Consider the following 57,671-nt stretch of genomic DNA (forward strand, 5'->3'; position numbering starts at 1 on the left):
CGACGTTCCAGGGACACAATAAATGCTCCAAGCATAGGACGTGGCTGCACACGACGCTCGTAATGCAGTTCTGTCAGGTCGCCTCGCAGGATTTTCCGTACCGTGTTTTTGGAAAGACGCAGTTCCCTGGCAATCTGCTTGATCGGCTTTTCTTGCCGCATCGTGGCCAGCCGGACCTTCCTGATCGTTTCCACTATCAGCATCTCCTCTCGCTGCCCCTCCCGTCTCCGATGATCGAAGACATCTAAGGGGGCTGCCGAGGGGGTCAATTTTGGACGCTGATTTCATCCAAAGAGGGGTCAATATTCCATGCTGATCAACACTGGGGCGCATGCTTGGTGATGTCGGCCCGTACTGGACGATCCTTGTGGGCGCGATCCTCCTTTGGGTCGCCATGGACATGATGGGAGTGGCCAAATGTTCGGTTTCGGGCGGCATGATGGGAAAGCTCAAAGTCAAAGGAATCGGCGGCGCCTTTCTCCTCGGCTTGGCCTATGGCGTGCTCTCCGGTTCATGCACGTTCGGCTTTATCGCACCCATTTTGGCCATCATCACCATTCAAGAAAAAATCCTCACCGGGGTTGTCCTTATCGTGCTCTTCGCAATCGGCCACTGCCTGCCCATTGTTGCGGCCGGAAGTTCCACAGCGTTCGTACAGCGTTGGCTTGAAAATGGAGCCATGCGCCACGGTGGTGTTTGGTTTCGAAAGAGCGCAGGGGCATTAATCGGACTGCTCGGGGCATACTTCATTGCCAGGCCGTTTTTGGCCGTCTAATCTGGTAAACCTCATGATCATGGATTGAGGCAAGGGACATGCGCAAGGGTAACAGACTCGTGAGCATCCTGATCTCCTTGGTGTTCATCACCGGGATGGTTGCTCCTGTGCCTGAGTGTTATGTCACCAGGGCCGTTGGCCCGCTCCGAGCAAGTATAGCTCCGGGCCTGTAACGAGAACTGTGTAAACCTCTACTAACGGGCAAAAGTCCCAGGAGATTTTCGTGCTGATTAACCGTTACGTAGGTTCTAGGAAGGTACTCGAGGGAGAGACCGCCTGTCTGAAGAGCCTCAACGGTATAAAAAGAAGCTGGGCTATGCGTAACTTTGTCGCAAATCTGTCCAACCAGCCAGAACTCATGGGGACTCTAACCGCCATGTTGTGACAATTTTACCCTTGTCGGAAGAGGGGCAAACTGATAGGTCGAAATCAGAGAGAATTCTAATCAACTATTTTTGAAGTCTAAATATATCAGACTGTTGCATCTTGCTGTGTGGTCCGAGGGTGCTGAGTCCCCCTTCGGCACCAATTCATAGTCCAGGAAGGTCCAACAAGGACAAAAAATCATTGGAAACATTAACTAAGCCGGGCTAGAGATAGTCCGGCTTAGTCATTTGCGTCCGTTGACATCCGTGTAACCGCTGGGTAGCTATCCGGGTCACTGCTTTTCTGGACATGGTAAACACGGGTAACTGGGGTAAATCCCGCGTTCAGCCTCTATCGGCGGACTACCCGTTCCAGACAGGAGGTTACTCGGATGCCTCTGACAGACGTTGCCGTCCGAAACATTAAGCCCAGTCCCAGGATTGTCCGTTACCGCGATGAGCGCGGCCTGTACCTTGAGGTCAGTCACAAGGGTGGCAAGCGTTGGCGGTTCCGCTACACGTTCCGGGGAAAGGAGAACATGCTTTCCCTGGGTGTCTATCCTGACGTGTCGCTCAGGGATGCCCGGGAGCGCCGCGACGAAGCCCGCAAGCTCATCGCCAACGGCATGGATCCAGGCAAAGCACGGCAGGACGAAAAGGCTGTTGCCGAGGCCCAGGCTGCCGCAGACGCGAATCCCTTCGAGGTTGTTGCCCGGGATTGGCACGCCGAGCAGGTAAAGGCCTGGAGCGAGGGCCATGCTGCCAAGGTCCTGGCCCGGATGGGGCCTTGTGCCTGTTCGCCGCCTCCCCCCTGGCAGGCAGGCGCATCGGAGACCACCACAATCGCTTTCGTCTCCCGTTGGTTGAAGCCCTGCTCCACGCGTGGCGAACAGGCTTCAGGCCACACCCCTTGGCTTCGGAGACGGACGCTGCGCTCTTGCGCTTCAAGCGCGCCGTTGCCTACGCCTGTTACAGCGGACTGATGCATCCGCCGCACTTTCCGGGTGAGGGCGACGTCGCTGTGCACCCAAGGCCATGGCCCATGGACAACAGGGCTGCTGCAAAAGGGATTCCGAGAAAACTGCATCATAACGTCGCGGCTTGGATCAAAGCGCAGGCGAATAAATTCCTGGCTGCAACGTCAGGAGGGGATGCCGCGCCCGATGAAAACCCCTCCGCAACGGAAAATGCCGCGCATTTTGACGTCCTTTCTGTTTCCACTGCGGAAATCGTGCGTTTCTGGTCCCCCTTGCACCACGTCATGCGCCAGGGCGACACGCGGCCTCTTGAAGCGATTTGCGACTCCTTGGACGAGTACAGCCAGGCACTCACCAGATTGTACCTGGAGGACATCGACCCGGTTGCTTTCGTGTCCCGGGGGCAGGCCGTGTTCGATGGGCTGATGCGGCGCATCGACGGCTATCTTGAACGCACGCGGTGTTTTTTCGAGGCGCTGGCTGCGCCGGAAGCGACGACGCAGGCGCTTGCCGCAAGGCTCGAGGAGATTTCGCCGTCCGGCGAGGCCGTGGCGTTGCCCTTGGGGGAGGACGACCCTCCATGTCCGCGCCTCGATCCCCGCATGGCGGCCGCGCGCCATGTCCAGGCGCTGCTGACGCTGCATCGTTTTGCCCGCAGGCGGGGTCCCCTTGCCCTGGAAGCCTTCGCTGACGATGCCCGCCTGGGCTGCCCCGTGACCGAAAGCGGCCTGCGTTTTTTCACGACCCTCAACGATCCGTCCGTCCTGACGGAGATCGTCGAGCGCAAGAGCCGCACCATGCGTTTCGAGTGGGAACGCAAGGCCGCAATGTTGTTGGCCGGGTTTCGGACCATGGCGCAAGGGGATATTCCTTTTGTCGCCCGCGTCCGTATGGAGGCGTATGCCGGGGAGTGCTGCGACGCGGAGGATGCGCTTGGGGATGGCGACGATTCGGAATTGCTGGCGCGGATTTTGACGCAGGCATGGGCCGACCCAAGACCCGTTGCGGACGAACACGACTTCCTGTTGTCCGGAATGACCGCCCTGACCGGGCTGTCCGACGAGGAGTTCGGCGCATTGCTCAAGCAATGCACCCTTGAGGATTTATGCCTGTGCCTCGCGTTCTCCCGCGACGACCTGCGGGAGAAATGCCGCAGGGCGTTTACGGAACGCTCCTTTGTCATGCTCCAGGAAGAGGTGAACGGCATGGAACCGCAACGCCGCTGTGACGTCGAGGAAGCCCGCGAGCGTCTGTTGGCGGCAGCCCTTGCCGTGGTGAATCCGGACAATATGGCGTCGCCGTCTTGAACGCCTCAAGCCCATTGCCGGCGAAGTCGCGGGCTGGCGTTGTAGACGCAGGCCAAGCCGTGCATCGGATGGATATGATACGGAATTGCAGGAAGAGACATATGCAAATCCCGCGTTCTCTTTTCACAAGCGTTGCCGTGACGCATGCCGACGCGGCAGGCACGGGGAAGGCGCGGACATGACCGCTCGGGAAAGGGCGCTTCCAGCCTCCGAAGCGGCATACAGCTACGCGAACATGCCTCCTTCCCTGGGGCCCATTCCCCTCGTGATCGGCGTCACGGGGCATCGGGATCTGCCGGATGCGGACAGAAACGCCCTGACTACCGCTTTCACCCGGATTCTGGAATCGTTGCGACGCGACTATCCCGCTTCCCCGATGCTCGTCCTGTCCGCCCTGGCCGAAGGCGCGGACCGCCTCGCCGCCTGGGCCGCCCTGGATTTTCCGGGGACGCGCCTGGCGGCGGTGCTGCCGCTGCCCGTTCCGGAGTATCGGCGCGATTTCGCCACGGAAGCGTCCCGGACGGAATTTTCGGCCCTGCTCGATGCAGCGGCGACGGTACGCGTCGTGCCGCAGTTTCGGGAAGGCCCCGGCTCCACCGCTATGGCGGCCACGGATCGGGAGCGGCAATACGCCCGGGTCGGCGCGGAGATCGTCACGCACTGCCATATCCTGGTGGCGTTCTGGGACGGCCTTGCGGGCGGCGTCGGCGGCACCGCCGAGGTGGTCGGGCATCGCCTGCACGGGATTCCCCGTGGCTTGTGCCGGCGCGACCTGCTGGACCCTGCCGAAACCGGCCCCGTGGCGCACATTCAGACCTCGAGGCGGGATGCCCCTGGCGACGCGGCTTCGGCGGTCGGGGCCATACGCTGGCTGTTCCCCGATGCTCCGGGACAGCCGGGCGGCCCTGCCTTTGTTTGGCGTGACGACCTGCATTTCATGCTGCGGCACATCGACCGCTGCAATCGCGATATCCTCGTCCGGCGCCGTGAAGACCCCGGGGCCATCGCGCGCAGCCGCCTTTCCCTGGCCGAGGTCCCGTCGGCCGGCGAACTGCCCGAAGACCTCGAAACCCTTGCGCAACGTTTCGCCGAAGCCGACGCCATGGCCAACAGGTATCAAGCCAAGAATCTGTTCGCCTTCAGGGCGTTGCTCGTTCTGGGATTGTTGCTCGTCGCGCAGATACAATTGGGCAAATGGGGAGCGCTCGCCGGTTTTCTCGACGGCTTTTGCCTGGCGATCTTCCTTTTCGCCTTCGCAATCTACTGGTGGGCGGGCCGTGGTCGTTGGCAGGAACGCTTTCTGGATTACCGCGGCCTCGGCGAGGGGCTTCGCGTGCAGTTTTTCTGGCGCGCCGGCGGGCTGGGCCAGTGTGCCGCCGACTTCTACATGCGGCGGCAAAGCGGCGATCTGGACTGGATACGGCAGGCGATCCGCGGCTTGACGGCCACGCTTGCGCCGCACCGTCCGCCGGGGCAGGGCGACTGGCTCGCCTGGGTGAGGACCGCCTGGATCGACGGGCAATATCGCTATTTCGCCGGCCCGGTCGGGAGCGGGCGCGGCGGCGCGGCCCTGCGCGACGCCAGGCGCGGCGGGCGCATCAACAACGCTGCCGGCGTGTGTACCGTCACCGGGGTCATCCTGACCCTCCTGTGGAAGTCGGGCCGGCTTTTGCACATTCCCCTGCCGGACTGGGCGGGGCAGGGCTGCATGGTGCTCGGCCCGCTGCTGCTCGCCTTGGCCATTGCTCTCAAGGCGTATGGCGAAACCATGGCGTATCGGGAAAATTCCAGGCGATACGAGAAGATGGCTTTTTTGTTCGCCCAGGGGGGGCGGGCCATGGCCGAGGCGGCGCGGCAAGGCGAGACGGGACTGCGCCGGCACGTGCTGCTGGAGATCGGCAAGGAGGCCCTGGCCGAGAACGGGGACTGGCTTTTACAGCACAGGGCTCGGCCCCTCAAAATGCCGAGCAAGGTGGCCTAAGCGGCATCGCCCAGGAGGCTTGCGGACATTTTTTTCCGGACTTATCTCCTAGAGGACACGGTCAGCGACAACAACGCGATGACGAACCACATAAGAAAAAAAACGAAACCTACCACCGTGACCGATTCGTATTCGGACAGGAAGAGACCGCTCCCGACCGCGCTCGCGGCCAGAAACGCCAGCCAGGTGAGGGTAAAAAGAAAAAGGGACAGCAGAGGCCGCGTCTTGCTTTTCTCGCTGAAGAGGACGGGGGGAATGAAAGCGAAGACGAACAGGTAAATCATATAGGCCGTTTTGACGCCCTCGCTGCGATTTGCCTCAAGCCCGACGTCCATGGCAAGGTAGCCGAGCGCCATGGCGACGAGGGTGGAGAAAACAACGCACGCCTCGATGATCGCGACACGCAAGACCAGCGCCTTGAGCCCGACCTGGCGGCTCCAGACGCCCAGACGCCACAGGGCGCGCCGCAAGGGACGGGCATGCGTCGCGGCGTCGGTCGTTTCGATGGAGCCGTCCTTGGCGATGACGACCACGTCCGGGCCGGTCCCGCGAGCGGAGCGCTTGGGCCAAAAAAATGCACGCACGCCCTCCAGCCGCTTCGCGACGCCGCGCACGGCGCCACGCGCGGACGCAAGCCAGCCGCCGCCTACCATTGCCCGCCCCGGAGCAGATACCGGAAACCGAACGCGGCCGCATAGACGAAGAAAAATACCAATCCCGGATTGAGCGGGTCCCGCAGCTCCGGCAGGACCCAATAGAAGGCCAGCCGCGCCGCGAGCAGGTACGCGCCCCAGCAAAGCAGACTCATTTTGGCGAACTGCCGGCGGTCCGTGCGCAGCTGCTCGGCGAACAGTGTCCTGGGAATGGCCCCGAAACCGCAGCTGAGCAAGATGAACGCCGCTTCCGCAAGGTCCATTCTCGCAGACAGGTTGGCGTAGCCCGAAATGACGTGGGCAAGGACGAGCAGCGTAAACGTGCCGCAAAAGATGCCTGCCATGGCGAGGCTATTGCGTCTGCGACGCCACGACAAACGTCGTCGCAACAGGCCGGGCAGATCGGAACCGTCCGTGGTGCCGACGGAACCGTCCTTGGCGATGACGACGATGTCCGGTTCGGGCCCGTTCCCGTCGGCGTGTCGGCGTCCAAGGAGGTTCATTGCCGCCTCCGCGCCAGCCGGCTGCGCAGCTTCGCCGCAAAGATCGCGGCGTTCGTATACGCGATGATCCACAGACCGACGGAGAAAATCGGGATGCCGAGCCAGTGGCGCGGTAGGATTGCCTTCCAGGATGCCAGGGCGATGGAGACCAGGGTGGCCAGGGCGAAAATGCTGAAGGCCTGGTCGCGCCGCATGTCCACGCCGGACAGAAACAGGCAGACGATCATGGCCGCCGGGCTGACGCCGTAGCCGAGCCAGACGATGGCCGGACTTCTCAGGTAGCGCTGGAGCAGTTCGGGCAGCTCCGGACCGAACGTCGGCAACGGCAGGGCATACCACTGCGTCAAGCCGACGCCGCCGGCCGTAAGGAGCAGCAGATGGCCCAGGCAAAGCGCGAGCAGGCCGGGCAGGGACAGGGCGTAGCGCCTGCCCCGGATGGCGCGTCCGCGCAGGCGTTCCACGGCGACCTCGCCGTCGACGCCGATACGCACGACCTCCACGCCGTCCGCAGCTTCGGATGCTCCTTCAGGAACGCGCCGGTCCATGCCCTTCATCCGCTCCGGTTCGGGAAGAACAGATACAGGGCCACGGGAAGCAGGGCAAAAAAAACCGGCCCCACGAGGTCCAATTCGCCCTGGCCCAGACGGGCGGCGAAGCCCGTGGCGCAAAGGACGGTGAAGAAATAAAAAGTTGGGGACAGGCCGCGATGCCGCGGGATGCGCTGCTTGATGGCGTCGTTGAGGCAGATCGGGATGAACGTGACCGAGGCCGTGAGCAGATGGTCGGCCCATTGCCGCCACAGGGTCGCGACCCCGGCGTAAAGGCCGTCGGCCACGGCGTTGATGCACATGCCGAGGACGACAATGATGGCGTAGCCCTTGACGATGGCGGCAAGGGCGATACGCAGCGCCTGCGCCGGTGGAAACGGCGGGGCAAGCCGGCGCGCCGCCCGGCGTCCCAGGCCGCGCCAGAAAGAGGGCGGCCGGTAGGCCTCGCTGACGATGCGGCCGCTGCCGGTGATGCGGACGACGTCTTCCGGTCCGGAATCAGACGCCGCAGACAACGCAGTCCTCCTGGGGGTGCAGGAAGAAATGCTCGGCCTGGAAGAACTTTTTCATGCCCTGCGCCGGGTCCGGGCGGTTGGCGAAGGCGATCAGGTTGGAGCGAAGCGGCGGGAAATCCCGCCGGCCGTCCTCCGGCAACAGCGCCTCCAGGGCCACGCGGGCCATGATCAGGCTGATGAACCCGATGTCGATGCTGAGCCCGGGATTTTTCTCGAAGGCGTCCAGGCCAAGCCCGTACACCTGTTCGTCGGACGCGCCCGTCGGCTCCGATTCCGCCTCCTCGATGGTCATGCCGTGCTGCCGGGCGAATTCCGTCAGGCAGTTGAAGCAGCCGCCCCGGCCCGGTTCGTAGCGGAACACCATGCCGCCCATGCCCCGCCGGAAGACCATGGCCGCGATAAACGGCGTACCGCTTTCCACGCACATGCGGTTGATGCGGTAGCGGGCGTTCATGTCGTCCACGCCGCAAAGGACGAGCCGCGCGGCGTCCTTGTCCGCAAGGCCGGCGGCAAAGGGCGGCGAGTCCTCGATCCTGTCGGGATAGGCCGCGACCCGAGCCTCCTCGTTGCGGTCGTAAATCCAGTCGGCCATGGCTTCGGCCTTGTTGCGGCCGAGGTGCGCGCGTCCCAGGACATGACGCACGAGATTGACCGGCTCGAGGACGTCGTGGTCCCAGAGTTCGAAGCGGGTCACGCCGTTTTTGGCCAGTTCCGCCAGCGCCAGGGCGTTTCCCGAGCCGCAGCCGGCGGCCATGACGACGCGGTCGCCAAGGGACTGCGGATTGAGGATCTTCAGGATGCGGCTATAATCCATGCGTGAGCGTCCTCGGGTCGAAGTGTTCGATGTCCAGGAGCGCCTCCTTGCCCTCGGCCCGCAGGGCGACCTTGCCGGGGAAGGCGGTGCGCAGCGCCACGGCATAGGGTCCGGCGGTAAAAGTGATGTCCTGGTCGCTGTTGAGGGTGATGCGCGGGGGCTCGCCGACACGCAGGAGGTGTTCCCGCAGGGCGGCCAGGAACGGGGCGCGCTCGCGGCGCAGCTGCCAGGGCATGTCCCGCCCCGTGCGGGCGGCGATGGCGTCGCGCAGGAGCTTGCCTTGCGCGGCGTCGCCCGGCGTGACCGTGATCCGTTCCGGGGCGAGGGGGACAAGGGCATCCGGCGTGATCAGGGCCACGCGGCAATGACGCGTGAGGAATTCGTGGAACCGGCCGGGTTCGCCCGCAAACGGCCGGTGCATGAGCACGCCGAGGAAGGCGTTGAAGCGTTGCGGATAGTCGGCGAGGAACGCGCGGTAGCCCGCGACGTCGCCTTCGCTGAAGCGGTCGTAGCCGTTGGAGAGGTGGTGGTGGAAGGAGCCGAGGTAGCGCACGTCCGGGGCGAGGGGCTCCAGGGCGTCGAAGACCCAGTCCTGCCATTCGCCGTCCTGGAAGAGCATGGTGGCCGAGCGCCTGGCGCGCGGCCCGGGCGGCAGCAGGGCGACGATGCGCAGCCGCACGGGGCCGGCGGCGTCCGGCGCTTGTTCCAAGAAACCGAGCAGGCGTCCGCCGTCCTCCACTTCCGGCCGCGCCGCGGCGCAACGGAGCATGGCCGCGACGACGGCGGCGTCGAAGGCCGCCTCCACGCGGCCGAGGGCGGCGGCTGTTGCGCCGCTTGCGTCACTCCTCGACGCCGGGCCACTGTCCATTGCGGATATAGACCTCGTATTTATTGAGATAGATGGCAATTTTCCCGACGACGAACGCCAATGTGCAGCGTTCCGGGTGCCAGGCCTGGGGGTTCATGTAGCAGATGTTGCCGGCGCGATACATGTGCGGCGTGGGCTTGATGTCGGCGACGAAGGCGAGGGGCTGGGAGTAGGGGAAGTCCTCGAGCTGGCTCAGTTCGACGGCATAGGTGTTGTCCCAGTTGGTGGCGAGGGAGCCCCGGCATTTGCTCACGCTGCCCCCGCCACCGAGGAGTTGGAAGGTCGGGAAGAAATGCTTGAGTTTCTCCTGTTCGACGAACCAGCGGCCGCATTGCTTGAGGGCGGCCTTGTCGGCCGCGGAGATGAGCACATCCATGGTTCAGCTCCGGGAGAATTCGCCTTTTTCGTCGATCACCCTGATCTTGTTGCCCTTGTCCGGCAGGACGTCCTGCCCGAGGCGCTGGATACGGCCGTCGGGCAGGATTTCGATGGGCGTTTCCTCGTGCACCTGCGCGGTGAGCGCTTCCTGGGCGGCATGCCGTGCGGCCCGCCCCTGGTCGTTGGTCATGAGTGCCTCCTTGGGAGTTGCGACGCCAGTCGGCGTCCTGCGTTAATTCGCCGGGGTCGCCGCTGCGGCCCGGGCCTGCTGCAGTTCGTTTTCGTAAAGCGGCACAAGGGACCAGCCTCCGTCCTCGCGCCACCAGATGCGCCCGGCCTTTGCTGCTTCAAGGCGTTTTCGAGTCAATGCCTCCCTGTCCTTGGGTACAGGAAGTCCATTATCATCGAGTTGGTAGGAAAGCCCCAGTTCGGTATATTCAGTAAGGCTTTTGAGGATGACACTCCTTTCTAATTGATGGATGTCTAGAACAAAGCTGTTGTCGAACATATCAATGGCAAGGCTTCCGTCATGCAGAAAAAATACGGGATCATCTCTTTTGTCTATGCCTCCCGGCGGGAGGAAATAGGTTATTAATTCTGCATTCTCGATGTCATAAAGATAAATACCATCATCTGAGGCGATGACGGCAAGGGTGTCGTCTGGGCTTATGTCAATATTATTGATGTGTATACTGATGTTCATTTTTCTTATTAAATTTGTATCGTCCATATTGTAACTTAGAATTGAATCGTCAGATATGACAAGAAGTCTTTTCTCGTCGTTCGAAAAAGAGAGTGCTTTAATCTTAGCGTTGCGTGTATTGCGTATGTCGATTTGTTTTCCAGTTATTGCGTCAACTATTGTAATATTTGTAGAATGGTCGTCGATCCATGCGATATATTTTCCATGATTGCTTATAGTTGGAACAATGTAAAATCCAAGTAGCTTGAATGTTGCAACTTTATTTCCGTTGTTGGTGTTTACAATAGTTAAAAAACTATCAGTATTGATAAAAGCTAGTCTGTTCCCGTTGTCAAGAAAATATGCTGCAAGGCCGTCTTCTCGATAGTGGGCAATGTCGCCAATGTTGAGTATTTCTTCATCTGTTGTATAGTCCACAAGAGAGTTGTTGTTGTTGTAATCGCCTGCAAGTATGTATGGTTTTTCTGTGCAGACGATGTCACAATTTAGTGAATCGTCAGCGCTTATTCGGACGAGTCTCGATCTCTCTGAGAAGTATTTGGCTTTGTAGCTGTTGTTGCGCACGCAAATACTTGTAGGTATGTAATTGTCTGTTTTGCTATGAATATCTTTGATGATTTCTCTGTATTTATAAATTACTGGCTCTTGTTGTATGGCGTCAGATATGTCGACATATTCTTTGAAAAAAGCTGTGGAATTGCTGTTTGTCCATTCCTTTATTTCACCATTGCTGCCGCTTGATAGTATTTCTGTTCCGAGGTTGTTGTTTGTGAGAACGAGAGATTCTGTACCGCTTTCAGAATGAATAGTAGCATCTGGGATATTTCCCTGCGGATGTAGGAGTCTCATGGATGTGCTGTTGTCTGAATAAATGATGAAACTATCATCATTAGTTACTGCAATGTGTGATATTGGACTTTTGTGAGACCCTAAGTGGGTGGCGGAGTCGAGATTTGGTATTGAGAGTTCCTTTAGCTCTCCAGCGGTTGTTCCTATGACAATGCCTGTATCGTCATTCTTAAACGCTATTGCAGAGATGTTGCCAAGGTAGTTTGCTTGTGATATTATACTATTTGTTGTTGTGTTGATGCTTATTAAGCCATCTTCTAGGCCTGCTATTATGTATTTATTATTGTGAGAGAATGATATGCAATTTACTTTTGAATTTGTATTGATTTTTGTTTTGTCATAATTTTTTGTACTCCATAGTACAATTGAGTCGTTGCCACCTGTTGCAAAGAATTTATTGTCTTGACTAAATGAAGCTGTAAGTACACCTTGTGCGTCTCCTGGCCAGCGCCTTACAGGGTATTCGTGTTCATTTAGGATGATGTGTGGATTTGTTGTGTCTATAGTATCCCATATTACTATTTTATTGCTAGATAGACACGCGGCAAGCCATTTTTCTCCGCCAAAGACTAACGTATTTATAAGATTATTTGCTGTAGAATCTTGTGAAAACTCTTCGGGTAGTACGATTTTGTTGCATTTTTTTTCAAGTCTATCGCATAGGTATATAGTATTTTGCCCAGAAATTGTCGCCTTGAGTTTCCCAGAGTTACTTAAAAATGTTCTTCCAGCATTTGGTATCGAACTGTTTTGTGTTGTTATTTCAGTTATAGTGTGCCTTAATGCAAAGGCTCCGCCTATTCTTGCGCGCATGCTGTCTACAAGCTCTAATGATTTCTTGTAGTATATTATGGCATCACTCCATCGGCACTCTTCTATCGCTGCCTGTGCAAGTCCGAGTTGCTGCGATGCAAGACGCCTCTTGGCGTCGTCTTCACTCTTTTTCGCCGCCTGCTCCGACGCCACCGCTTTGCGCTCGGAAACCCAGGCCCGCCAGGCCAGGCCGGCGAAGAGCGTCATGAGCATGGCCATGACCGCGCCGGCCGCCATCAGACGGCGCACGCGGCGTTCCTGCTCTCGCTGCTTGAGATCGTCGAAACTCACGCCAAGGAGGCCGGCCGCCAGCTTGAGCAGGGCGTTTTTTTTGCCGTCCTTGCCCGGCCGGGCGTCGGCGGCGATGGGCTCGCTGCGCTCCTGGCCAGGATTGCCCGCGGCGTCCAGGCGAAAGCGCAGGGCCGGGGGGAAACACTCGGCCGCATCGCCTTCCGGCTTGTCCGCGGCATTGGGCTCGCCGTCCACGATGAGCGACAGAATCCGGTTCTCCCGGCCCATGGCCTTGAAGGTCTTGATCTCCTCGTTGACCCAGACGGATTGGGCGGCATGGGGAGAACAGATGACGATGAGGTAGCGGGAGCGGGCGAGGGCGTCGGTGATCTGTGCGCCAAGACTGGCCGACGTGGGCAGTTCTTCGCGGTCCCTGAAGACCGGAAACAAGCGCTTGGGCAGCGCCTGTCCGTCGGGCGCGTGTCCGTGAAGCCGTTTGGGAACCTTGTACGTCTCAAGGGCCTTGTGCAGCCAGTCTCCCCACTTCTTGTCGCGGTGGCTGTAGCTGATGAAGGCGAAATACTTGAAATCCGGTTGGTCCGGCATGGCTTCCCCCAAAGTGCCCTCGCGTGCATGCAAAAGCTATCCCGGCTTCACGCCGTCATGATGCAGCGACGGCTCCTTTGAAAAATCACGAGGTTAACGGTACAATATGCCCAGTACAAAAGCAAATGCAAACACCGTCGCACCACACCGCAAGCCGGTTGTGGACACGGCCGCTAGGTTTTGCCGGACGCCGGCATTCCCGACTGGCGGGATGCGGCGATCCGCCATACCCTCGCCCACGTGGACAACAGGGAGTGCAGGGTGCGGATTCCGCCACCGGACTCGCGTTGCGGCCCTGAAAAATACAGTGGTATTTTTTAAGAAAAATAATTATACTAGCAAATTATACTCGAAGCGAGATATGCTGTTCGGGAGTGCGAGAGGAGAGGCGACCCGCAACGGTGCTGAGGAGGGACCGCGTGCCGGAAACGAAACCATACCGACCCGTCGTCATGGACTCGGCCACCACGCTGCCGCCGGAGTTCGAAAACCTCATTGAATCCCTGGCCAGCAACATCCACGACGTCTGGGCCAGCCAGCGCATGCGCGAAGGCTGGACCTACGGTCCGCAACGCGACGACGCGCGGAAGACGCATCCCGACCTCGTGCCCTACGCCGACCTGCCGGAATCCGAAAAATACTACGACCGCAATACCGCGACGGAAACGATCAGGCGCATTCTGTCCTTGGGCTACGGCTTCACGAAGATCGAGGACGGGCGGACACAATGCCTTTTTCAGGATGGCCCGGATGCCGTGATCCGGGAATGCACGGCCTTGCGCAAGGCCGGCGAAAGCCTGCCGGCCTATGACAAGATCCATGCGGCCCTGGCCGCGTGGCCCACGGACCCCGGCCTGCGCCGGCTTGCCGCCCTCGTCCTGGCCGACCTCGGCGCCACGGGACGGGCCAACGTCATCCTGCGCACGCTCCTCAACGAGGGATACCGCGACGCGGAAACCCTGGGCATCCTGGCCAGGACGCACAAGGATCTCGCCCAGGCGGCGGGAGACGCAAGGGAGCGCAAGAGCCAGCTCGCCGAGGCGCTGCGCCTCTACGCGCAAAGTTTTCGGGAGCACAAGGGCTATTACGCCGGCATCAACGCGGCCACGCTCGCCGTGCTCCTCGGTCAGGACGACGAGGCCGCACGCCTGGCCGGCGCGGTCGATGCGCTGTGCCGTCGCGCCATGGCCGCCGCACCTGCGTCCCACGAGGCCTATTACCTCACGGCCACACTGGGCGAAGCCGCGCTCGTCCTCGGGCATGCCGACGCGGCGGCGCAGTGGTATCGCCAGGCGGCCACGCTTGGCCGGGGCAACTGGAAGGATATTCATTCCACAAGGCGCAACGCGCGCCTGCTGCTGGCCTGCCGCGGCGGCGACGCGTCCGTCGTCGAGGACGCGTTGCGGCTTCCGGCGACGGTCCTTTTCTGCGGGCAGCGCCTCGATGCCCCGGGGCGGCCGGACGCACGCTTTCCCGACGACCCGGCCCTGGCCGCGGCCGTGGCCGAGGCCCTGGCCAGCAGCACCGCAGCCCTGGAACTCGGGTTCGGTTTCGCCTCCGGGGCCGCCGGCGGGGACCTCCTTTTCCTGGAGACCGTCCTGCGCCAGGGAGCCGAGGCGCGCCTCGTCCTGCCCTTCGACCGGGAGCACTTCGTCGCGCAATGCGTGGACAGGGGCGGCGCGGGCGATTGGCCCGCGCGGTTCGCGGCCGTCCATGACGCCCTGGAACCCCTCGGCCGCGTGGCCTGCGCCTCGGACTGGCCCGTCGGCGGCGGCGAGGACTTCGATTTCGCGCAGCGCTACCTGCTTGGCGCGGCCCGCCTCAACGCTGCACGGCTCGATTCGCGGCTCGTGGCGCTGGCCTTATGGGACGGCCGGCCCGACGATTCCCCCGGCGGACCGGCTGCGGCGGTGCGGCGCTGGGAGCAGGCCGGCGTGGAGTACGCCGTGATCGACCTGGCGGCGATCCGGCAGCGCGTCGCCGGCATCTGCCTGGATTCGCCCGCGCCCGTGGCCCCGGCGCGGGACACGGGCGCGGGCGCGCCGCTGCCGGGCGGCCTGAAGCCGGAGATCATGACGATGCTTTTTGCGGATGTCGCCGGCTACAGCCGGCTGCGCGAAGAGCAGATACCGCCGTTCATGACCCGGTTCATGGGCGGTGTGGCCGAACTGGCGGACCGGTTCGGGCCGGTGATGCGCAACACCTGGGGCGACGGACTTTTTTGCGTCTTTGCCGACCCGCGCGCGGCAGGGAGCTTCGCCCTGGAACTGGCGGCGTTCGCCAGTCGCACGTCATGGCCGGAGTTCGGACTGCCCGAAGGGCTCGGCATCCGGACCGCGCTGCACTCCGGTCCGGTCTACCGTTGCCAGGACCCGGTGCTCGGCCGGGCGAACTACACCGGCACCCACATCAGCCGGGCGGCGCGCTTCGAGCCGATCACGCCGAAAGGGCAGGTGTACGCCAGCGAGGCGTTCGCGGTCCTGGCCACGGCCTCGGGGGTGGAGGATTTCGTCTGCGAATACGTGGGGCGCATCGAACTGGCCAAGCACTACGGTGTCTTTCCGGCCTATCTGGTCCGCCGGGGCGCATTGGCGGACACGGCCTGCGAGGTCCCGGCAAAGGGCTGACGCGTTGCGCTTCCGGTTGGCTTGACAACCGGACCGCCTCGACCGGAAAACGCAGGCAAAGGCATTATGCCGAAGCCCCTGCAGGAGCTCCGCACCATGTCCGCTGCATCCGCCAAGACGAGCCTCAATCCGTCGATCGACGCCATTCGGGCGACAGGAGCGCCGGCAGCGCTGCTTTTCATCCATGGCTTCTCCGGCAACCTGGGGTTGACTTGGCGCCACCTCGCCGATCTGGTCAGCGCAGACCCGGCCCTCATGGAATACGACATCTTCTCCATCGGCTACCCCACAAGCCTCATGCCCAATGTGCCGGGGCTCTGGAGCGCCGAGCCGTCCCTGGCGACCCTCGCCGACTACCTGCGCACGACCGCGGCCTATTCCGCGCTTGGCAACGCCCGGTGCCTGGCCATCGCCGCCCACAGCATGGGCGGGCTCATCGTGCAGCGGGCCTGCCTTGACGATGCGGAATTCAGCCGCCGCATCTCCCACATCATCCTCTTCGGCACTCCGAGCAACGGCCTCAAAAAGGCCCGTTTCCTTTTCTTCAAACGCCAGACCAAGGACATGGCCAAGGACAGCCCGTTCATCGCCGACCTGCGCACGCGTTGGGACGCCACGTACGGCAGGCAGGCGCCGTTCAAGTTCCTGGCCGTGGCCGGCGACATGGACGAGTTCGTGCCCCGGGCGTCCTCCATCGATGTCTTTCCCCAGGAGCAGCGGGCCGTCATTCCGGGAAATCATCTGGAAATGATTCGTCCCAACAGCCGCGAGGACCTGTCCTACATGGTGTTTCAAAGATTCCTGACCGGAGCGGCGGCCCCGGCCGGCCCGCTGGGGGCGGCGCGTTTGGCTGTGGAATCCCGCGAGTTCCACCGGGCCGTTGCCCTCTTTCGCGCCCATGGCGACGCCCTCGACGAAGGGGCGCTGGTGCAATACGCCCTGGCCCTGGAAGGGCTCGGGCAGGCGGAGGAAGCCGTTGCGGCGCTGGAGCGCTTCGGCCGCAAGGGCACGGACGCCCTGGGGACCTTGGCCGGCCGGATCAAACGGCGCTGGCTTGCGGAACGTTGCGAACCGGATGGCCGCCGGGCGCTGGACCTCTATGGCGCGGGCCTCACGCAGGCGCTGGCGGCGGGCGACTGGCCCCAATGCCATTACCACGCCATCAATGCCGCCTTTCTGTCCTGGGCTTTTGCCGGGAATCCGGCGAAGGCCCGGGAGTATGCGGCGCAGGCCCTGGAATACTGCGCCAAATCGCCGGAAGGCAAATGGCGGTCCGCCACGGAGGCCGAGGCGAGCATTCTCCTTGGCAGGGGAGGGGACGCGCCCGCCCTGTATGCCGCGGCCATCGGCGAACGGTCCGGCGTCAAACCCCACGAAGCCTATGCCATGTATGCCCAGGCCCTGGAATGCGCCGCCCTGGCCGGGGACGAGGCGCTGGCCGAACAGTTGCGGCGGACTTTCGGCTTCTGAACGGCGCGGGGTGGATGGCTTGGGATGGGAACGATATCTTGTCTCTATTGAATAAGAGATTCTATTTTTAAGCATAGGGCACTGTTTCCGGCCAGTGCCGCAGCCAGGACAGCGCGCATGAAACACGATCTCGACGATCTCGGCGACGGATATAAGTATTGGGCTTTCATCAGCTACAGCCACAAGGACAAGGCTTGGGGCGACTGGCTGCACAAACGCCTCGAAACGTATACCGTTCCCGGCAAGCTTCGGGGACGCCAGACCGCGGCCGGTACGGTCCCGCGCAAGCTCTACCCCATTTTCAGGGACAGGGAGGAGCTGCCCAGCTCGGCGGACCTGAGCCACAACATCGACGAGGCGATCAAGGCTTCCCGCTCCATGGTGGTCATCTGTTCGCCCCACGCGGCGGCCTCGGCCTGGGTCAACGAGGAGATCCGGCAATTCAAGCAAATGGGGCGCGCCGACCGCATCATGTGCCTGATCGTCGGCGGCGAACCGAACGCCACGGACAAAGGGCTCCCGGAAGAGGAATGCTTCCCCCCGTCCATCCGGCATGTCGTGGACGCAGCCGGCGCATTGAGCGAAGCGCGGGCCGAACCCATCGCCGCGGACGTCAGGCCGGGCATGGACGGCAAGACCTGCGCCAAGCTCAAGCTCCTGGCCGGCATCCTCGGCATCGAATACGCCCAGCTCAACGACCGGGAACTCCGGCGGCGCTGGGCCAGGACCGCCGTCCTTTCCCTTCTGGCCTTCGTCCTCCTCGGCGCGTTCACCGGCCTGTGGTGGCACCAGGAGCGCGGCAAGCGGATCGCGTTGACCATCGAACGGGATGAGGCCAAGCACCAGTTCGGCCAGGCCCTGCTCGAACGCGCCCAGCGTTTCAAAAGCGAGGGGCGTGAGATGGATGCGTTCCTGACCGGCGCCTATGCCCTGGGTTTCGAGGGCCAGGCCGCGCCCCCCGAGGTGCGCGGCACGTACCTCAAGAAGGGTTCCCGCGCCGCGGCGCTCGATCGGGGCGTCGTCCTCAACTCCGGATTCCGGTTCGCCGGCCGCACCCCCGGCTTCACCCGGCACCTGGACGTGGCCGTTTCCCCGGACGGCGCGCGGATTTATTCCGCCGACGGCGACGACAGGGTGCGCTGCTGGGACGCCGCCAGCGGCACGTTGCTGCGTTCCTTCGAGATGCAAGGCCGTGTGGAGCAGGTGGCCATCAACCCGGAGGGCACGTTCCTGGCCGTCCTGGTCTCCCGGGACAAAGGCACGGATTCGTTTTCGGTGTTGTATCGCCTGGCGCTCGACGCGAAAGACGCCGCGCCTGTGGAAATAGGGCGCCCGGACCGCAGCCCGTCCTCCATGGCCATGGCGGATACCGAGGTGCTTTGCCTGGAATTCCTGGACTCGTTCACCCTGGTCGACATCTTCGGAAAAAGGCCGCCCATCAAAGTCGAAGGGCGTCATCCCGTCATCGCTGGGGACGAAAAGCGGATCTATTGCCTCGGCAAGAAAAGCGACGACTCTGACTTCCTTTGCGCGTGCGCCCCGGCCACGGGAGAAATCGTCCAGTGGTTTGAGAAAATTGATCTTTCCTATGAACTTATCGACGTATGGGGCGGCAAGGCCTTGCTCCGGAAAGGTGATAATGGCCGCAACGACTGGTATGAAATTTGGGATTTCGGCACCGAAACATTGCTTGGCAAGCTGCCTGACGCCACACGACCGCTCAAATTCCTGGGGCAGGAGCGGCTCTTGGCCCGGCTAGGCTGCCGTCTGGCCATCGTGAACTTCAAGGGCGAGGTGGTCGAGGACAACCTGCACCGCGAAAACGAGAAAGAGAATCAAGATTCACGTATTTTTCTCTCGGCCAGGCGGGACATCCTCGCGGCCGCCTCCCCACCGATGCTGCGAAATCTCGCCGTGCCAACCCCGAAGGCGGGGCGTAGCCAGACCCCGCACCAAGGCGCGATCCGAAAACTCCTTCCTGACGAACCGGGCCTGTTTTGCAGCGCCTCGGCCGATGCGGCCGTGGTTTGGGAGGACGGCAAGCCCATCCAGACCATCGCTTCTCCACAAAAAAAAGTCCTTGGTATCGCGGAGGGCGAAATCCTCCTCCTGGATGACGACGGATCGGTCATGGTCCAAAACGTCAACGACGACCAGGCCAGACTTTTATCCAACAAAATTCCCGAATTTCATCTCGTGGACGGCTTCGCCACGCACGACGTCGCCGTGCTCCTTTGGCAGGCCGACAGTTATCAGTCGGAAATACAGGAAAAAATAACTGTCCACGACGCCAACGACGGGCGCGTCCTGGCATCCTATGCGGAAAAGGACGGCGACTGGCTGGATCGCCTCGTGCCCGTCCCCGATGGCGATGGTTTTCTGCTCATCCGGTTCAGCTCGCTGATGTTTTATCCGTTCAAGCAGGGCAAACCCCGCAACATGGCCGCCTGGGATCAGGAAACCGAGCTTTTCGAGTCCGTCGCCCTATCCGAAGACGGAACCCGCTACGCCTACGTTCGGAAAATCAGAAATGCCGATCAGCATATCAGCGACCATTACATTCCGGTTTCGGCTACGAAAACCGGTGAAGTCGTCAATCGCCTGCAAGGACTCAAGTCCTCGGCGGCGGCTATTGCCCTGGACGCTTCGGGTGCCAGACTGGCGGGTGTGGACGGCGAAGGGACCTGCATCATCTGGGATGTGGCTTCCGGCAAGCCCTTGCAACGCCTGACCGTCTCCCCGCAGGCGACAGCCATGGCCTTCGATGAGGACGACGCAGGCTTGCTGATCGGCTATGCCGACGGCTCCGTCGAGCGATGGGACACGGGGCGGGACCTCTTCCACAAGCACGCGGAACTGGTCGGAACCCCGGGCTTCACTCGTTTCAGCCCGGCCGACGACGTGGCGTACATCGCCACCGGTGCACAATACCTGCTGCGTTGGGATACGCGGACGGACGGCATGGAGACGATTCCCGACATCGGCCACACCTACAACGACGGCGAGTTTACATTCCTTGGTGCCGGAATACTCCTGAGCACGAGGATCGGCGATTTCGCCGTCCTCTACGACATGAATACCGGTTCCCGGCGCGAAATCGGAGTCGAGGCTCTCGGCGACCGCGTCGCCGCCGCCCCGGGCGGACGCCAGACCGCCTTCCTGTGTTATTCGGAAATGAATGGCCAGTTCACGCATGTAATCAAAATCGCGGACATGGACGCCCTGAAGGAAATCGCCACCATTTCCCTGGGTGAAAAAAACAGTGTCGGGTATTTGGCCTACAGCCATGATGGCCGGACCCTGGCCGTCGGCGTGGAGGATGCGGTTCTTCTGTACGAGACGGGAAACTTTACCCCGACCGGCCAACTCACGGGACATGCGGGCGCGGTGGGAGGGATCGCCTTCTCCCCGGACGACGCCAGGATCTACACCTGGGCAAAGGACGATACCGTCAGGGCCTGGGACGCCAAAAGCCAGCGCCCGTTGCACACCTTCGACGCGCCCGGGGCACGGGCGCTCGCCCTGGCGCCGCAGGGCGATTCCCTGGTCATCGCCGCGAAGGAGGGCCTGACGTTCTGGAACCCGCTGACCTTCGAACCGCTGGGATTGATTCCCGATCCCGACATTTCGGAAAACGGCATCGACTTCAACCGCAACGGCGACAAACTTGTCGAAGCTTACGACGACTACACCATGCGCATGCGCCGCATTCACAGGCAGGCCATGGCGGCGGAGTATTTCAAGGAGATTCGTTTTGAAGGCCTGGATATCATCCATAAGAGGGAGGCGGAGAATTTCTACACGCAGCCGGGCATTCCCTTTATGCAACATCCGCAGGCTCGATAGCAGATGCACCCTTGCCTTGGTCAGGGCGTCGATGGACCCGAGGCGCGACAGGGCCGTGTCCACGATCCTGGCCGCCGTCGCCTGCTCGCCGAGAGGGCGACGCGGCCGGAAGCCGCGAACGCGGCGGATTGGGGCATGGTGCGGGAATTGGCCACGACGTGGAAACTCTGTTCAAGGAACGCTTCGGTCTGCGGCGAGATAGCGTGTCGTAACGCGAAGTCGAGCATGGCCTCGGTGGGCACCGGCGCGCCGGTGTGCGGCAAACGCGTCCGCCGCGCGGGCGGGAGCGCTTGCTCATCTGCGGCAGGGAATATATGCGTGGTCGGCAAGCCCGATGCCCGGTCGAGCTCCCTGAAAAAACACTTCCGGACAGCGGGGAATCGCATGAGCGACGGGGACGGCTCTGTGCCGTTTCGCCTCTTCCTGACGCGCGTTCGCGTGATAGAGTCGGTTGGCGGCCCCTTGCGATACCGGCACGGGAGGGAGTGGGCAAGGGGGCAGGCCTGTGCCTGGAACTCATGTGCTACCACTGCCCCCGGGGTTCCCAGGACGTCGTCTTCCACAAGACCGACGACATGGTTGGGCCCCGGCATGTGGCCCTGGAGGTGGCGGACATCGCCGTGGTCTTCGAGCACCTGAAAAAGCAGCCCGGGGTGCGGATGATCAATCCGTCCCTGGACTACGGGACGCCGGTGAAGCTGGGCACCTCCGCCATCTCCTTTTTCTGTTGGCTAGATCCGGATGGCGTCCAATGGGAAATGGAGCAGGGACGGCCGCCGGGCTTTGGCCGGGAGCTCGCCGGGTAGCGCATTTCTGACGTACGGGACGGCCACAACCGGAACCGCGGTCCCCGAAGGAGGGGACCGCGCAGAGAGGCGATAGGGAGGGGTCTATGTTCGGCATCCCCGGCTATTCCAGGTTCGAGTGCATTCACGCCGGCCGCAAGCACCGGGTGGTCAGCGCCGTGGAGGACGCGACCGGCCGGGTGGTGGCAATCAAGATGCCGTCCATGCTCCTCCCTTCGGGCAAGGCCCTGGCCGTTTTGGAGAAGGAATTCGAATACCTGGACCGCCTGGACCTGCCAGAAATCCCCCGGGCCAGGGGCCTCGTCCGCACCGGGCGCTCCATCGCCGTGGTCATGGAGTGCTTCGAGTTCCCTTCCCTCAAGCTGGTGGCCGAGGACCGGCCGCTGCGCCTGGCCGAGGTCGTCGGCGTCTTTGAGAAACTGGCCGCCATACTGGTCCGGCTCCATGCCCGGGGCATCATCCACCGCGACATCAATCCCGCCAACATCCTGTTCGAACGGATCACCGGCCGGGTGGTCCTGGTCGATCTCGGCTCGGCCATCGACATGCCCCAGCAGTCCTCGGCCGAACTGCGGCCCGAGACCGTGGAAGGGAAGGTGGCCTACATGTCCCCGGAACAGACCGGGCGCATCAACCGTCCTGTGGACCTGCGCTCCGATTTCTATTCGTTCGGCGTTTCGCTCTACGAGATGCTGACCGGCCGGCGGCCCTTTGCCGGCGAGGACGCCGGGGCCCTCATCCACGGCCACCTGGCCGTCAGGCCACCGGAACCGGCCGCCCTCGATCCGGCCATCCCCCGGGTGCTTTCCGACATCGCCATGAAGTGCCTGGCCAAGGACGCCGGCGAGCGCTACCAGAGCACCCCGGGCCTCCACGCGGACCTGCTCCGCTGCCGGACGGCCCTGGAGCGGCACAGGAAGATCGCATCCTTCGTCCTCGGGGAGTCCGACGCGCGGGACCGTTTCCAGTTTCCCGAACGGATCGTCGGCCGCGGCCAGGAGCTTGCGGCCTTGCAGGACCTCTACGGCCGGGTTGGCCGGACCGGGAGCGCCATCGCCATGGTCCGGGGCGTGTCGGGCGTCGGCAAGACCTCGCTCGTCCAGGAGCTCAGCCGGTCCGTCGCGGCGCAAAAGGGCTACGTCGCCTACGGCAAGTACGACCAGTACAACCGGGCCGTGCCGTTTTCCGGGCTCATCCAGGCCCTGTCCCTGCTCATCCGCCAGATCCTGAGCGAAGGCGAGGCGCGCATCGCCGTCAGGGCAGGCGTGCCAAGCAAGCGTTCGGCAATGGGGAGCAACACACTATTTTCTTTGGCGATGTGCTGGGTCAGCAATTCGATGTAGTCAAGGGCCGGGGCGACGAATGACCGAGGGTCGGCGCTGCCTGCCAGGGCGGCGTCCATGTCGCGAATAAGCCCCCGCCCGAGGACATGTTCGTGAAGCATGATTCCGATGGGACCGCCTTCACGCGGCATGCCCGCAGCCTCCAATGCGGGGAAGAGGATGTCCTCCTCCTTGCCGTGGTGGCATTTGTCGACAAAAATTTTGAGGAAATCGAGGATGCCAGTAAGCTCGGCGACTGGAACGGTTCCACCCGCTTCGATGCGCGTGGCGAGTGCCCGCATGACGCCCAGCATGCGAAGAATGCCTTCATGTTCCGCTCGTAGGTCGTCTGTCGCTGTCATACGCTCCTCGGGAAGAACTTTAATTGTTTAATTATACGCGGCCGGCGATTCTGATGCAAGTAGCCCAGGTTTTTTTCGATTATGCAAGGTGCTTGCTAAAGGCCACGTCGTCGCCTTCACGAAAAGTGGCTGGCAACGGGCACAGAAAGCCGTGTTTGGCGCCTACAACAGCCCAACACTGCCCTGTATTTGGCAATAAGCCGGCGACCCGGGCAGGTGGGTAATTATTTGCCGCTGGGCAGAAAAGGCAGAATCAAGGTGGCGGTTGTGCAAATTTACCAGATCAGGGACTCTAACCGCCATGTTGGGACAATTTTACCCTTGTCGGAAGAGGGGCATACTGATAGGTCTAAATCAGAGAAAATCATTATCAACTATTTTTGAAGTCTTAATATATCAAGCTGTTGTCTCTGTTGGCGGGGTCCGAGGGTGCTGAGTCCCCCCTTCGGCACCATCTATAAAAGTGTTGCAGCTAACAAGCTGTAACCCCTTGTTTTTTGTTTCAGGGTGAGCTGGTCCATATACATAGGTCGTTTTGGCAGTGTTCATGTGCGTTTCTCTTGTCGCATAAAATGATAAATAAATCAGGGGCGCATTTTACTCCATACGCGTGATTGCTTTTTGAGGACAAGAAAAGACACAAACCCCGCACTTGACGCAGTGTTCGGTGTCGATCACCGCTTTGCCGCCGGACAAGGAAATCGCACCCATGGGGCATACGTCGACGCACGTTCCGCAACCACAGCACAATTCCTTGTTGACCATCGGTCTTTTTTTCCCTTGCCGTTTCTGATCGGCAACAGGGGCGTTCTCTGCGGATACGGTCTGCCCGTTGCTTTTCGATGCAAGGGAAGGTTGCCGGCCGGGGATAAAGTCCCGCGCGAAAGTGACGCCTCTGCGGCAGAGTCCTCCCCCGGACCGGGGCCGGAGCCCCGTCCGGGATTGCATTTTCCGCCGCCCGCCGCCGCGTTTCCCCTGGCCGCCATTCATCGCGTCCTCCAGTCGGGCAGGGACAATCCTGCGTCTGGCTTGAGCCGAAAGAAAGCCGGGCCTCGTCGTGGGTGCTTGTTCAGACGTTCCACGAAAAATCTCCTTGCTTTGAAACTGCGGCCAGGACGTCAGCTTCACTGATGCCCTGGTCATGGTTTTGCGCCATGTCTGAGGACGGTGTTGCTATGGCACGCTTAGTCATTGCGTGTATTCCCTGCAAAAAATTGTTCAGGACGGTATTCTCCTGGGAGGTGCGCCGTGCCTTTTACACAAGGGATACCGGCTTCGCGGGAGATATGAGACAGCAAATCGTCTATGTTGTCGCAATAACCATTTCGGTTGACCCATTTCCCTTCTTCCTTGTGCGCAAACGTACATGTACACCAATGAACAACTTCCGCGCCTTTTGATTTCAATGTTTTTGCCAACGTGACAGAACGATCCCCGGGGCAGTGACAAGTCATGACGCCGACAAGTTCAGGATGGTCGGTCCCCGCAAAACCTTGGGAACCACTGGCAAGGCAGGAAAGACAGCCGGTGAGGGGGCAGGTCGTTTCATTCATCTCGCAACGGATCAATCCAATTTTGGTCATGCCATACTCCTTGCTGCAATCATCGATTGTCGATGCAATGCTCCAGGCTCATTGTTGGTGTTTGAAAACAGTCAGCCGCTTGACGCCTTGTATCTGTCTGTAATTCCCACCCTGGCTGACGCAACAAAGCACCTTGTCTGGTTCAGAAACCACGGTGCCGCACAAGGCATCCACCCCGTGATCGAACAGCAGCGGCGTGAACGGCACCGAATCTCCCAGCATGAGCACGAATGCGTCGGGCCGGCACAGGCGGATGAGCCCGTCAAACGTATGGTTGGTGATGGAGGTGCCGGTAATGGCCACGACATCGGCCTGCGGCAGGAACTCTTCAGCCTGTTCGGGGCCGAAATCGCCTTCCTGGGGATTGTTATCCAGAACCCAGAGGTTGGCGGCTTGTTGTCGGACCTTGGGAAGGAAGGGAAAATGGCCGATGACCGCCACGTTTTTTTCGGTCCCCTTTTCCAGGAGGATGTCTCCGGCATTGCGCTCCACCATGACGGACTCGTCCACGGGCAAGAGGGAATTGATGGTGGCCATGCCAATGGCCGCTTCCAGCAGGCTTTGCGAATGCACCAGGGAGACAAGTTCCTCGGCGTTTTTTTTCAGAAGGAAACCTGGTTCCGCCACAAGGGGCGGTGACTGGCGCAAGGCATCCTTGGGCAACGTCGCGGCAAGCCCGCAACGCCGGGTGACCACTGCGGTATGGAATACGCCCTGGCGAATATCCATGACCGGACAATCGTAGTCGAGGACGCATGTGAGTTCTTCAAGCAATGTCATGAATGTTCCTTGTGCGTGTTTGTTCCCGGAAGGGGGGCAAAAGCTCAAAGGGCCTTGGCGCAAAACCGTTCCCAGCCCATGAGTGCCGCCGCGCCGGCGATGGTCGTGCCGTAAAAGATGATCGGGCGGCCATCGAGAAACGCGCCCACGGTGTCATTGGCCAGGGTGGACCCCGTAACCACGAGCAGATCGGCCCGAGCCAAGGCATCGTCCTTCTGATCCGGCCCTAAAATTTCGGTGTTGTATTGGACCGTGCCGATGTTGTCCGGGTCGAGATCAAGCACTTTCAGGGCAAACCGTTCGCTCAGGGCCTGGATGATCTTGGGCTGGAATCCGACCTGTGTGATATGGACGTCGCCAAAATGTTCGCTGATGTAGCGGCTGAATTTCGCGGCGCATTCATTGGGTTCCTTGTCGCGGCAATGGATGGTGCGGTCGCACAGCCCCAGTCCACGCACCGTGGCGTTGACCGAAGCCACGAACACCGCCCGGCGGAAGTTGTTTTCCAGCGGCATCGCGGCGACATCGGCCAAGGTTCCGGAAAAATCCCCGAAGCGGTCGGTGAAGGCCTGTCCCTTGGCACCCCGGAACTCGGCTTCCATGAGCCGTTCCTTGCCTTTTTGCAGGGGGAAATCCTCACCCTCGGGATCGCCTATGGCCTCGTGGACGGTCAGCGTTCTGGCCTTCACCGCGATGGGTTCGCGAAGCAGGTCGTGTTCCTCCCACAAGGCCAGGGCCTTGCGTCGGACAAGTTCAAGCGTTCCAGGTTGCATGGCCTCACTCCTTTGGTGTGTACAGGAAGGCAACATTCAATGTTCGAGTGCAATACGCATTCAGTCGTAAGCGGCCATGACATCCGGAGTTTCATGCAGGAGGGTTTCGGCTGTCGCAGCCATGTTGCTGTCCGCCCAAAACGGCAGTTTTCGATGCGCGTTAAAATAATTCCGGGGGATGGGATGTGTCCCAACCACCACGGGAACTTTGTAATGGGATTCGATAAACGTCTTGAAATGACTCAGATGGGGGCATGGCGGGTAGCCGACGACCAAGCCGGTAGCCAGATGGACAACCGTTGCGCCGTTTTTGATAAATTCCGCCGGAACATATTCTATGTTTCCCCCGGGACAGCCGCCGCAGGAAGCGAAACCGACAATGGATACGCTTTGTTCCTCGGCGTAGCGGGCGAATCCGCCCCGGCGTTCCCGCAGAGCCCGAAAACACTTGCCGGCCCCACAAGTTCCGTACCGGGCACAGATGATGATACCGATGCTGACCATGTGTTTTTCCCTTTCGACGGAACTCCCGTCACCCGAAACGGGTGGCGGGAGTCTCGCGTCATGGCCGTACGCCATCAGCCCTGCGTGGTTACATCGTCCATCTTGGCCAGACGTGCCTTGATGGCCGCCAGGGAGCTTTCCATGGCCGTGGCCTGCTGCCGCAGATATTGCCGTTCCATCTCCGGCGTGGCCGCGCCGGAGACGGGCCCGGCCGGTGCGGCGCCCATGAAATTCGAACGCCAAACACCGCGAAAGCCGCCCCGGCTGAAGCCGCCGCGACATCCCCGGCCAAAGCCGCCCTGGCCGAAGCCGAGCCGTTGTCCGCCCCAACCCGGAGCACTGGCAAACCCGGGAGTATTAGCTCCCGAGCAATAGCCCATAGAGCGTCCCGTCCCGGACCCCATTCCGTTAGGTCCTGTTCCATCACCGCGTGGCATGATGCATCTCCTTTCGGTTAGAGGGTTATTGCCTCGCCATGGCCGCCCCGCAGGCGGGGCAACGCATGGTGGTGCAGGCGACTCCCGGCGTATGCGGTGCTGTTTGGCCGCACTGCGGACATACGCACAGGTCTGTCCCCGTTTGCATGGAGCCGGCATTGCCGGGCATACCGCCCGCGCGGCCGGCTTGCCCGAGGCCTCGGCCCTGGCCTTGGCCGCATCGGCCGCCACCCTGGCCGCCTTGTCCTTTGCCCTGACCCTGACCGCACCGGCCCTGGCCACCTCTTCCACCTTGCGTCGCACAACCTTGCCGCATAAAAATATCCTCCAGTGAAAAGGGGATTCCCTTTGCTCGCGTCTGTTTTTCCCGCCACGAAGGCTCATCATGCCTCTTGCCCATCACAAGGCCCCGATTCGTTGTTGGTTGCATCGGCAGCCAGTCGTCCCGCCGCTTCCCCGACCGTTTCCTCCATGGACAAGGGCCCGTGCTCAATGAAATCAAGGCCGGCCCGGGAGACTGCGTTGAGAAATCCAGGAGGGGGAGGACTGGCCAGCAGCGCATGGGCCCCGGCGTCGCGCAGGTTGCGCAGAAGGTGCATCACGGCACCCCTTCCGCGACCGGTCTGTCGGGTATTTTCCAGGTACTGGAAGGACATGTCCGCCAAATTCACCAACATGAATCCACTGGTCCGGTCGAAGCGGGGAGCGACCAGGGAATCCAGCGTCGGCCCTTGGCTTGGCACGGCCACGACATACCCTCCGTCGACAGACCGGGCCGCCCGAAGCCTTGCCGCATCCTGACCTTGCGCCACTTCATAATGCCCCCCCTCGATGCGAAGCGCCGCGCCGCAAACCAGGGCCCGAGCCACACGGGTCCTGGCTTCGGCCAGCACCCGGCCAAACGTATGCCGGGAAACCCCCATGCCCACGGCGGCCGCCTCGGTGGTCAGACCTTCCATGTCGGCTAAGCGCAACGCCTCCAGGCCCTCTATCGAAAGCCGGATTTCCACGAGTTCGCACAGGGGAATGCCTTGCGGCTTAAAATAGGTTGCCTTGGGGATACCGGCCACCCACCGGCGCAGACGAGGACGTGGCATGCAGGACTCCTTTGTTTTGCTCAAAAGAGCAAATAATGCTCAAAAGGACGGGGTCAAGGGGCCCGGCATCTTTTTCTCTCATTTGAGCATAACAATGTCCGGTCCGCTTGCTCGCACCGGTTAGCCGCCAACGGCCGACATCCCCCTCTCGCCACGATCCCCCTCGGATGCCAATACCTCGAAGCCCACCGGCTTATGGCGCAAGGTCATGGCGATGACACGCCGTACTGTTGGCAGACCGAGTCTCGGATTGCGTAGCAGTGGTCGCAGCCGATACTCACGCCCGGCGAAAAAACAGGTACGCAGCGTCTGGTTGGGCTGCCTTGGGTCGAATTGGGGCTGGCTGCGCCTCGTTGCGTTGGGGGGTACGTTCGGCCATGGCCTCGACCTGCATGGAGCGGCTTTGCAGCTGCCACTTGTCGTTTTGCTCCAGCAAGATGGCCCCGATGAGCCGGATGATGGACTGCTCGTTGGGGAAGATGCCGACCACCTCCGCCCGGCGCATAACCTCTTTATTCAGCTTTTCTAGCGGAGTGGTGCTATGCAGCTTGGCTCGGTGCTGTGCCGGGAAGGTCATGAGGGCCAGCACGTCGTGCTCGGTTGCGTCCATGAAGCTGGCGGGCTTTGGCCATTTGCCGCGAAGCTGGTCGGCGACATGCTGCCAGGTCTGGCTGGTGCTGGCGGCATCCGGCTGTGAAAGGCTTGGCGCAGAGCGGCCGAGACCATGGCATGCTGGGACTTGGGAACCCGGGCCAAGGCGTTTCGCATCCGGCGGACCCGGCAGCGCGGCCACATGGCCCCGAACGTCTTGGCGATGGGTCTTTCCGGCTTTTCCGCGGGTACCTGGACCCAGACCTGTTTGGGAGCTGGCGTTCCAGCGGCCACGACCCCTCGCGCCAGCGGTGACCGACCCGGCAGGCGCCCAGGACAATGGCGCGGCGCATGGCTATCGCGCGTTCGCGCATGGCCGGTTCGGTGGGCAGCTGCATCAGGTTGTTGGGCGAAATGGCAAAGGTCAGGCTGGAGACGCCGACTCATGGCGCCGAAATGCCGCGTGACCACGAGCGGTTGCAACAGCACCGGCCTGCCCGGGCATTTTCCGGTGCGGTCGTAGCCCAATCATCCCATCGGCGGCTAGGGGCAGGGATCGTGGGATGACCTGGGAAGACATTGGCTCGCTTCCCATCCCGTGCCCATATGTTCGCGGATACGGTTGGACAGGCGTTGGACGAAATAATGTCCACTCGTGGCACCACGCCTCTCGCCGTAGCCTCGGCACAGGGAAGAGCTTCGACGATCCGGGAGGACCGAGAAGACAGGACAAGCCGGACCGCCAACCGTGGGATGCATCTCCGGGACGTGGATCAGGGGCCGACACGGACGAGGACCGCGGTCACATTGTCCTGGGCCTGCCGGTTAAGGGCTACTTGGAGGAGTTGTCCGCAGATGCTTTCCGGTTCAGTGGCAGTGGCAGTGGTCTTGGCGAGAATGCCCCCCAGCCCGGCACCGTCGACGGCATCCGTGAGCCTGTCCGAGCAAAGGAGATACAGGTCTCCGGGTTCGAGGGCGACGGGAACGATATCTACCTCCAGTTCGGAGGACATGCCGAGGGCCCGGTAGATGACGCGGCGTTCAGGGCTGCGGGCGGCCTCGTCCGAGGACAGAAGCCCCTGGCGGACCTGGGCCATGACCAGGGAGTGGTCCTCGCTTAATTGCGTGAGACTGCCTTCGCGAAACTGGTAGGCCCGGCTGTCGCCGACATTGGCCAGGACGAAGCCGTCGTCGCAGCGGTACAGCCCGACCAAGGTGCGGCCCATGCCTGCCCCTGTCGGAGATCCGAAGCTTCGCGGGCGTCGATTTTGTCCATGAACTGCCGCACTTCAACCGCGCTCGGGGCCTGGGCCAGAGCGTTTTGCGCCGCAGCCCGCGCTCCCGCCTGATGGCGCCAGATGCTGGCGTTGACCCGACGTAGCGAAACATGAGGTCCACGTGCCTCCGCATCGGGAAACGGGGGACGCCTCTTCGTAAGCCAAGGGTGGCATGGAGTCGAGGGCACAAACCGTTTCGATTGCCCGGACATGCGGCCGAAACGCGGTCATGCCGCGAACACGCCATGCTCCCCTTCCCGTCCGGAGGGTTTCAGGCGGATGTCCAAGGCCTTTCCCGCAGTGGCGTTGCAGGGCGACCAGGCCGGTCTTGGGACGGGGTTGCGCCTGAGTCCGGCCCGGTGCCGACCCCTGCCGTCGTCGGCCCGTGTGGGCCACGTGGGGAGTGACGCCCTGTTCCGGTGCCGGCGCATGTTTTCTCGGGGCCTGCCGCATGTTCGAGCGCATCGTACACCTCCCGGGATACGGCGGCGGCGTGCCAGGCCCGGCAGACCGCCGTCGTCAGGGCCAGCGCTGTTATTGCTTGAACACGTCGTCGAGCCAGTCGAACGCCATCTGCGCCACGAGGCTGCGGTTTTCCATGACGCAGTGGTGGGAGGCGACGAGCCCCTTGATGGGATTGGGCAGTCCGTCGAGGCACAGTTTCTGCTGCCGGCGGGTCTCCTCGCCCTGGTTTTCGCCCTCGCCGACCAGGGACAGGGCGGGCACGGTCACCTTGGCCGGGTCGAAGCTGAAGCCCGTGTTGGCCTCCACCAGGCCCGGGACGTCGTCCAGGGCAAGCCCCCAGCGCCAGGCGATGAGCTTGACGGTATTGGCGTGAAAGGGGGTGAAGGTCTTGACCTTCTCCGGCGTGGCCGTGACCACCGGGGGCATGCTGGCGAACAGGGGATGGGCGTCCACCACGCAGGCGTTCATGATCACGGCCTTGATGCGCGGGTCGTGCTGGGCGGCCTGGGGGGCGAATCCGCCGCCGCCGGAGATGCCGAACACGGCCAATCGGGCGGGATCGACCTCCGGGCGGGAAAGGGCGTAGTCCACGGTCTTGGTCGCCGCCTGATGCATCTGCGGCCGAAACGGCATGCCTTCGAGGGGCAAAAGGCCCTGGCCGGGCATGTCCAGGGTCATGAAATTGTAGCCGCGCTGGTGGGCCTGGGGCATGCTGTAAAAGACGAGATCTTCGGCGAAGGTCTCGCCGCCGCCGAGCATCAGAAGCGTCTTGCGCGGCGTGGCATCGTTGGCGGCCTTGCGGAAATAGCCGGGCAGCAGGGTTCTCATGGGCCGCCGCGGCCAAAGCCTCCGGCCAGGGACGGCAAGGGCAGGCGGCATGGACCGCGTAATCTGGTCCCTCAAGCAGAAGACGCCTGACATTTTCCTTACGGGTAAGTCCGGGACCGGGCCTTTGCGATGCAAAAACGCAATCGAGGGGGATTGCCCCGCGTCATGACTGCCGCCGACCTTCCGTTCGCGCGTATCGCTGCCGTGCTGGAAAGCGGACGCCGACACCTGACCGCTTGGCCGCTTGGCCGTGCCGGGGGGGCCTGGCCATGGCCCGGGCCTGGAGCCCAGGAACAGGAAGCGCGGCGGGGTGCGGTCGGGGGCGGCGGGTGGCGTCACTTCGGGCGAAACCGCGACACCTGGTCGATGAAGTCGCACTGCGCCCGGTACAGATGCTGCTCGGCCCGGACGGTGTCGGCGAAATTCAGGTTCCAGTCGGAGCCGGCCTCGAAGACGGGCCAGGGGGGGAGTCCCGGGCCGTTGGGATCGCCGGTTTTGGCGAAATGCACCCAATAGGCCATCATTTGCCGCGACAGTTCCCTGTCCACATCCGTGTATCCGTCGCCGGCCTCCGTGCGGCCGAAGACGTAGGCCAAGTCCACGCCGTGAAAAGCGCCCAGTTCCCGGGCGCGTGCCGTGTCCGGCCGCCGGGTGAACCGGTACAGGAAGGCCTTGGCGTGGGCGCCGGACAGGGACCGGGCCATGAGCCGGGCCGGCTGGGCATTGACGGCCACGGTGACGCAGCGGTCTATCGCCGGGGCCACGTCCGCGTCGGTGACGGCGGGAAACAGGCGAGCGGCCTCGTCGGCTCGCCCCCCGAAGCGCACCTTGAGGAAGGTCGCGTATTTTTCGCGATCAAGCCCTGTTTCCCCGCGCAGGTAGGCCGAGCCTTCGTTGCCCGTGCTGCCAAGGATCATGGGTACCCGGGGCCAGGTGTCGTCGGCCAGGGCGGCTGCGGGATCGCGGGGCAGCACTTGGCCGTCGAAGACCGGCGCGAAGAAAAGGCCTTCGTCGAAAAGCCCGGTGCGGCAGTCGGCGGCCGCGATCACCCGCTTTGCCGGGATGGCGCGCAGGCAGGCCGCTGCATCCGGGGCCTTGTCGCAGCCGAGCCGCGCGCCGAGTTCCCGGCCCATGGCTGCGGCATGCTGCGGGTCGCCGTCAAAAGCCGGGGTCAGGTATTCCGAGCCGATGATGGGCCCGCCGCTCTGGGCGATGGCCTGCTGGAAAAGTCCCCGGGCGGCGGGGCTGAGGGTGAGCAGGGCAACCGAGCGCGAGCCGGCGGACTGGCCGAAGAGGGTCACCCGCCCGGGATCCCCGCCAAAGGCGGCGATGTTGCGTCCAACCCAGGCCAGGGCCGTCATCTGGTCCTGCAGGCCGTAATTGGCCGGGAGCGCGGCGGTCCCGCCAGCGGCCAGCTTCGGATGGACCAGAAAGCCCAGGGGGCCGAGGCGATAATTGAGGCTGACGACCACGACGCCCAGGCGGGCCAGCCGGCTGCCCTCGTATTCCTCCATGGAGGCCGACCCGAAGTTGAATCCGCCGCCGTGAATCCACACCATGACGGGCAGGGGCTCGCCCTTTTCCCGGACCGGGGCCCAGACATTGAGAAAAAGGCAGTCCTCGTTGCCGGCGTTCTCCAGCGGTCCGCCCTGGGGACAGGCGGGACCGAAGGCCATGGCCTGGCGGGGCTCGGTCCAAGGCGCTGCCGGCTGGGGCGGCCGCCAGCGCAGTTCGCCCACCGGTGGGGCCGCATAAGGAATGCCCAGATACCGGCGCACGCCGTTGGCCTGAAGCCCCTGCACGGGGCCGCTGTCGAGGACGACCGGATCGGAAGGAACCGGGACCGCACCGCTGGAGAGGGGGATGGCGAGCAGCAGAAAGATGCCCGCCGTCAGCAGCAATGTCCGCATAGCGCCTCCATGCAAACGGCCCTCCTTTGGGATCGCCCGGATCGGGGAATGTCCACGCATTCTGCTCTGCTGCTCAAAACCCATTCGTTTTCAATAGCCAAGGGAGCGCTGGCAAACCGTTGGCCCTTTTCTCGTCGGATAACCGGGCGGATAACATTTTAGCCTGGAATTTCGGGAGGATGCAGAGCGCAACCCGATTTCTTGGGAAACGAGATCCGCTTTTCAGCGTCGTGAAACGATCCCGGACACTTTTTCCGCTCAAAGGTGTTGGCCCTGGGTACCCGTTGCGAACTGAAAAAGCCGGGGCCAGAAAGGCGAGGCGCGGGCCTTGGAGAGGGGCATGCCCCGGCGGTGCGCCACTCCCACACAGGTGCTCCACTCCTGTCAAGGGAGGATCCGAGGATGCAGGTCCGTGTCCTTCATGGTCACCCTTCGGCGCTGACCATGACAGGCTGTCCAATTTCCCGCGACCACCTCAATCCTCGCGGTCCATCCTTTTCACCAAATCCGCGTATGATGGCCAATCCCTGTCCACGGATCATGCTCCAGGCGACGCATGGTCGTCCGTTTCCTTTTGGGCATCGAAAAAGATTTCAAGGAAGAGAAATGAGATGCTGAGCGCCAACGGCCCATACAACAGCCCAAGGGGGCCAAACATAAGAACTCCTCCGATAATGGAGACGAACACCCAGACCAGGGACATGCGCGCCGTACCGCGCATGAAAAGCGGGCGCACGACGTTATCGACCGAATTGACGATCAGAAGCCAGTAGAGCGCGAGGAAGATCGCCATTTTGACCGAGCCTGTGGCGATAAGGGAAATAATCGCCGGAAGCATGATCATGCTGAGTCCCACAACGGGTATCAGCGATGCAATGACCGCGACGGCCCCCCAGAGCAGCGGACTAATCCCCGCGATCCAAAGCCCGATGCCGGTGACCACCCCGATGGCGACGCTGGTGCCCAGGCCTCCCAGGAGCACGGCCTGGGACACCGCCTTGAAACGCGCGATGATCGCGTCTTCCTGATCCCGCCGCAGCGGCGAAGCCTTGCGCAGCAGCTCCATGAGACGCTCCCCTTCGGCCAGAAGATAAAAAAGGAACATGACCAGCACGAGCAGTTGCAGCCCGATGCTGGCAATCCCTTTGCCGGCCGAAAGGAACCACAGGCCGATGTCCCCCCCGGAGGATAAGGCCAAGGTCTCGATTTTGCGCAAATCAATGGAGGATACGTCGAGGTAGCCTTTGGCCCAGTTCGGCAGGGGAAGCGCGTGGATCCAGGCCACGGCTTCGGTAAGCCCGCCGGTCCGAAACCAGGTGATGGTCGTGTGAATGAACGTGACGGCCTCGCTGGTCAGCAGGGTCGCCAGTCCTGCCAGCGGCAGAAGCACGAACAGGATCGTCAGCAGGCTCAGGATGGTTGCGGCAAGGAACCGGCGCGTTTGGACCGGGCGGGGCAGCCGCCTCCGCAAGGGGTGCACCAGGGTGGCCAGGACCAGGGCGAGAACCATGGCATGCCTGAATGGCCACAGGAGTGTGCCCATGATCGCGATGGCCGCCAGGAAGATAGCCAGAAGAAAAGGCCGATAGAAGTTCGTTGATGGTGCCATGTTTTTGGCCAGCGTCGTTACTGTCCCGCATCGTCGCAGACGGCGTCTCCGGTCCTTTGGAGTCGCGTGAAACGGGAGGACCGCCTGCGCGACTACTTCCCGATATGGAAGTCAAAATGCTCGACGCCGATTATGCCGGCGCCAGTGCCCGAAAACCCGGCGGTGACAAACTCGAAGGAGCCAAGACGACCATCTTCGCAGGTGACCGTGCCCTTGCCTTTTTGCTGCGAGGCATGAACAAAATCACCCTTGCAGAGCACGCCCTTGTTCGTCGTGAGGGTCAAATTCCCCTCGCCCCCAAAGTGCACTGTCGCCTTTCCGGTGAACGTCTCGGTGCTGTTGAGCACTGCTCCATGGATAGGAAGCGTCATTGCATGTGCTGGGAATATCAAAACAAGAAACAGGACTGCGAAAGCAGCCACCAGCTGTGAAGAAAGCTTGAACAAGTTGTACATGACAGCCCTTTTTAAAATATTTTTCAATAACCGTTTCCTGAGTGTTTCTCAAGATAACGGTCTAGAATTTTTTTGCTACTTTTACTATATATCACACTATAAAATTTTGTCCATCCTGCCGGGATATCTTTGCTACATTCTTCCGATACCTCCCCAGGGACGGTTTGCACAAAGACGCCCCGTCCCTGGGGAGGCCCATCCCGAAGCTCCGCAAGAAGCGCGGGGAAGAGCCCCTTTCCCGTGGGTATTCCCCTGAGAGACGGGCAGAGATGCCAGAAATGTCGACTGCCGTCAGCGTACCTCCACCGCGACATGGTGCACCCGGCGGTCATCCGCCAGGGGGATCAGGCCTTGCGCCCGTCCCGCTCCCGTCTCGATCGTTTCATTGACCATGACGCCGTCCAGCGTCACCTGTATTTCCCGGGTGGCTTTTGCGCCAAGACGCCTGACCGTGATATGATACACGGTTTCGCGGTGGCGGTAGTGGATTTTGTAGGAATCCCAATGCGCCGGCATGCACGGCGCGAGGCGCAGCCGGTCCACCTCCAGCGTAAGGCCGAGCAGCGTTTCCACGGTCAGCCGGTACATCCAGCCGGCCGCCCCGGTGTACCATGTCCAGCCGCCCCGGCCCGTGTGGGGCGGGGCGGCGTACAGGTCCGCGCTTATGACGTAGGGCTCGACCTTGTAGCGGGCGATGGCTTCCGGAGAATTCCCGTGACTGACCGGGGTGAGCATGGCGAAGTACTCCCAGGCGCGTTCCCCCTCGCCCAGCCGGACCAGGGCCATGGTGGCCCAGATCGCGGCATGGGTGTACTGGCCGCCGTTTTCCCGCACCCCGGGCACGTAGCCCTTGATGTAGCCGGGTTCGAGGTCCGAGGCGTCAAACGGCGGGGCGAGCAGCTTGATGCACCGCGCGTCGCGGTCCACGAGACGTGCATCCACCGCCGCCATGGCCTGCCTGGCCCGTTCGGGATCGCCGCCGCCGGACAGGACCGCCCAGCTCTGGCTGATGGAGTCTATCTGGCAGTCCACGTTTTCCAACGAACCAAGCGGCGTGCCGTCGTCGAAGTAGGCCCGGCGGTACCAATCGCCGTCCCAGGCCTGGGCCTCGATGTCCTCGCGCAACCGGGCGGCCTGCACGGCGCATGTCTCCGCCATGGCCGCGTCCCCCCGGCCGCGCGCCAGACCGGCGAACAGCTCCAGGTTCTCGTACAGAAACCAGGCCAGCCAGACGCTTTCGCCCCGACCGGCCCGGCCGACGCGGTTCATGCCGTCGTTCCAGTCGCCGCAGCCCATAAGCGGCAGGCCGTGCGCGCCGAAACGCAGCCCGTGCCGGATGGCCCGGACACAATGCTCATAGAGGCTGGCCGTTTCCGACGAGCGTTGCGGTTGGTCGTAATACGACTCCTCGTTCGGATCGAGTTCGCGGCCTTCCAGAAACGGCACGCCTTCGTCGAGGACGCCCGTGTCCCCGGTCGTTCGCACGTAGCGGGCGACCGCATAGGGCAGCCACAGATAATCGTCCGAAAAATGGGTGCGCACGCCCTGGCCGTTGGGCGGATGCCACCAATGCTGCACGTCGCCCTGGGGAAACTGGCGTCCGGCGCAGCGCAGCAACTGTTCGCGGGTAAGCCAGGGCGCGGCATGGACCAGGGCCATGGTGTCCTGCAACTGGTCGCGGAACCCGTAGGCACCGCCGGATTGGTACAGGCCGCTGCGCCCCCAGAGCCGGCACGACAGCGTCTGGTAGAGGAGCCAGCCGTTGGCCAGCACATCGAGCGCCGGATCGGGCGTCTCCACGTTGACCGCGCCGAGCGTGCGGTTCCAGTGTTCCCACACCGTTTCCAGGGCCAGACGCGCCCCGGCCGGGCCGCCGAAGCGTTCGATGAAGTATCGCGCTTCGTCGCCATTCCGGGCCGCGCCGAGGAGAAAGACGATCTCCCGCTCTTCTCCTTCGGCCAGCTCGATCCGGGTCTGGAGGGCGGCGCACGGATCGAGGCCGGCCCCGGTCCTGCCCGAGAGAGACTTTCGGCCAAGGGCGGCGGGATTATTCGGGCTGCCGTTTCGGCCGAGGAATTCGGTCCGGTTTCCGGTCACCGTGCGTTCCCGCTCGCTGACCTGGGCAAAGACGATCCGGCCGCCGCATTCCCGGCCGTAGGTGTTGCGGGCGAAAACCGCCCCGGTCAGGGGGTCCTTTTCGGTCACGACGTGCAGGAGGTTGGTGTGGCGCCACTCCCCGAGCACCAGTTCGAAGTAGCCGGTCAGCGACAGGCGGCGCGGCCGCCCTGAATGGTTGCGCAGCCTCGCCACCATGAATTTGACCGGCGCGTCCATGGCGACATAGGTGGAGAGTTCCGAGAAGATGCCCCCCTCGTCATGCTCGAACACGCTGTAGCCGAAGCCGTGCCGACAGACATATCCGGCTCGCCCCGGGGCGGGGAGTCCCGTCGGCGACCAGAACTCCCCCGTTCGTTCGTCGCGCAGGTAGAGCGCCTCGCCACCGGCATCGCCGACAGGGTCGTTGCGCCAGGTGGTCAGCCGGAATTCGTGGGCGTTTTCCGCCCAGGTATAGGCGCTGCCGCATTCGCTCACGACCGTGCCGATGTGGGGGCTGGCGATGACGTTGACCCAGGGCGCGGGCGTGGTCTGGCCGGGCTCCAGGATGATGACGTATTCGCGCCCGTCGGGCGTGAAGCCTCCCAGGCCGTTTTCCAAGATGCGCTCGCGCGCCGGGAGGGGCGGGACCGGTTCGGCGGCCGGTCGCGGCCAGGCGTCCAGCCGGTCAGGCAACCGCCGGGTCGGCAGGTGGCGTCCCACCTGTTCGGCCAGGGTTTCGGCGGAATCGGTCAGCACGACCCGGGCGACCGTCTGGAAGAGCACCCGGTCCTCTTCGGAGAGTTCCTCGGCCCGGCGCACGAAAACCCCGCCCGGCCGGTCGATGACCGCTGCTTCGGGACCGGCGTGGACAAGCCCCATGATCCGGTCGTGGAGCACCGCACGGTAGCCCGAGAAATCCTCGTTTACGATCACCAGGTCCGAGGCCAGTCCCTTCAGCCGCCAATAGGCATGGGCGGCAAGCATCTGGGCGACCAGATCGATGCGGTCCATGCCGCCGATGCGCACCAGGACGATCGGCAGGTCGCCGGAAATGGCGAAACGCCACAGCCCGGACTGGCCCAACTGGTTGCGGGCGATGACGCTTGGCGCGGCGCGATGCAGGGCGTTGCCGAAAACGACGCAGGAGGCCAGGCGTCCGTAAACCTGGGCGTCGGCTTCGGCCGCGCCCAGGTGACGCAGCACTTCCTGACTTTGAAACCAGGCCATTTCAAAGGCCCGCTCGACGAAGTGCCGGTCGCCGTATTTGTCGATGACGGCCAGGGCGGCCTCGCGCGTGTCCGCGACGCCGGAAATGATCTGCACGGTCGCCGAGGCGTCGGGGGACAAGGCTATGGCGCGACGGATGGAGACGATGGGATCGAGCACCGCTCCGGCGGTATTGGAGAGTGTTGCCGGGCCACCTTCGTCCAGGGCCAGGGGGGTGGCCGCCGTTCGGCCCCGCCCGATGAAGACGGCCCGATCCGTCTCGTAGGAGGGTTCGCCGGTGGACACGCCGGGGGCGGCGAACAGGTGGAACAGCCACGGCGTCCGTTCGTCCGACGTGCGTGGCCGGCGCGAGCACAGGATCGCCTGGCGCTGCGGCAGAATCTCGGTCTGCACGAAGAGGTTGCTGAAGGCAGGGTGGGACAGGTCGGCATTCTGCGGGGCGAGCACGACCTCGGCGTAGCTTGTCACCTCGATATGCCGAGGATGCGAGGACAGGTTGGTCAGCGTGAGCCGACGGATCTCGACGTCGTCCTCGGGCGAGACGCTGATTTCGGTGTGGGTTTCGATACCCTGGTCGCGTCGCCGGTATTCGGCCCGCGCCTGCACGAAGGCCGCCTCGTAGCGTTCGGCCGGGCGCAACGTCGGCTGGTGGGCGCTGGACCAGTACCGCCCCGTGTCGCTGTCGCGCAGATAGATGAACGTGCCCCAGGCGTCGCAGGTGGTGTCCTCGCGCCAGCGGGTGACGGCCAGATCCTGCCAGCGGCTGTAGCCGCCGCCGGCATGGGTGGCCATGACGTGGTAGCGGCCGTTGGAGAGCAGATGGACCTCGGGCAGGGGCGTATCCGGGTCGGTAAAGACGCGCATGATCGCGCCCGCTTCCGTGGCCGGGGGACGAGCGGCGGCGCTCACTTCGGCGGTGTGCGGGTGGAGCGTGGCTTCGTTTTTCGGCACCCGCTCCTGCAACAGCGACTGCGTTGCACGGATGGAGGGCGCGGCCATGAACCGGCGTTGCATCGGTTCGCCAAGCAAAGCCTGGGCGAACGCCAGCAGGCTCATGCCCTGGTGGTGCGCCATGAACGCGCGCACGACGGCGTGGTTTTTACCCCGGGGCACGCGCGCGGGGGTGTAGTCGACCGCCTCGTAGAAGCCGAACGCGCCCTGGAAGCCCTCGGATGCCAGGCGCTCCAGGTTGCGGCAGGCCTCGCGCGGGGCCACGAGCAGGGCCAGGGCGCTGGCGTAGGGCGCGATGACCAGGTCCTCGCCGAGCCCCCGCTTGAAACCCAGCCCGGGCACGCCGAACGCCCGGTACTGGTAGGCCTGGTTCAGGTCCACGGCGTTGTAGCAGGATTCGGAAATGCCCCAGGGCACGGCGCGTTGCCGGCCGTATTCGATCTGGCGCGACACGGCGGCCTTGCAGGTCTGGTCGAGCAAGGTGTGCTCGTAATGGGCCATGACGAGTTGCGGCATGAGGTACTCGAACATCGAGCCGCTCCAGGAAATGAGGCTCGGGTCGCCGCCGTGGCTCGTCAGCAGGCGGCCCAGGGAAAACCAGTGCTTCTGCGGCAGTTGCCCTTCGGCAATGAGCAGGAAGCTGGTCAGGCGCGCTTCCGAGGCGAGCAGATCGTAGCAGGATGGGTCGCGGCGGCGTTCGCCCACGTCGTAGCCAATGGCCAGCAGGTCGCGCGACGTGTCGTAGAGAAAGACGAAATCCATGGTCGCCAATTCGCGGCAGCGCTCCAACAAATCGTCGATGACGCCGAGGCGTCGCCGGGCTTCCCGGGCCTGGGGGAGCGTTTCGGCGGTGAGCGCGCCTTCCCCGGCCAGGGACGCCAGGGTCGGGTTGTGCCCCTGCGCTTCTGCCCCTGGCGCAAACAAGCGGAACTCTTCGCACAGGGCATGGACCTGCCGGTTGAAGGCTTGCACCCAAGCATGCAGCACGGCGTCGACGGCGTCGTCCTGGGGCAGTGCGGCCTCCAGGCCATCCCCCATGTCCTTGAGCGTGGCCAGGACTGCGCCGACGGCCGCCAGGCTACCCGGCGGGCCCTGCTGCCTGGCGTCGCGCAGCGCATTTTGAAGCTGCGCCACCTGCCTGGCGATATCCGGGGCGCGCGAGGCGGAGACGTGTTCGGCCAGCACCCGCACGGTATCCTCAAGCCCCGCCAACGCGCGGGTGGACAGCACCGGCTGGTCCTTGAGCTCGGCCAGTCCCGCCTGCAAGGTGAGCAGGCAGCCGGCCAGATTGCCGCTGTCGACCGTGGAGACGTATTGGGGACGAAGCGGCATGAGCGTGCGCGTGTCGTACCAGTTGTAGAAATGGCCCCGGTAGCGTTCCAATTTTTCCATGGCCGCCAGGGTGTCCCCGGTGCGGCGCAGCAATTCCCCGGTGCCGATGTAGCCGAAATCCCAGGCGGCCAGGTTGGCCAAGAGGGCCAGGCCGATATTCGTCGGCGAGGTGCGCGAGGCGAGCATCTCGGTGGGGTATTCCTGAAAGTTGTCAGGCGGCAGCCAGTTGTCCTGCGGGCCGACGAATTGCACGAAAAAATGCCACGTGCGCCGGGCCGCCCCCCGCAAAAAAAACCGCTGCTCGGTGGTCAGCGCCGCAACCGGAGCCGCGAGCGGCCGGCTGATCCACCAGGCCACGACCGGCGATGCCAGCCAGAGCAGCAACACGGGCGCGCACCAGGGCAAGGCCGCCTGTTGGCCAAGCGCCAGGGCCAACGCCACGGCCAGACTCGGCGCGAACCACATCTCCAGGGCAAAATCGGCCAGGGTACGGCGCGCGTTGCGCCGCGCATAGGCGGGACCGTGCCAGAGCAGGAGGCCGCGCCGTGTGAACAGCATGCGCACGCCCGAGCCGGCGATCGCGTCCAGGCAGACAAGCGCCTCGTAGGGCAGAAAGGCCAGGGCCAAAAGCGCAAGCAGCAGCGGCCGGCCGGCCGATTTGCCGGTCTGGCGCAGTTGCGCCGGCCAGGACCGCTCCCCGGGCTTTCGCGCGAGTTCGAGCAGGGTTCCCGGCAATACGGGCAGGAAAAGCACCCCGAGGACCAGCAGCGTCCAGAACCAGGCCGGCCCGGGACCAAGGAGCCAGCCGACGGCCAGCAAGGCGCAAAGCGACGGTGCGACGAGGCTGCGGCGCAGGTTGTCGCACAGCTTCCACACCGACAGGGCCGTCAGCGGATTCGCTCGTCGCCGCGCTTTCGCCTCCCCCGCGACGGACGGTCCGGGCACGCGCGGCATCAGCCAGCCGGCCAGCTGCCAGTCCCCCCGAATCCAGCGGTGCCTCCGGCTGACGTCCATGGCATAGCTGCCCGGATGCTCCTCGACGAGGTCCACATCGGTGACCAGGGCGGAGCGGGCATAGCCGCCTTCCAGAAGGTCGTGGCTCAGGATGAGGTTTTCCGGGAAGCGCCCGTCCACGGCCTGGCGGAAGGCGTCCACGTCGTAGATGCCCTTGCCGATAAAAGAGCCCTCGCCGAAAATGTCCTGGTAGGCGTCGGATACTTCGCGGGTATAGGGATCGATGCCGGCTTCGCCTGCGAAGAGTTTCGCGAAGCGCGACTGCCCGGCGCTGGCCAGACTGATGGAAACGCGGGGTTGCAGGATGGCGTGGCCGTCGATGATGCGACCCTTGGCGGCGGCGTAGACCGGACGGTTGAGCGGATGGGCCATGTTGCCGACAAGCGCCCGGGCCGCGTCCCGCGGCAGTTGCGTGTCGGTGTCCAGGGTGATGACGTAGCGGATCGAAGGGAGGATGGACGCATCGCCCACGGTTTCCGAGAAGGCGGATGCGCCTTCCCCGCGCAGCAGGGCGTTGAACTGCTCGAGCTTGCCGCGCTTGCGCTCATGGCCCATCCAGGTCCGTTCGAAGGGGTTCCAATCCCGGGGCCGGTGGAACAGGAAGAAGATGCACGGGCGGTCGTCGCGGTAGATGGCGTTGAGTGCCTCAAGCGCCGCGCGGGCATGGGCGAGCGAGGTGGCGTCGGTTGGCAGCGCGCGTTCGGACGCATCGGGGAAATCCGTCAGCAAGGCGAAAAACAGATTGGGGTCGCGATTGCCGAGGTAGCGGATTTCCAGGGCATCGACGAGGGCAGCGATGTCTTGCGGGGAGCCGAGCAAGGTCGGGACGACCACCATGGTGCGGTGCTCGGCGGGGATGCCTTGCGAGAAATCCAACCGGGGCAGGGGGTGGGGCGGCAGGAGCCAGGTGGCCGCCAGGTTGACCAGCGGAACGGCCAGGGCCGAGCCGCCGAGCGCGCCGGTGATCGCGACAAGCCAATACCGCCAGTCCCCCGGTGCAAACCCGCCGAAGGCGGCCACCGCAACCCAGGCCATAAGGATGGTCAGCAGTAGGATGGGGCCGACGTACAGGACCAGACGGATCGTCCGGGCCGTCCGGCCGACTCTTGCCGCAAGCGACAGGCGGCAATCGACCGCCCGTTCCAGCACGGGGCGTCCGCGATCGAGCAGGTAGTAGCCGACATGGGCGGCGCGGTCGTCGGCGCCGAGGCGCTGCGCCGCCCCGCGCGCAAGCGAGAGGGCTTGCCGGGTCACCTCCAGTTCGCTTTGCGCACTGCCCCTGGCCACCTCCTCGACGACATGCCGGCAGCGGTCGCGGGTGGCGAAATCCTGCCGGGCGTGCATCCCGGCCGGGTCCTCGCGCAAGGCCTGTTCGACGAGGCTTAAGGACTCGACGTACTTTTTCCAGTCCATGGCCCCGATGAAACGCAGGCTGCCAATGCTGTTGGCGATGGAGAGCTGGTTGGTCGCGGCGGTCCGGCCGGCGGCCTCGGAAAGCTGGGTAGCGGTCACCCCTTGTTCGAGAAGTTTCTGGCCGATCCACGTCTGAATGAAGGCCATGGAGGCTCCCTGGGTATGGAGCCTGGCATGAAATTCCTCCACAAAGGCCGCGGTCAGGGGCACATCGGCGTTGGCGAATTCGGCCAGCAGCAGGATAAGCTTTTTCGGTTCCTTCTCTGCCGTAGCCTGCATGCGCTGCGCCCAGGTGATGGCCGCGTCGCGCTCCTCGCGCCGACGCGCGATGCGGATCGCGATGCGGCGGATGTTTTCCAGCAGCGCGAGCTGGAGCATGATCGGGAAGGCCCACAATTCGCCGAGCATCAGGGGTTCGGCGGTCTGGTAGGCGGCAACGAACTGGGTGGCGTTGTCGTTGTCGACGCGGCCGTCCATGTGCGAAATCAACTCTAGCGCCAAGTCATAGATGCGGGGGAATCCAGCCGACGGCCCCTCGGCCAGTCGCGGCAACTGCCGGCTGTAGCCTCGGGGCAGATGCCGGCGGGCCAAGCTGATCTGCTGCTCGATGAGATAGAAATTATCGAGCAACCAAGCCTCGGCCGGCACGACCCGTCCCCCCGGCGTGGCCGTGACCGTCACGATGTCATAGGCCGCCCGCAATGCCCGGGCGTTGTCCGCAAGCCGAGGCAGCAGCATGTCCGGCCCGGGGTGGGGATCAAGGGCATGCAGGCCGGCCAGTTTGACGGCGTGCAGCGTGAGCTGCTTAAGACTGTACAGTTCCGACCGCAGCAACTCGGTATCCTGCTCGTTCCCCAGGACGCGGCGCGCCCGGATTTTCAATCCGACCTCTTTGATGCTCATGTGCATTCCTTGATCGAGCCCGAGATCATGTGCGCAGGCATTGCCTTTTGTCCTGTGTCTGCTGCGATCTTAAGCCAGGTTGTCACCCTCGTTATTGGTCTCAACATCCGGTGAGGTTGTTATGATTGGTTTCCCAGGGATCGGGGCGCGGTGGCCCATTGCCACAGCGTCGCAACAACGCGTCCCGGCCGTTCCCGCCATTCGCGGCCCCTGCCTCACATGGTATGGGAGGAATTATCCACAGGGGCGTCGGCCCAGGCATCCGTGGCCAAAAGAGCCCGCTTGGCCACCAATTGAAAGTGCCGGCCGAGGATGGCCAGTTCCACGGCTACGGGCAGTGCCTTGCGCTTGGTCAGGGCTGTTTTAAAAATGAGCTTCCAATAGTCGAGCCTGGCCCGGGACAGGATGCCGATGCGCCACAGGCTTTTGAGGAAGGCTTGGAAATCGCCCCGGACCAATTTGCCACGGGCTGTCGGATTGTAATTCCTCAGAAACGTATTGATTCGGTCATAGTAGTTATTGGGTGCGTAAAGTGTGGACAGGAGGCGTTTGTAGCCCTGGATCAGGACTTCGCGGCTCATGGTCGGGATGAAGTTCAGGCTGGCGTCCGTGTTTTCGCCAGTGGCGTCGCCCAGAAGCCGGTTCTCGGCCTTGAGTCGTTGCCAGAGTCGTGTTTTGGGCATGGCGGTGAGGATACCGACCATGGCCGTGACCACCCCGATCTTCTGGATGAAACGGATTTGCTGTTCGAAGATGCTTTCCGTGTCGCTGTCGAACCCGACGATGAACCCGCCCATGACCTGCAGGCCGTTTTGATGCAGGGTCTTGACCGCCTGGGAAAAATCCGCGGCCACGTTCTGTTTCTTGCCGCATTCCTTGAGGCTGTCCGTGGAGGGCGTCTCGATGCCGATGAAGACCTTGTGGAAATTGGCTTTGCTCAGCAGGCGCACCAGTTCGCCGTCCCGGGCCAGATTGATGCTCGCCTCGGTCATGAATTTGAAGGGATAGCCGTGCCGGGCCTGCCAGTCGATGAGCCGGGGCAGGAACTGTTTCACCGAGGCGATGTTGCCGATGAAATTGTCGTCCACGATAAAGACCGGGCCGCGCCAGCCGGCCTCGTGCAGGCTTTCCATTTCACGCAGCATCTGGTCGGTCGATTTGACCCTGGGCCGACGGCCGTTTAGGACCACGATGTCGCAGAATTCACAATCAAACGGGCAACCTCGCGAGTATTGCACGGACATGGTGACATAGTCCCGGAAGTTGATCAGTTCCCAGAGCGGGATCGGAGTCGTCGCGATGTCCGGCCTGTCGGGCGTCGTATAAAGGGGTTTCGGCGTCCCCCGGGCAAGGTCCTCAAGGAAGGGCGGCAACGTGAGTTCGGCCTCGTTGAGAACGAAATGGTCCACGCCCGGGAAGCGCTCGGGCTGGGCGGTAAAGGCCGGTCCACCGGCCACAATGCGTTTTCCCATGGCCTTTGCCCGGGCGATGATGTCCTTGGCTCCGGCTTCCTGCACGAGCATGGCGCTGATAAAAACCATGTCCGCCCAGGCCAGGTCCTCGTCGCTCAAGGGGGCAACGTTGACATCGGCAAGTCGCTTCTCCCACTGCGCCGGGAGGAGGGCGGCGATCGTCAGCAGCCCCAGCGGCGGAAAGGCCGCTTTTCGGGAAAGATAGGGCAAGATATGCTTAAAGCTCCAGAAGGTATCTGGATAAACTGGGTAGACCAGAAGAATTCTCATAATGCATCACCCCGCTCGATGGTGTGTGTTACATCAGAATCCGGCACTCCCCCCATGTATACGCAAAAAACAGGAAAGTTCACTAGCAATTATTCTCATATTTCCTTCGCCTGAAGCATTGCTTCGCGATGCAGCTTGCCGATTTTCGTAGACAAATAGCTGGCCAGACTCGGGCGGCAACGTAACAATATGACATTGCAGGCGAATATGCCGATTTATAAGGGCGTCTTCCCGGCGTCATTCGACATCGTGCTGATTTGATTTTCCCTTTGTCCAGACAAGCAGGCGGGGTGAGAGTGCGTATTTTGGAACCGACTCGGCATACCCACCCGGGAGACTCCCTTGGCATTGGCAAACTTTGGAAGGTTATGCTTGGAGGCCTTCTCCTGTTGCTCCCGGCGTTTTTTCGCCTCGGCCCCTTTAACGTCACTTGAAGGACGCAGGCTATGGACGGCAGCTCTCGTAGCGACAGGAATCAAATGGGTATATCGCATGGTCATAGTGATGGTCTTGTGCTGCATCAATGTCTTGATGTGAGAGATGTCCGTTCCTGCCAAGGCAAGCCAGGAAGCAAACGTGTGCCGTAGAGTATGGAAGACTATCTGATGCCTGGTAGTTTCGGCGTGTTTATTAAAGCCAATTTCCTCAACAGGGTCTGCAAATCGATGAATAAACCTCAAACCATCGCGAACGTCCTGTTGGCAGTTTAGGACGCGAAACACGCCGCACAGGATTGCCCAACGATTCCATACCCCAGTCTGAGGCCGCGACCTCAAAGAGTCGCGAGAGCAAGGCAAGATCAAGTCGGATCGTATGAGGCGAGACCTCCTCGGCTTCGCGTTCCTTGATGAAGTCCGCAATGTCCTTTGTGCGGATCGCTGCGAGGAAGCGGGCGGCCAGTACGCGCCGCTTGAGGCCCTTGATTCGAAGGAATTCCCGATCAGGATGGGCGAGACGGGGAAGGTAATCGGTTTCATACCGATCCAGGGCTCGGGCCAGCGTCGTGGACTCCGCTTCGGATCGTGAAACGAACACACCCCGATCCATTTCTGATTCGATTTCGCGCGCCCATTTTTCCGCGTCGAATTTGGTGTCAAAGGTCCGGCAGGTGACGGACCACCCCTTGTGCCGGATGCGGGCTTCCCAGGAGTCCCCACGGGGCCGAATGGTGGCCATTGCTCCACCTCCGTGGAGCTAGATGGAGCAGAATTGGAGCAAATTCGCAATAAAAAGAAGAAGGGGTCAGCCTTTCGGCTAACCCCTTGAAATTTTTGGTGCGCCCGGAAGGATTCGAACCTTCGACCTACGGATTCGTAGTCCTAGACTCGCCTAAAGCAAATTAAACAGTCCGGGCCTATTGTGCTAGGATAAGGCAGAATTTTTAGTGGCCACGAATTAAGTATCCTTTAGAATGGACCAAGAAAATCCAGTTTGACCCGTCGAGTGTGTACGCATTATGTACGCAGCCATGGGAATACAAATCTATTGTCCTGCTTGCCGTTCCGCCTTCGCCCTCGGCGCGAAGGTCTGTCCCAAATGTGCCGCCAACCTCGCTCGCAACCGCAAATACCGCGTTGCCGTGTCCCATGCAGGGCGGGTCAAGGTCAAGATCGTCGATGGCTCACTTGAACTGGCTCGACAGGTCGAATCGAAATTAAAAAATGATGCCGTCCAGACAGGGGTACTCGGCGTCACCAAAGCCCCAACACTCGGTGAAGCCTGGGATAAATTTTTGGCCTGGGCGAAAATTAACAAACGATCTTGGCGGGATGACCAATACCGCTGGGATATGCATATTGCGCCTCGGCTCTCCGGCCTCCGGATGAACGAGATCCAGCCCAAGGATATCCAATCGGTCCTTGACGGGATGGCGCTCGCCGGGGCGGCTCAGGGGAAACCCTATGCGGCTGCGACGATCCGGCAGGTTTTCGTTTTAATAAAAAGAGTTTTCAACTGGTCTTATCAGCAGGGGGGGTATGATGGGGCCAACCCCTCCGAGCGGATTGACCCGCCTTGTGTGGATAATCGGGTCACCGAGTGCTTGAGCCAGGAGGAAATCGGGCGGTTGGTCGCGGTCTGCGACGCTTGGCCGAACCGGACAGCGGCCTTGGTTGTTAAGTTCGCTTTATTCACAGGCCTTAGGCAGGGAGAAATTTTGCATTTACGCTGGCAGGACATCGATTTTAAAAATGAAATGCTGACGATCCAAGCCGAGATGGCAAAAGGTAAAAAATCAAATACGTTAAGGCTCAGTAGAGCAGCACTGGACGTGCTAAACGAAGTCCAGTCCCTACGGATTGATTCTGGATGGGTGTTCGCGAACGGGGCAGGGGAGGAGCGGAAGCAGTTTGGGAAAATATGGGAGCGAATCAGGGCGAAAGCAAATCTCCCGGAAGGATTCCGCTTCCACGGCCTTCGCCACACATTCGCGTCATATGTCGCCAGTAGTGGAAAAGTCGATCTTTACACATTGCAAAATTTGCTGACGCATAAATCTCCACAAATGACGCAACGGTACGCGCATTTACTTGACGAAGCCATGAAGCGGGCGACAGGTGTTGTAGACGATATATTCGGTAACAATAAATAATATCAGTACGTAATCTTCTTAATCGTTTTTAACTCCTTCATTTTTAATATATGTTTTAATGGTCTCTTCCGTTGTGTCGAAGACTAAAGGCAATAAATGGTCTATGATTGTACTAAATTCTTCAATGTTCTCCTGAAAGTTTGATTCGTCAAAATATTTATTTGTAATATCTCCTGTTAAGAGAAAATTATATATTTTTGCTGAGCGCGCTGCATATTCAGGTAGTATGATATTGATATTATTGTTTGAAATATAAATGTAGACTTTTGCAGAGATAAAATCAAATATTAGCGTTGATATCTGCCCTGGCACTTGCGTCTCTTCCTCTTCCCCAGTCAACAGCCAGTCAATATCTATACTCGTCAGTTTTTTAAGACGAAGTAAGAATTCAGTGTTGGGTATGGTTTTTCCCGCCAAATATGAATAAAGCGTTACGTGGCTCACACCCAACGCTTTAGCCTTTTCCTCGACGGACCCAGGGATCTCTTCCAGAATTTTTTTTAGCCTTTCGTGCATCTGTCTGGATTCCTTTGATTAAATAATTCACAAATCACTTGAAAGTGATTTGAAATTTATTGACGCCATTTTTAATCTCTATTAAAAATGGCCCACACGCACTCTGGGAATATTTAATCCTCCCACGGGAAAATTTCAAGAAGGGAGCAGTATTATGGAACACACTGAAAAGATTAAAGAACTTGAAATTAAAGCGGGCTTAGCACTGGCTGGACTAACTGTCTCCGACATCGCGCGGCGCTTAGGGGTAAGTCAGTCTCATGTGCAAAAGGTTGTAGTCTCACAGCGAGGCAGCAATAAAGTCATGGATTACATCAATAGCGTAAAAAAGAACGTTACTATTATAGTGGAAGAATAGTCATGGATATCCCATCTATTTCAATCCAGGTTCCGATGACCCGTGCGGAATGTCTTGCCGTCGCGCAGTGTATGCGTGATTCAATCATTACCCTTGCACAGACCGGGCTTGCCAAGAAGTACCGTGCCGCAAAGCGGAGCACGCAGTACGACGCATATATATTACAAACTTTGGCACATGAGATTTCCTGGATGAGAACTTTCTCTGCACTCGCTGGTGAGCAAATCGATATGGTTACATTCCGCGAAGAACTTAGCGCTGCTCTTTGCGCTGATCAAGATTTAACAGGAACAAACTCAAATATGATCACATTTGAGGAAGCCGCAAAACTCCTGCATAAATCGGTCAGTACGATCAAGCGTTGGCGCGATATGGGCCGCAGCCCAGAGATTTTTGTTAAAATCGGTGCGGCTTGGTACGTCGACCGAACAAAATTACAGGCCGCTTAATCAACACAATATTACATCGCACGGCGCTCCAATAGAATATAGATGCGAAAGCAATAGTAATTGTACTCGGCTTCGCGCTGTGCTGCATCAACAAAATGGAAGGGATGTTTGAACAACGAAAGACCCCGGTGGCCGCCGGGGTCTCACGGAAAAGCAGATGGAATCACATAACAATGATTCAATACGTCCGATGGCCGGCAATGTCAATACAAATCCAGTCAACGAATTCGCGCAGGCACTCGCCGATGCCGGGATCACGCCAGACGAAATCATAGCGGACGGCCACCTGCATCGTTGTCCCGTGTTAGGCCGCCCGAGGACCAAGGATGGCGCGTATCTGTTCCATGCCGATGCCAGTCCAAGCGGCTGGTTCCAAAATTTTGCGACAGGGGAAACCGGCACTTGGACCCAAAAGCGCACACAGCCGCTGACTCCGGCCGAACGCAAAGCCCTGGCGGCGCGCATCGAGGCGGATAAAGCGCGAAGGCAAGCCGAGTTGGCCAAGGCCCAGGCCCAGGCCCGCATCCGTGCCGAACGCATCCTGGCCGAGCTTCCCCCGGCCAATCCTGAGCATCCATACCTGATCCGAAAAGGCATCCAAGCCGCACCCGGAACAAAAATTTCCCCCGCATCCCTGCTCGCGGTCCCCGTGCTCGCCCCGAATGGCAAGCCCATGTCCATCCAATTTATCCGCCCGGACGGCTCAAAGCGATTCCTCAAAGATGGCCAGATCGAGGGCGGCTTTTTCCCGATCAAGGGAGATCCCACACTCCCTCTGCACATAGCCGAAGGCTATGCCACGGCCGCATCAATCCATGCGGCGACCGGCGCGACCGTCCTTGTCGCGTTCAACGCCGGCAACCTGCTTCCCGTGGCCAAGCAGGCCCGCAAATACTACCCCGCCCGCGAAATCACCCTCTGCGCGGATAACGATCACGAAACCATGGCGCGCACGGGAAAAAATCCCGGCCTGGAAAAAGCCACGGCCGCAGCCGAGGCCATCGGCGCAAGCCTGGCGATCCCCCGCTTTGTCGATCTCAAAGGCAAATCCGACTTCAACGATCTGGCCCAGTCCGAAGGACTGAGCCAAGTTGCGCGGCAAATCGCCGCCGTCCCCCCAATTGACCCGACGCTGTCGGCTAAGGTCGCCGCACATCAATCTATCCTCGACACGACGACTCGCGTTGTCGAGGAAGACGGCGTCTTGAAATTGGTAAAATGGGACGCCAAGGCCGAAATGGAAGTCTCAAGGGTTGTTGCATCTTTCAAGATTGAGCCATTTGAATCCATATATATAGAAGGATATGGTCAATACATTAAGGCGAATTTGCAGAATTGTAAGAAGCGTCGAGAGATTACTTTGACGCCTGATTGCTGGATTTCATCGCAAAAGTTTTTAAAAATTCTTCCAGATGCAGAATTTAGCTTCACTGGAAACATTGAAGTTGTCCAGCTTGTGAAACGCCACGTCGCCCACTTCGACCTGGAGCAAAAATCCGGCACCCGCACAGCCGGATTTCACCCCACGCCGACCGGCGAACTCCAATTCGTCACCGAGCACGGTGCGCTCACCCCCACTGGAGTCCGCACCGACTTGGTCTACCTAAACGAGATCCCGTCCGGCTGCTCTTTGCAACAAATCGACTCCGTGATGCCGGACGCGCTTACCGCGCTTAATCCCATCCTGTTTAACTTCAACGCCTGGGAAGTCAGCTTACCCGTCCTCGGCTGGGCAGTCGCTTGCTTCTTCAAAGACCGCATCCATGCCGAATACAAGTCCTTTCCCCTACTCAACATCGAAGGCGAAGCCGGCGCGGGCAAATCCAGCTCGGCGCGCGAAATCATCATGCGCTTGTGGGGCATCACTTCCGCCCCCCGTGCAATAGCTGAACAAACCAAATTTACGATGATGCGTCAGGTTTCCGCATCCAACGCGATCCCGCTCATCTACGAGGAAAACAAGTCCACGAAAATGAATGAAAAACAGGTGCAGATGGTCTCAAACCTGATCCGTGACACCTACAACTCTTTTGAAGGCCAGCGTGGCTATGCTGATCAGACGATGCGGACATACAGGTATGACGCCCCGGTTTGCATAATTGGCGAAACTGGCTTTTCCGAGCCCGCGCTTCTTGACCGGCTCTGCACGGTTTCGCTTTCGCGCAACACGAGCAAAAATTTTCTGGAACACTTCCGCGCGCTCAAATCGCTCCCCCTAGAAGCCCTGGGCCGCACCCTGCTCGATCACGCGCTCCATACCGATGCCCAAACCGTGACGAGCGGCATCGAGGCCGAACTCGCCCAAGTCGATTCCAAGCTGACCGACCGCCCCCGGCTCAACGCCGCGATCATCCGGTTCGGCCTGCGCACCCTGGTCAACATCCTTGGAGCCCATACCCACATCACCGACGACGCGATCCGATCCATCGACCAAGCCGTGATCCATACGACTTCGGACGAGGACGGCCCCAAACGCAAGTCGGCCGTCGATCGCATCCTTGAACATATGGCCAGGATGGCGACGAAGGCCGAACCCAGCGAAGGCGCGACAAAACATCTTTCAGACATCTGCATTAATAATGGAATACATTATCAAGTTACAGATGGATTTCTCAGACTGTGGATTAAAGGTGTTTATCCAGAGTTTCAGCGCTGGGCAAAGCAGTATGGTTACACTGACGATGTGTTGCCTGAACCAACATTCAAAAAGCAACTCAAGTCCACTAGGTACTATGTCGAGAACAAAACCGCCAAAATCGGCGAAAAAATCAGAAAATGCTACATCCTCCGGCTCGACTCCATGACCGAGGCGGGGCTTGATGTTGATTTTCCTCTGTAATCCTAACCCGTTAACCGTTTCACGGTGGAAGTTTACCCCAACTTACCCCAAGTTTACCCAATATCTAGCTGAAATAATGAAAGTTTACCCTTTTTACCCCGAAAATAACCACCCCCACCCTATAGAGGAGAAAAAACATGGACCACCAGGGGAAAAAGAAACTCTTACGTAGGGTGTCGAAAAAATTAGGGTATAAACGGTAAACAGACATTATTTCGAATAGTTAGATGGTAAACTAAGGGTAAACAAGGGTAAATTTTTGATCAAAAACGGTTAACTAGCTGTAAACGTTAATAATCTAACCAAGGGAGCCCACCCATGGCCACGGTCACCTCCGAATCCCCCATTCACGGCCTTCTGCGCTTATCTCGCTGGTATGTAATGACCTCGGACCACTCGGACCAGAAAGACGTGACCGACGTCCCACCCGCCTGCCGAGCGCATGGCTGGCGCGGTCTGATGTTCCGGCCTTCCCGACTGGACGGCCTGCTGGCTCTGTTCCGGGCTGATCTACGGCCACGGCAGGTTCACGCACAATATCAGTGACATACCTAAAATACAGGACTTGTCGTCTTGTCCACTTGAAACAAATTTCTAGCTAACTCAAGGAGATACGACATGACTATGACCACAACCACCACCGCCCTCGATACCAACACCCTAGCTATCTGGGAAGAATGGAATTTTGATCAAGACGAGGTTGACGACTGGATTGCGATCGGATTCACCGATCCGGTCGAGGCCGGTGAATGGTGTAATGCTGGGTTTCGGGTTGCCTCCGAGGCGGCAGAGTGGCGCAAGGCCGGATTTGTGGCGGAGGACGCAGTCGCATGGGAGGATGTTTGGCCTATTACTCCCACAGAGACCGCCAAGTGGGTCGAGGCCGGGTTCGACTATCGGGATGGCCGCGAATGGGGCGATGCTGGCTTCGCCGGGGATGAGTTGGATGAAGTTCTGGCTTGGTGCGACGCGGGGTTCGACACGCCAGCTAAAGCGCGAGAGTGGAGAGAGTACTACGAATTCGCACCTGTCGAGGCAAAATCCTGGCGTGACGCAGGGTACGAAGTGGAATACGCCTACGCGTGGCGCTCGGCAGGTTTTACGCAGGCGGAGGCCGACGAATGGTACGCTGCTGGATTCCGCGACGTTGGGGAGGCCGTTGACTGGTTCAATGCCGGCCTGTCCCCTAAAGCGGCAGCCGCCGCCAAGGAGGCTGGCCAAGAAGCGCCGGCCGAGGCCGAGTAACCCCCTCTATTTTATTCTTCACCTGCCCGAGCTTTTGCTCGGGCAGGCCACCTCTATGGAGCTAAAACTGTGCACGTCAAAATACAGTGTTCCGCATGCCGACCGCTCTGTCTCGTCCTGTTCGTCCTCGCCCTCGCTTCATGCGCCCCCCAGCCGCAGATGGCGCCGCTTTTTTTCGCATGGAGCTTCCGCCCTGATGCGACCGGAGCCCAGGCGGCATCCATAATCAATCACTTGTCGCCCGCCGACCAGCAAGCCCTGGCCCAAGCCCTGCTCACCCTGCCCCCGGACACGAAATCCTTCACCCAAATAAGCGCCAACCCGAACCCTGTCATCGTCATCCGGCATCCAGATCCCGGTTTCGAAATTATCTACCCGAGCCCCGTCCCCGGCGCGCTGCCGCTTACCTGGATTCAGGGCACAGTTAAGCCCGGCCATCTGATCAATGTCCATGTCAACACCCCGGCCGATCCCGTTCTGACCCAGCGCAACCTGGGAATGACCTACGGCCAAGTGAGCGGAATTCACCTCCAGTGAGGTAGAGCATCGTTTTCCGCACTCGGCGGGAGAGGGGAGGCCAATGAATAGTTACCCCGCGATCTTCGAGCACGGCGAGGGCGGGCACATCGTCGTGACCTTCCACGACCTGCCCGGCTGTTTCACCCAAGGCGACACTGAAGACGAGGCTATGACCATGGCCCAAGACGCGGTACGTGGCCACATAGCCACCCTGGCAGACCTGGGCGAGCCCATCCCCAGGCCATCGCCGCTTGCGGCAATCCAGGTGCCAACCGGCACATGGATCATGCTGATTTCGATTGGAGGGCGTCATGGCTGCAATCAAGATCATGGTTGATTACGAAGCCGATGGGCTTTGGTGCGATGAAGCAACATGGTATCGCGTCCCGCCTGCCCTCCGGGAACGGCTCTACGATTGGAACTGGTGGTGGGAGCTTGGAGAATATCAAAAAAGACGGGATGGCGCATACGGCCTCGACTATGATCCCGACGTTTGCGCTTGGATTGGTTTGACCCTGGCCATGCAAGCAAAGTTGGCGCTCCCGGAAGCGCAAGTCATCTTTGTCCACGAGGCTAAATGGGACCGGGCCATTGCCCTGGCCCTAGCTGATGGGCGCCACGACGTGCCGAGAGGCCAGTACGTCTACGAAATTTTCGCCGGCCCAAATAAGATCGAAGCCCGGCACGTTTAGGAGGAATAACCCATGCGCCCCTGGCTGAAGCAATACAACGAACAACGGCCCCATGAGTCACTCGGGGACCTCACCCCCTCCGAGTACCTCGCCATCAACTCGCCAGAGGTCTCAACTTTCGACTGGAACTAAGAATGGGAGGTTTACACCATGACGTGGTGGCCGAGCGCTACGAACAGCGCCCGACGATCATCACCAGCAATCTGGACTTTGAGGAATGGGGAGAGGCCTTCCAGAACAAACTGCTCGGCGCGGCGACCATCGATCGGCTCCGCCACGGTGCCTACCGGCTTGTCCTCAACGGGAAGAGCTACCGCTCGCCAAGGCTCGCGGAAAGCGCTTGCGAAAGCGTGGCATAACCATCAAACAACGAGGGGAAGTCCGAGCCGGCTGGCAATGAAACGACTGGCTCCATTAGCCCGCCCATCCCTGGCTCCATTAACCCGCCCCATGACAGCCCTGTCTCCTGAAAGCCAACGATTGGGCAAGTCAGGCTCTCTTTTGGCTGGTAGCGTGTCCACCAAGGTTTTTGTCAGCGCCTCGGATCTTTTTCGCATAAAAGCCCCGTGCTAACCACACGGGGCTATTTTTTTTCAAAGACAATTATAAAAATAAATATGAAATTCAATGTGTTATGTTGATTTCTTTTATGGTTAAGATAAATATGTCTCAAATATTGACAACCTAGACGTATTTGACTAAATGATAACGCGTGGGGTGTGGTCATCGACGACGACACCGTGGAGGGTTTTATGGGCCAGGAACGGTTGACTGAGCTTCTAAGGAACTTTTTTGTTGAAGGCCGAACTCGAGCAGGCTTGTCGCAGAGCGATGTCGCAGCTCGGTCGGATGTGTTCGGATTAGGCCCCGTTCTGGATCAGCGTGCTGTCTCGCGCTTAGAGCAGCAGCCTTTGAATGTGGATGCCATCAAGGTCGCCGGATACCTTTCGGCTATCGGGGTGCCTTTGGAGCGCTACTACGGCTTTCTGGAAAAGGTTTCACAACCAAACGGAGGGAATATGCTCGCTATCGGAAATTCTGATAGTATTCGGGCGCATATCAGTGAGGCGCTGGATAAGGTCAGTGTTGCTGAAACTTCCTTAAGAAACTGTGGCTGCCCTTACCTGAATGGTCTTGATCTGTTTGAGCGGCTCGATGGAGCAAAGGCAGCCCTAAGAAATTTGAACAGGAAACCAATTATTGGCTTTTTTGGACATTTCGACGCGGGCAAATCGACAATCATCAACACCGTTCTTGGCCAGAATATTTTGACGACTCAGTACGCTCCAGCAACATGTATCGTCAACCTTGTGATGCACAGAGATGATCGGCCCAAGACACTTCAAGGTCAGGTTTCACTCTTCCGTCGCGGCTTCAGCCCCCATATGATTAATGATGAGGCATTAGTATCTGACTATCTCATAGAGGATGGAGACTTCAACATTCTGGAGAGGTTGGGGGTACATAATTACGATGAATCGATTCCGAACGATGCCTACATCGCCATTGTTTTCGCTGAAAGTGAGATTCTGAGGCACATCTGGCTTCTCGATACTCCGGGTGACCTTAATAATTCGGACGAAGGCAACAATGATTCCCAAAAGGCGCTTGGAGGCGCTGAGCTAGCAGACGGCATAGTCTTTGTCTCAGGCCACACAGGCTTCTTTAAGGGTGATGACCTTGGTTTCGCTGCGGATATTCTGCGGAATCATCCTCCATTGTCGCCTAACGCTCCCACCACCCATCTTCTTTTTATCCAATCCCACTGCCATTCAGCCGTCAATCCCGATGACGTAGAAAGGGTAAGGCACATCACCTTTAAAAGAATTAAAAGGCAGGTCGAGGAGCTCATCTTTAAGCACTGGAAGGCAGACGGTGCTCTCCAAGATTCGCCAACGCCAGAGCAGATGGCTGATCGAATTCAGCCCTTCTGGCGTGAGAATGATCTCTACAGAATCAAGACGTTGGAACGCATTCAGGAGCTTGCCTTATTTTTGACGAAAAACCAGAACGAACGTACTCTTCAGAATATCAGCATTGTTCTTGCGAAGACCAAGGAAAAATTCCATGAGGCTATGGTAAGACTCGAAGGCCGTAAGCAAGATTCCATCCACAGATTACAGGAGGTGCAACAGCAGGATGCCCGATTTCGCAAA

The 57,671-nt window shown here is 60.9% G+C and carries 46 protein-coding genes and 5 pseudogenes (1 of these 51 running past the window's edge); 22 read left to right on the top strand and 29 right to left on the bottom strand.

The features are described from left to right. Nucleotides 1-203: pseudogene (locus Q368_RS25770) on the bottom strand (IS21 family transposase); the annotation flags it as partial. A gap of 119 nt (nucleotides 204-322) precedes the next feature. Here Q368_RS25770 and Q368_RS23225 point away from each other — a divergent pair. The 4 genes and pseudogenes from Q368_RS23225 to Q368_RS0114300 all read left to right on the top strand — a co-directional run. Continuing rightward, nucleotides 323-775, top strand: a pseudogene (locus tag Q368_RS23225) (cytochrome c biogenesis CcdA family protein); the annotation flags it as partial. 757 nt (nucleotides 776-1,532) lie between these two features. Continuing rightward, a complete protein-coding gene (locus Q368_RS0114290) occupies nucleotides 1,533-2,123 on the top strand; it encodes an Arm DNA-binding domain-containing protein (RefSeq protein ID WP_052360173.1) in 591 nt (196 codons plus the stop codon). Nucleotides 2,124-2,182: 59 nt separating this feature from the next. Further along, nucleotides 2,183-3,424: a FliG C-terminal domain-containing protein gene (locus Q368_RS0114295; protein ID WP_162179648.1), complete on the top strand. Its 1,242-nt coding sequence runs from the start codon at nucleotides 2,183-2,185 to the stop codon at nucleotides 3,422-3,424. 178 nt (nucleotides 3,425-3,602) lie between these two features. Beyond that, the gene (locus Q368_RS0114300) at nucleotides 3,603-5,405 is read left to right on the top strand and encodes a hypothetical protein (protein ID WP_029459740.1); all 1,803 of its coding nucleotides are present in this window, start codon (nucleotides 3,603-3,605) and stop codon (nucleotides 5,403-5,405) included. A 41-nt stretch (nucleotides 5,406-5,446) separates the two neighbouring features. Here Q368_RS0114300 and Q368_RS0114305 read toward each other — a convergent pair whose 3' ends face one another. The 9 genes from Q368_RS0114305 to Q368_RS24735 are packed head-to-tail and all read right to left on the bottom strand — an operon-like array spanning nucleotide 5,447 to nucleotide 12,886. Then, nucleotides 5,447-6,058, bottom strand: a complete 612-nt coding sequence (locus Q368_RS0114305) for a hypothetical protein (RefSeq protein ID WP_029459741.1) — start codon at nucleotides 6,056-6,058, stop codon at nucleotides 5,447-5,449. Beyond that, on the bottom strand, nucleotides 6,052-6,561 hold the full coding sequence (locus Q368_RS0114310; protein ID WP_029459742.1) for a DUF1129 domain-containing protein: 510 nt from the start codon (nucleotides 6,559-6,561) through the stop codon (nucleotides 6,052-6,054). The genes Q368_RS0114305 and Q368_RS0114310 overlap by 7 nt, the downstream gene beginning before the upstream one ends. After that, on the bottom strand, nucleotides 6,558-7,106 hold the full coding sequence (locus tag Q368_RS0114315) for a hypothetical protein (RefSeq protein ID WP_156955741.1): 549 nt from the start codon (nucleotides 7,104-7,106) through the stop codon (nucleotides 6,558-6,560). Before Q368_RS0114315 ends, Q368_RS0114310 begins: the two co-directional genes overlap by 4 nt. A 5-nt stretch (nucleotides 7,107-7,111) precedes the next feature. Beyond that, a complete protein-coding gene (locus Q368_RS0114320) occupies nucleotides 7,112-7,624 on the bottom strand; it encodes a hypothetical protein (protein WP_029459744.1) in 513 nt (170 codons plus the stop codon). After that, entirely contained in the window at nucleotides 7,608-8,438 is an 831-nt protein-coding gene (locus Q368_RS0114325; RefSeq protein ID WP_029459745.1) for a HesA/MoeB/ThiF family protein, read from the bottom strand. Before Q368_RS0114325 ends, Q368_RS0114320 begins: the two co-directional genes overlap by 17 nt. After that, the gene (locus Q368_RS26465) at nucleotides 8,428-9,306 is read right to left on the bottom strand and encodes a hypothetical protein (RefSeq protein ID WP_162179649.1); all 879 of its coding nucleotides are present in this window, start codon (nucleotides 9,304-9,306) and stop codon (nucleotides 8,428-8,430) included. The genes Q368_RS0114325 and Q368_RS26465 overlap by 11 nt, the downstream gene beginning before the upstream one ends. Continuing rightward, complete coding sequence (locus Q368_RS0114335) at nucleotides 9,278-9,682, bottom strand: type II CBASS E2 protein (RefSeq protein ID WP_029459747.1); 405 nt, start codon at nucleotides 9,680-9,682, stop codon at nucleotides 9,278-9,280. The genes Q368_RS26465 and Q368_RS0114335 overlap by 29 nt, the downstream gene beginning before the upstream one ends. Nucleotides 9,683-9,685: 3 nt before the next feature. Further along, nucleotides 9,686-9,874 carry a hypothetical protein gene (locus tag Q368_RS0114340; RefSeq protein ID WP_029459748.1) on the bottom strand — a complete coding sequence of 63 codons (189 nt, stop codon included), beginning with the start codon at nucleotides 9,872-9,874 and terminating at the stop codon, nucleotides 9,686-9,688. A 42-nt stretch (nucleotides 9,875-9,916) separates the two neighbouring features. Continuing rightward, complete coding sequence (locus Q368_RS24735; protein WP_084158809.1) at nucleotides 9,917-12,886, bottom strand: toll/interleukin-1 receptor domain-containing protein; 2,970 nt, start codon at nucleotides 12,884-12,886, stop codon at nucleotides 9,917-9,919. A 419-nt stretch (nucleotides 12,887-13,305) separates the two neighbouring features. On the opposite strand from Q368_RS24735, the gene Q368_RS25775 reads away from it, so the two are divergent. From Q368_RS25775 to Q368_RS0114375, 5 genes are all read left to right on the top strand, one after another. Further along, entirely contained in the window at nucleotides 13,306-15,513 is a 2,208-nt protein-coding gene (locus tag Q368_RS25775) for a RyR domain-containing protein (protein WP_156955742.1), read from the top strand. 96 nt (nucleotides 15,514-15,609) lie between these two features. Then, nucleotides 15,610-16,983: a tetratricopeptide repeat-containing protein gene (locus Q368_RS0114360; RefSeq protein WP_162179650.1), complete on the top strand. Its 1,374-nt coding sequence runs from the start codon at nucleotides 15,610-15,612 to the stop codon at nucleotides 16,981-16,983. 117 nt (nucleotides 16,984-17,100) lie between these two features. Continuing rightward, on the top strand, nucleotides 17,101-20,829 hold the full coding sequence (locus tag Q368_RS23940; RefSeq protein WP_029459753.1) for a TIR domain-containing protein: 3,729 nt from the start codon (nucleotides 17,101-17,103) through the stop codon (nucleotides 20,827-20,829). 485 nt (nucleotides 20,830-21,314) lie between these two features. After that, on the top strand, nucleotides 21,315-21,635 hold the full coding sequence (locus Q368_RS23945) for a VOC family protein (RefSeq protein WP_029459754.1): 321 nt from the start codon (nucleotides 21,315-21,317) through the stop codon (nucleotides 21,633-21,635). An 86-nt stretch (nucleotides 21,636-21,721) separates the two neighbouring features. Continuing rightward, the gene (locus Q368_RS0114375) at nucleotides 21,722-22,978 is read left to right on the top strand and encodes a serine/threonine protein kinase (RefSeq protein ID WP_029459755.1); all 1,257 of its coding nucleotides are present in this window, start codon (nucleotides 21,722-21,724) and stop codon (nucleotides 22,976-22,978) included. Here Q368_RS0114375 and Q368_RS27425 read toward each other — a convergent pair. The 7 genes and pseudogenes from Q368_RS27425 to Q368_RS26470 all read right to left on the bottom strand — a co-directional run. Further along, nucleotides 22,978-23,319, bottom strand: a pseudogene (locus Q368_RS27425) (hemerythrin domain-containing protein); the annotation flags it as partial. The gene Q368_RS0114375 and the pseudogene Q368_RS27425 overlap by 1 nt on opposite strands. 597 nt (nucleotides 23,320-23,916) lie before the next feature. Next, entirely contained in the window at nucleotides 23,917-24,462 is a 546-nt protein-coding gene (locus Q368_RS27430; protein ID WP_211249779.1) for a 4Fe-4S binding protein, read from the bottom strand. Nucleotides 24,463-24,503: 41 nt separating this feature from the next. Beyond that, nucleotides 24,504-24,902, bottom strand: a complete 399-nt coding sequence (locus tag Q368_RS24750) for a CGGC domain-containing protein (protein ID WP_084158812.1) — start codon at nucleotides 24,900-24,902, stop codon at nucleotides 24,504-24,506. 48 nt (nucleotides 24,903-24,950) lie between these two features. After that, nucleotides 24,951-25,682, bottom strand: coding sequence for a DUF364 domain-containing protein (locus Q368_RS0114385; RefSeq protein ID WP_029459757.1), 732 nt, complete (start codon nucleotides 25,680-25,682; stop codon nucleotides 24,951-24,953). 44 nt (nucleotides 25,683-25,726) lie between these two features. Beyond that, the gene (locus Q368_RS0114390; RefSeq protein WP_029459758.1) at nucleotides 25,727-26,455 is read right to left on the bottom strand and encodes a Rossmann-like domain-containing protein; all 729 of its coding nucleotides are present in this window, start codon (nucleotides 26,453-26,455) and stop codon (nucleotides 25,727-25,729) included. 60 nt (nucleotides 26,456-26,515) lie between these two features. After that, nucleotides 26,516-26,959 carry a CGGC domain-containing protein gene (locus tag Q368_RS0114395; protein ID WP_029459759.1) on the bottom strand — a complete coding sequence of 148 codons (444 nt, stop codon included), beginning with the start codon at nucleotides 26,957-26,959 and terminating at the stop codon, nucleotides 26,516-26,518. 74 nt (nucleotides 26,960-27,033) lie between these two features. Next, nucleotides 27,034-27,555, bottom strand: coding sequence for a DUF5320 domain-containing protein (locus Q368_RS26470; protein WP_342665706.1), 522 nt, complete (start codon nucleotides 27,553-27,555; stop codon nucleotides 27,034-27,036). On the opposite strand from Q368_RS26470, the gene Q368_RS25785 reads away from it, so the two are divergent. After that, nucleotides 27,539-27,730 (top strand): hypothetical protein, encoded by a 192-nt coding sequence (locus Q368_RS25785; RefSeq protein WP_029459760.1) that lies wholly within the window; start codon nucleotides 27,539-27,541, stop codon nucleotides 27,728-27,730. The two genes, Q368_RS26470 and Q368_RS25785, sit on opposite strands and share 17 nt — an antisense overlap. Before the next feature lie 49 nt (nucleotides 27,731-27,779). Here Q368_RS25785 and Q368_RS24760 read toward each other — a convergent pair whose 3' ends face one another. The 11 genes and pseudogenes from Q368_RS24760 to Q368_RS27040 form a co-directional block, all read right to left on the bottom strand. Then, nucleotides 27,780-28,493, bottom strand: a complete 714-nt coding sequence (locus Q368_RS24760) for a DUF134 domain-containing protein (RefSeq protein ID WP_029459761.1) — start codon at nucleotides 28,491-28,493, stop codon at nucleotides 27,780-27,782. Between the two features lie 277 nt (nucleotides 28,494-28,770). Further along, nucleotides 28,771-29,309 (bottom strand): annotated as a pseudogene (locus tag Q368_RS24765) (transposase); the annotation flags it as partial. A 548-nt stretch (nucleotides 29,310-29,857) separates the two neighbouring features. After that, a complete protein-coding gene (locus Q368_RS0114420; RefSeq protein ID WP_029459762.1) occupies nucleotides 29,858-30,310 on the bottom strand; it encodes a PP2C family protein-serine/threonine phosphatase in 453 nt (150 codons plus the stop codon). Between the two features lie 585 nt (nucleotides 30,311-30,895). Then, nucleotides 30,896-31,654, bottom strand: a complete 759-nt coding sequence (locus Q368_RS0114425) for an alpha/beta hydrolase (protein WP_052360176.1) — start codon at nucleotides 31,652-31,654, stop codon at nucleotides 30,896-30,898. A gap of 335 nt (nucleotides 31,655-31,989) precedes the next feature. Further along, the gene (locus Q368_RS0114430; RefSeq protein WP_052360177.1) at nucleotides 31,990-33,564 is read right to left on the bottom strand and encodes a carboxylesterase/lipase family protein; all 1,575 of its coding nucleotides are present in this window, start codon (nucleotides 33,562-33,564) and stop codon (nucleotides 31,990-31,992) included. A gap of 538 nt (nucleotides 33,565-34,102) precedes the next feature. Beyond that, nucleotides 34,103-35,173, bottom strand: coding sequence for an AI-2E family transporter (locus tag Q368_RS0114435; RefSeq protein WP_029459765.1), 1,071 nt, complete (start codon nucleotides 35,171-35,173; stop codon nucleotides 34,103-34,105). 92 nt (nucleotides 35,174-35,265) lie between these two features. Next, complete coding sequence (locus Q368_RS0114440) at nucleotides 35,266-35,655, bottom strand: hypothetical protein (RefSeq protein WP_156955745.1); 390 nt, start codon at nucleotides 35,653-35,655, stop codon at nucleotides 35,266-35,268. A gap of 264 nt (nucleotides 35,656-35,919) precedes the next feature. After that, nucleotides 35,920-44,565: a GH36-type glycosyl hydrolase domain-containing protein gene (locus tag Q368_RS0114445; protein WP_211249780.1), complete on the bottom strand. Its 8,646-nt coding sequence runs from the start codon at nucleotides 44,563-44,565 to the stop codon at nucleotides 35,920-35,922. Nucleotides 44,566-44,780: 215 nt separating this feature from the next. Next, nucleotides 44,781-46,307, bottom strand: coding sequence for a B12-binding domain-containing radical SAM protein (locus Q368_RS0114450; protein ID WP_029459768.1), 1,527 nt, complete (start codon nucleotides 46,305-46,307; stop codon nucleotides 44,781-44,783). A gap of 215 nt (nucleotides 46,308-46,522) precedes the next feature. Next, the gene (locus tag Q368_RS24770; RefSeq protein ID WP_245611356.1) at nucleotides 46,523-47,029 is read right to left on the bottom strand and encodes a tyrosine-type recombinase/integrase; all 507 of its coding nucleotides are present in this window, start codon (nucleotides 47,027-47,029) and stop codon (nucleotides 46,523-46,525) included. Next, nucleotides 46,953-47,483 carry a hypothetical protein gene (locus Q368_RS27040; protein WP_245611368.1) on the bottom strand — a complete coding sequence of 177 codons (531 nt, stop codon included), beginning with the start codon at nucleotides 47,481-47,483 and terminating at the stop codon, nucleotides 46,953-46,955. The genes Q368_RS24770 and Q368_RS27040 overlap by 77 nt, the downstream gene beginning before the upstream one ends. A 292-nt stretch (nucleotides 47,484-47,775) precedes the next feature. Here Q368_RS27040 and Q368_RS0114460 point away from each other — a divergent pair, with 292 nt between their 5' ends. Further along, nucleotides 47,776-48,897 carry a tyrosine-type recombinase/integrase gene (locus Q368_RS0114460; protein ID WP_162179652.1) on the top strand — a complete coding sequence of 374 codons (1,122 nt, stop codon included), beginning with the start codon at nucleotides 47,776-47,778 and terminating at the stop codon, nucleotides 48,895-48,897. 18 nt (nucleotides 48,898-48,915) lie between these two features. Here the strand turns inward: Q368_RS0114460 and Q368_RS25790 are convergent, their stop codons facing one another. Continuing rightward, nucleotides 48,916-49,413, bottom strand: coding sequence for a helix-turn-helix domain-containing protein (locus Q368_RS25790; RefSeq protein WP_156955747.1), 498 nt, complete (start codon nucleotides 49,411-49,413; stop codon nucleotides 48,916-48,918). A 154-nt stretch (nucleotides 49,414-49,567) separates the two neighbouring features. On the opposite strand from Q368_RS25790, the gene Q368_RS25795 reads away from it, so the two are divergent. The 11 genes and pseudogenes from Q368_RS25795 to Q368_RS0114505 all read left to right on the top strand — a co-directional run. Next, complete coding sequence (locus Q368_RS25795) at nucleotides 49,568-49,771, top strand: helix-turn-helix domain-containing protein (protein WP_156955748.1); 204 nt, start codon at nucleotides 49,568-49,570, stop codon at nucleotides 49,769-49,771. A 2-nt stretch (nucleotides 49,772-49,773) separates the two neighbouring features. Continuing rightward, nucleotides 49,774-50,220 (top strand): helix-turn-helix domain-containing protein, encoded by a 447-nt coding sequence (locus tag Q368_RS24780; protein WP_084158817.1) that lies wholly within the window; start codon nucleotides 49,774-49,776, stop codon nucleotides 50,218-50,220. A 157-nt stretch (nucleotides 50,221-50,377) separates the two neighbouring features. Then, nucleotides 50,378-53,059, top strand: coding sequence for a toprim domain-containing protein (locus Q368_RS23960; RefSeq protein ID WP_084158818.1), 2,682 nt, complete (start codon nucleotides 50,378-50,380; stop codon nucleotides 53,057-53,059). 318 nt (nucleotides 53,060-53,377) lie between these two features. Beyond that, the gene (locus Q368_RS0114470) at nucleotides 53,378-53,605 is read left to right on the top strand and encodes a hypothetical protein (RefSeq protein WP_029459772.1); all 228 of its coding nucleotides are present in this window, start codon (nucleotides 53,378-53,380) and stop codon (nucleotides 53,603-53,605) included. Between the two features lie 72 nt (nucleotides 53,606-53,677). Beyond that, complete coding sequence (locus Q368_RS0114475; RefSeq protein ID WP_029459773.1) at nucleotides 53,678-54,304, top strand: hypothetical protein; 627 nt, start codon at nucleotides 53,678-53,680, stop codon at nucleotides 54,302-54,304. A gap of 69 nt (nucleotides 54,305-54,373) precedes the next feature. After that, nucleotides 54,374-54,841: a hypothetical protein gene (locus Q368_RS0114480; RefSeq protein ID WP_029459774.1), complete on the top strand. Its 468-nt coding sequence runs from the start codon at nucleotides 54,374-54,376 to the stop codon at nucleotides 54,839-54,841. A 43-nt stretch (nucleotides 54,842-54,884) separates the two neighbouring features. After that, complete coding sequence (locus tag Q368_RS0114485) at nucleotides 54,885-55,160, top strand: type II toxin-antitoxin system HicB family antitoxin (RefSeq protein ID WP_052360180.1); 276 nt, start codon at nucleotides 54,885-54,887, stop codon at nucleotides 55,158-55,160. After that, the gene (locus Q368_RS0114490; protein WP_043786072.1) at nucleotides 55,135-55,515 is read left to right on the top strand and encodes a hypothetical protein; all 381 of its coding nucleotides are present in this window, start codon (nucleotides 55,135-55,137) and stop codon (nucleotides 55,513-55,515) included. Before Q368_RS0114485 ends, Q368_RS0114490 begins: the two co-directional genes overlap by 26 nt. 21 nt (nucleotides 55,516-55,536) lie before the next feature. After that, a pseudogene (locus tag Q368_RS24785) lies at nucleotides 55,537-55,647 on the top strand (integrase core domain-containing protein); the annotation flags it as partial. 2 nt (nucleotides 55,648-55,649) lie between these two features. Next, nucleotides 55,650-55,874 carry an ATP-binding protein gene (locus tag Q368_RS0114500; protein ID WP_029459777.1) on the top strand — a complete coding sequence of 75 codons (225 nt, stop codon included), beginning with the start codon at nucleotides 55,650-55,652 and terminating at the stop codon, nucleotides 55,872-55,874. A gap of 360 nt (nucleotides 55,875-56,234) precedes the next feature. Continuing rightward, nucleotides 56,235-57,671 carry the 5' portion of a dynamin family protein gene (locus Q368_RS0114505; protein ID WP_211249781.1) on the top strand. Its footprint extends 897 nt past the window's final position, so only the first 1,437 of its 2,334 coding nucleotides appear in the window; its start codon is at nucleotides 56,235-56,237; its stop codon lies beyond the right edge, outside the window.

Origin of the sequence: Solidesulfovibrio alcoholivorans DSM 5433 (assembly GCF_000702665.1) — a bacterium.
Lineage (GTDB): Bacteria > Desulfobacterota > Desulfovibrionia > Desulfovibrionales > Desulfovibrionaceae > Solidesulfovibrio > Solidesulfovibrio alcoholivorans.

Bases quoted from the DNA above. Each gene is read 5' to 3' on its own strand.
- Q368_RS0114290 (WP_052360173.1), top strand. From the start codon at position 1,533: ATGCCTCTGACAGACGTTGCCGTCCGAAACATTAAGCCCAGTCCCAGG.
- Q368_RS0114295 (WP_162179648.1), top strand. From the start codon at position 2,183: ATGGACAACAGGGCTGCTGCAAAAGGGATTCCGAGAAAACTGCATCAT.
- Q368_RS0114300 (WP_029459740.1), top strand. From the start codon at position 3,603: ATGACCGCTCGGGAAAGGGCGCTTCCAGCCTCCGAAGCGGCATACAGC.
- Q368_RS0114305 (WP_029459741.1), bottom strand. From the start codon at position 6,058: ATGGTAGGCGGCGGCTGGCTTGCGTCCGCGCGTGGCGCCGTGCGCGGC.
- Q368_RS0114310 (WP_029459742.1), bottom strand. From the start codon at position 6,561: ATGAACCTCCTTGGACGCCGACACGCCGACGGGAACGGGCCCGAACCG.
- Q368_RS0114315 (WP_156955741.1), bottom strand. From the start codon at position 7,106: ATGGACCGGCGCGTTCCTGAAGGAGCATCCGAAGCTGCGGACGGCGTG.
- Q368_RS0114325 (WP_029459745.1), bottom strand. From the start codon at position 8,438: ATGGATTATAGCCGCATCCTGAAGATCCTCAATCCGCAGTCCCTTGGC.
- Q368_RS26465 (WP_162179649.1), bottom strand. From the start codon at position 9,306: ATGGACAGTGGCCCGGCGTCGAGGAGTGACGCAAGCGGCGCAACAGCC.
- Q368_RS0114335 (WP_029459747.1), bottom strand. From the start codon at position 9,682: ATGGATGTGCTCATCTCCGCGGCCGACAAGGCCGCCCTCAAGCAATGC.
- Q368_RS0114340 (WP_029459748.1), bottom strand. From the start codon at position 9,874: ATGACCAACGACCAGGGGCGGGCCGCACGGCATGCCGCCCAGGAAGCG.
- Q368_RS24735 (WP_084158809.1), bottom strand. From the start codon at position 12,886: ATGCCGGACCAACCGGATTTCAAGTATTTCGCCTTCATCAGCTACAGC.
- Q368_RS0114360 (WP_162179650.1), top strand. From the start codon at position 15,610: ATGTCCGCTGCATCCGCCAAGACGAGCCTCAATCCGTCGATCGACGCC.
- Q368_RS23940 (WP_029459753.1), top strand. From the start codon at position 17,101: ATGAAACACGATCTCGACGATCTCGGCGACGGATATAAGTATTGGGCT.
- Q368_RS0114375 (WP_029459755.1), top strand. From the start codon at position 21,722: ATGTTCGGCATCCCCGGCTATTCCAGGTTCGAGTGCATTCACGCCGGC.
- Q368_RS27430 (WP_211249779.1), bottom strand. From the start codon at position 24,462: ATGACCAGGGCATCAGTGAAGCTGACGTCCTGGCCGCAGTTTCAAAGC.
- Q368_RS24750 (WP_084158812.1), bottom strand. From the start codon at position 24,902: ATGACCAAAATTGGATTGATCCGTTGCGAGATGAATGAAACGACCTGC.
- Q368_RS0114385 (WP_029459757.1), bottom strand. From the start codon at position 25,682: ATGACATTGCTTGAAGAACTCACATGCGTCCTCGACTACGATTGTCCG.
- Q368_RS0114390 (WP_029459758.1), bottom strand. From the start codon at position 26,455: ATGCAACCTGGAACGCTTGAACTTGTCCGACGCAAGGCCCTGGCCTTG.
- Q368_RS0114395 (WP_029459759.1), bottom strand. From the start codon at position 26,959: ATGGTCAGCATCGGTATCATCATCTGTGCCCGGTACGGAACTTGTGGG.
- Q368_RS26470 (WP_342665706.1), bottom strand. From the start codon at position 27,555: ATGCCGGCTCCATGCAAACGGGGACAGACCTGTGCGTATGTCCGCAGT.
- Q368_RS24760 (WP_029459761.1), bottom strand. From the start codon at position 28,493: ATGCCACGTCCTCGTCTGCGCCGGTGGGTGGCCGGTATCCCCAAGGCA.
- Q368_RS0114420 (WP_029459762.1), bottom strand. From the start codon at position 30,310: ATGGGCCGCACCTTGGTCGGGCTGTACCGCTGCGACGACGGCTTCGTC.
- Q368_RS0114425 (WP_052360176.1), bottom strand. From the start codon at position 31,654: ATGAGAACCCTGCTGCCCGGCTATTTCCGCAAGGCCGCCAACGATGCC.
- Q368_RS0114430 (WP_052360177.1), bottom strand. From the start codon at position 33,564: ATGCGGACATTGCTGCTGACGGCGGGCATCTTTCTGCTGCTCGCCATC.
- Q368_RS0114435 (WP_029459765.1), bottom strand. From the start codon at position 35,173: ATGGCACCATCAACGAACTTCTATCGGCCTTTTCTTCTGGCTATCTTC.
- Q368_RS0114445 (WP_211249780.1), bottom strand. From the start codon at position 44,565: ATGAGCATCAAAGAGGTCGGATTGAAAATCCGGGCGCGCCGCGTCCTG.
- Q368_RS0114450 (WP_029459768.1), bottom strand. From the start codon at position 46,307: ATGAGAATTCTTCTGGTCTACCCAGTTTATCCAGATACCTTCTGGAGC.
- Q368_RS27040 (WP_245611368.1), bottom strand. From the start codon at position 47,483: ATGGCCACCATTCGGCCCCGTGGGGACTCCTGGGAAGCCCGCATCCGG.
- Q368_RS0114460 (WP_162179652.1), top strand. From the start codon at position 47,776: ATGGGAATACAAATCTATTGTCCTGCTTGCCGTTCCGCCTTCGCCCTC.
- Q368_RS25790 (WP_156955747.1), bottom strand. From the start codon at position 49,413: ATGCACGAAAGGCTAAAAAAAATTCTGGAAGAGATCCCTGGGTCCGTC.
- Q368_RS25795 (WP_156955748.1), top strand. From the start codon at position 49,568: ATGGAACACACTGAAAAGATTAAAGAACTTGAAATTAAAGCGGGCTTA.
- Q368_RS24780 (WP_084158817.1), top strand. From the start codon at position 49,774: ATGGATATCCCATCTATTTCAATCCAGGTTCCGATGACCCGTGCGGAA.
- Q368_RS23960 (WP_084158818.1), top strand. From the start codon at position 50,378: ATGGAATCACATAACAATGATTCAATACGTCCGATGGCCGGCAATGTC.
- Q368_RS0114470 (WP_029459772.1), top strand. From the start codon at position 53,378: ATGGCCACGGTCACCTCCGAATCCCCCATTCACGGCCTTCTGCGCTTA.
- Q368_RS0114475 (WP_029459773.1), top strand. From the start codon at position 53,678: ATGACTATGACCACAACCACCACCGCCCTCGATACCAACACCCTAGCT.
- Q368_RS0114485 (WP_052360180.1), top strand. From the start codon at position 54,885: ATGAATAGTTACCCCGCGATCTTCGAGCACGGCGAGGGCGGGCACATC.
- Q368_RS0114490 (WP_043786072.1), top strand. From the start codon at position 55,135: ATGGCTGCAATCAAGATCATGGTTGATTACGAAGCCGATGGGCTTTGG.
- Q368_RS0114500 (WP_029459777.1), top strand. From the start codon at position 55,650: ATGGGAGGTTTACACCATGACGTGGTGGCCGAGCGCTACGAACAGCGC.